56 protein-coding genes, 1 pseudogene and 1 riboswitch (2 of these 58 running past the window's edge) are annotated in these 57671 nt (G+C 43.5%); of the genes and pseudogenes, 42 read left to right on the top strand and 15 right to left on the bottom strand.

Going from position 1 to position 57671, the window contains the following annotated elements; translation table 11 throughout:
* The 4 genes and pseudogenes from MHH46_RS22970 to MHH46_RS22955 all read left to right on the top strand — a co-directional run.
* Positions 1-767: the 3' portion of a hypothetical protein gene (locus tag MHH46_RS22970; protein WP_076194982.1), read on the top strand. Its footprint begins 343 nt before the window's first position; only the last 767 of its 1110 coding nucleotides appear in the window; its start codon lies off the left edge, out of view; its stop codon occupies positions 765-767.
* Positions 768-921: 154 nt separating this feature from the next.
* On the top strand, positions 922-1380 hold the full coding sequence (locus MHH46_RS22965) for a GNAT family N-acetyltransferase (protein ID WP_076184222.1): 459 nt from the start codon (positions 922-924) through the stop codon (positions 1378-1380).
* Positions 1381-1408: 28 nt separating this feature from the next.
* Positions 1409-2274 (top strand): annotated as a pseudogene (locus MHH46_RS22960) (amidase family protein); the annotation flags it as partial.
* Between the two features lie 197 nt (positions 2275-2471).
* Positions 2472-3047, top strand: coding sequence for a dihydrofolate reductase family protein (locus MHH46_RS22955; protein WP_038572611.1), 576 nt, complete (start codon positions 2472-2474; stop codon positions 3045-3047).
* 140 nt (positions 3048-3187) lie between these two features.
* Here MHH46_RS22955 and MHH46_RS22950 read toward each other — a convergent pair whose 3' ends face one another.
* Positions 3188-3385: a hypothetical protein gene (locus MHH46_RS22950; protein WP_076130220.1), complete on the bottom strand. Its 198-nt coding sequence runs from the start codon at positions 3383-3385 to the stop codon at positions 3188-3190.
* Between the two features lie 154 nt (positions 3386-3539).
* Here MHH46_RS22950 and MHH46_RS22945 point away from each other — a divergent pair, with 154 nt between their 5' ends.
* The 5 genes from MHH46_RS22945 to MHH46_RS22925 all read left to right on the top strand — a co-directional run bounded on the left by MHH46_RS22945 (position 3540) and on the right by MHH46_RS22925 (position 6942).
* Positions 3540-4106: a hypothetical protein gene (locus MHH46_RS22945; RefSeq protein ID WP_179088192.1), complete on the top strand. Its 567-nt coding sequence runs from the start codon at positions 3540-3542 to the stop codon at positions 4104-4106.
* A gap of 23 nt (positions 4107-4129) precedes the next feature.
* Entirely contained in the window at positions 4130-4480 is a 351-nt protein-coding gene (locus MHH46_RS22940; protein WP_076130222.1) for an MmcQ/YjbR family DNA-binding protein, read from the top strand.
* A gap of 77 nt (positions 4481-4557) precedes the next feature.
* Positions 4558-4749 (top strand): hypothetical protein, encoded by a 192-nt coding sequence (locus MHH46_RS22935; protein WP_076130223.1) that lies wholly within the window; start codon positions 4558-4560, stop codon positions 4747-4749.
* Positions 4750-5027: 278 nt separating this feature from the next.
* Positions 5028-5708 (top strand): N-acetyltransferase, encoded by a 681-nt coding sequence (locus tag MHH46_RS22930; RefSeq protein ID WP_076130224.1) that lies wholly within the window; start codon positions 5028-5030, stop codon positions 5706-5708.
* A 94-nt stretch (positions 5709-5802) separates the two neighbouring features.
* Positions 5803-6942: a 5-methyltetrahydropteroyltriglutamate--homocysteine S-methyltransferase gene (locus tag MHH46_RS22925; RefSeq protein ID WP_076104344.1), complete on the top strand. Its 1140-nt coding sequence runs from the start codon at positions 5803-5805 to the stop codon at positions 6940-6942.
* 393 nt (positions 6943-7335) lie between these two features.
* Here MHH46_RS22925 and MHH46_RS22920 read toward each other — a convergent pair whose 3' ends face one another.
* From MHH46_RS22920 to MHH46_RS22910, 3 genes are all read right to left on the bottom strand, one after another.
* On the bottom strand, positions 7336-8277 hold the full coding sequence (locus MHH46_RS22920; RefSeq protein WP_076130225.1) for an NAD(P)H-binding protein: 942 nt from the start codon (positions 8275-8277) through the stop codon (positions 7336-7338).
* Between the two features lie 78 nt (positions 8278-8355).
* Positions 8356-9255 carry a LysR family transcriptional regulator gene (locus MHH46_RS22915; RefSeq protein WP_076194987.1) on the bottom strand — a complete coding sequence of 300 codons (900 nt, stop codon included), beginning with the start codon at positions 9253-9255 and terminating at the stop codon, positions 8356-8358.
* A 91-nt stretch (positions 9256-9346) separates the two neighbouring features.
* Positions 9347-10537, bottom strand: coding sequence for a coenzyme F420-0:L-glutamate ligase (locus MHH46_RS22910; protein WP_076130227.1), 1191 nt, complete (start codon positions 10535-10537; stop codon positions 9347-9349).
* A gap of 147 nt (positions 10538-10684) precedes the next feature.
* Between MHH46_RS22910 and MHH46_RS22905 the strand changes: the two genes are divergently transcribed.
* From MHH46_RS22905 to MHH46_RS22895, 3 genes are all read left to right on the top strand, one after another.
* Positions 10685-11881, top strand: a complete 1197-nt coding sequence (locus MHH46_RS22905; protein ID WP_076194989.1) for a macrolide family glycosyltransferase — start codon at positions 10685-10687, stop codon at positions 11879-11881.
* Positions 11878-12825 carry a YafY family protein gene (locus MHH46_RS22900; protein ID WP_076130229.1) on the top strand — a complete coding sequence of 316 codons (948 nt, stop codon included), beginning with the start codon at positions 11878-11880 and terminating at the stop codon, positions 12823-12825. The genes MHH46_RS22905 and MHH46_RS22900 overlap by 4 nt, the downstream gene beginning before the upstream one ends.
* A gap of 67 nt (positions 12826-12892) precedes the next feature.
* The gene (locus MHH46_RS22895) at positions 12893-13486 is read left to right on the top strand and encodes a DinB family protein (protein ID WP_076130254.1); all 594 of its coding nucleotides are present in this window, start codon (positions 12893-12895) and stop codon (positions 13484-13486) included.
* A 39-nt stretch (positions 13487-13525) separates the two neighbouring features.
* On the opposite strand, the gene MHH46_RS22890 is transcribed toward MHH46_RS22895, so the two are convergent.
* Together MHH46_RS22890 and MHH46_RS22885 are read right to left on the bottom strand one after the other, a co-directional pair.
* Positions 13526-15142, bottom strand: coding sequence for a response regulator (locus tag MHH46_RS22890; protein WP_076194991.1), 1617 nt, complete (start codon positions 15140-15142; stop codon positions 13526-13528).
* Between the two features lie 4 nt (positions 15143-15146).
* Entirely contained in the window at positions 15147-16886 is a 1740-nt protein-coding gene (locus MHH46_RS22885; protein ID WP_076130231.1) for a sensor histidine kinase, read from the bottom strand.
* A gap of 347 nt (positions 16887-17233) precedes the next feature.
* On the opposite strand from MHH46_RS22885, the gene MHH46_RS22880 reads away from it, so the two are divergent.
* The 4 genes from MHH46_RS22880 (at position 17234) to gnpA (ending at position 22791) form a co-directional block, all read left to right on the top strand.
* Positions 17234-18709, top strand: a complete 1476-nt coding sequence (locus MHH46_RS22880; RefSeq protein ID WP_076194993.1) for a carbohydrate ABC transporter substrate-binding protein — start codon at positions 17234-17236, stop codon at positions 18707-18709.
* A gap of 90 nt (positions 18710-18799) precedes the next feature.
* On the top strand, positions 18800-19741 hold the full coding sequence (locus MHH46_RS22875; protein ID WP_254857029.1) for a carbohydrate ABC transporter permease: 942 nt from the start codon (positions 18800-18802) through the stop codon (positions 19739-19741).
* Between the two features lie 9 nt (positions 19742-19750).
* Positions 19751-20605, top strand: coding sequence for a carbohydrate ABC transporter permease (locus MHH46_RS22870; protein ID WP_076134560.1), 855 nt, complete (start codon positions 19751-19753; stop codon positions 20603-20605).
* 26 nt (positions 20606-20631) lie between these two features.
* Positions 20632-22791, top strand: a complete 2160-nt coding sequence (gnpA, locus tag MHH46_RS22865) for a 1,3-beta-galactosyl-N-acetylhexosamine phosphorylase (RefSeq protein ID WP_218642218.1) — start codon at positions 20632-20634, stop codon at positions 22789-22791.
* 469 nt (positions 22792-23260) lie between these two features.
* Here gnpA and MHH46_RS22860 read toward each other — a convergent pair whose 3' ends face one another.
* Positions 23261-24166, bottom strand: coding sequence for an AraC family transcriptional regulator (locus MHH46_RS22860; RefSeq protein ID WP_076130235.1), 906 nt, complete (start codon positions 24164-24166; stop codon positions 23261-23263).
* 182 nt (positions 24167-24348) lie between these two features.
* Here MHH46_RS22860 and MHH46_RS22855 point away from each other — a divergent pair, with 182 nt between their 5' ends.
* From MHH46_RS22855 to MHH46_RS22845, 3 genes are read left to right on the top strand one after another with little or no spacing between them, the layout of a single operon-like run.
* Positions 24349-25197 (top strand): sugar phosphate isomerase/epimerase, encoded by an 849-nt coding sequence (locus tag MHH46_RS22855; RefSeq protein WP_076130236.1) that lies wholly within the window; start codon positions 24349-24351, stop codon positions 25195-25197.
* A 20-nt stretch (positions 25198-25217) separates the two neighbouring features.
* Positions 25218-26231 carry a Gfo/Idh/MocA family protein gene (locus tag MHH46_RS22850; protein WP_076130237.1) on the top strand — a complete coding sequence of 338 codons (1014 nt, stop codon included), beginning with the start codon at positions 25218-25220 and terminating at the stop codon, positions 26229-26231.
* A gap of 31 nt (positions 26232-26262) precedes the next feature.
* On the top strand, positions 26263-27276 hold the full coding sequence (locus tag MHH46_RS22845) for a Gfo/Idh/MocA family protein (protein ID WP_076130238.1): 1014 nt from the start codon (positions 26263-26265) through the stop codon (positions 27274-27276).
* 77 nt (positions 27277-27353) lie between these two features.
* Here MHH46_RS22845 and MHH46_RS22840 read toward each other — a convergent pair whose 3' ends face one another.
* Positions 27354-27563, bottom strand: coding sequence for a hypothetical protein (locus MHH46_RS22840; protein WP_036683023.1), 210 nt, complete (start codon positions 27561-27563; stop codon positions 27354-27356).
* 205 nt (positions 27564-27768) lie between these two features.
* Between MHH46_RS22840 and MHH46_RS22835 the strand changes: the two genes are divergently transcribed.
* The 4 genes from MHH46_RS22835 (at position 27769) to MHH46_RS22820 (ending at position 30364) form a co-directional block, all read left to right on the top strand.
* Complete coding sequence (locus tag MHH46_RS22835) at positions 27769-28083, top strand: hypothetical protein (RefSeq protein ID WP_076130239.1); 315 nt, start codon at positions 27769-27771, stop codon at positions 28081-28083.
* A gap of 118 nt (positions 28084-28201) precedes the next feature.
* Positions 28202-28735: a hypothetical protein gene (locus tag MHH46_RS22830; protein WP_076130240.1), complete on the top strand. Its 534-nt coding sequence runs from the start codon at positions 28202-28204 to the stop codon at positions 28733-28735.
* A 97-nt stretch (positions 28736-28832) separates the two neighbouring features.
* Positions 28833-29951: a hypothetical protein gene (locus tag MHH46_RS22825; protein WP_076130241.1), complete on the top strand. Its 1119-nt coding sequence runs from the start codon at positions 28833-28835 to the stop codon at positions 29949-29951.
* Positions 29948-30364 (top strand): DJ-1/PfpI family protein, encoded by a 417-nt coding sequence (locus MHH46_RS22820; RefSeq protein ID WP_256715856.1) that lies wholly within the window; start codon positions 29948-29950, stop codon positions 30362-30364. The genes MHH46_RS22825 and MHH46_RS22820 overlap by 4 nt, the downstream gene beginning before the upstream one ends.
* Before the next feature lie 220 nt (positions 30365-30584).
* Here MHH46_RS22820 and MHH46_RS22815 read toward each other — a convergent pair whose 3' ends face one another.
* Entirely contained in the window at positions 30585-31178 is a 594-nt protein-coding gene (locus MHH46_RS22815; protein WP_076130242.1) for a hypothetical protein, read from the bottom strand.
* Between the two features lie 208 nt (positions 31179-31386).
* On the opposite strand from MHH46_RS22815, the gene rnhA reads away from it, so the two are divergent.
* The 4 genes from rnhA to MHH46_RS22795 all read left to right on the top strand — a co-directional run bounded on the left by rnhA (position 31387) and on the right by MHH46_RS22795 (position 34862).
* Positions 31387-32043, top strand: coding sequence for a ribonuclease H (gene rnhA, locus MHH46_RS22810; RefSeq protein ID WP_076130243.1), 657 nt, complete (start codon positions 31387-31389; stop codon positions 32041-32043).
* Between the two features lie 44 nt (positions 32044-32087).
* Positions 32088-32756, top strand: coding sequence for a uracil-DNA glycosylase (ung, locus tag MHH46_RS22805; protein WP_076130244.1), 669 nt, complete (start codon positions 32088-32090; stop codon positions 32754-32756).
* Positions 32757-32786: 30 nt separating this feature from the next.
* Positions 32787-33191: a hypothetical protein gene (locus MHH46_RS22800; protein ID WP_036683006.1), complete on the top strand. Its 405-nt coding sequence runs from the start codon at positions 32787-32789 to the stop codon at positions 33189-33191.
* Positions 33192-33303: 112 nt separating this feature from the next.
* A protein-coding gene (locus MHH46_RS22795; RefSeq protein ID WP_143762803.1) for an IS3 family transposase occupies positions 33304-34862 on the top strand; the annotation gives its coding sequence in 2 pieces (ribosomal slippage) (positions 33304-33937 and positions 33937-34862; 1560 coding nt in all).
* A gap of 114 nt (positions 34863-34976) precedes the next feature.
* On the opposite strand, the gene MHH46_RS22790 is transcribed toward MHH46_RS22795, so the two are convergent.
* Both MHH46_RS22790 and MHH46_RS22785 read right to left on the bottom strand, forming a co-directional pair.
* Entirely contained in the window at positions 34977-36086 is a 1110-nt protein-coding gene (locus MHH46_RS22790; protein WP_076130245.1) for an AI-2E family transporter, read from the bottom strand.
* A gap of 190 nt (positions 36087-36276) precedes the next feature.
* Complete coding sequence (locus MHH46_RS22785) at positions 36277-36549, bottom strand: hypothetical protein (RefSeq protein WP_076130246.1); 273 nt, start codon at positions 36547-36549, stop codon at positions 36277-36279.
* 251 nt (positions 36550-36800) lie between these two features.
* On the opposite strand from MHH46_RS22785, the gene MHH46_RS22780 reads away from it, so the two are divergent.
* The 5 genes from MHH46_RS22780 (at position 36801) to MHH46_RS22760 (ending at position 42224) form a co-directional block, all read left to right on the top strand.
* Positions 36801-37565: a DeoR/GlpR family DNA-binding transcription regulator gene (locus MHH46_RS22780; RefSeq protein ID WP_339244350.1), complete on the top strand. Its 765-nt coding sequence runs from the start codon at positions 36801-36803 to the stop codon at positions 37563-37565.
* 117 nt (positions 37566-37682) lie between these two features.
* Positions 37683-38594 (top strand): 1-phosphofructokinase, encoded by a 912-nt coding sequence (gene pfkB, locus MHH46_RS22775; RefSeq protein ID WP_076130247.1) that lies wholly within the window; start codon positions 37683-37685, stop codon positions 38592-38594.
* 38 nt (positions 38595-38632) lie between these two features.
* Positions 38633-40561 carry a fructose-specific PTS transporter subunit EIIC gene (locus MHH46_RS22770; RefSeq protein WP_076130248.1) on the top strand — a complete coding sequence of 643 codons (1929 nt, stop codon included), beginning with the start codon at positions 38633-38635 and terminating at the stop codon, positions 40559-40561.
* A gap of 175 nt (positions 40562-40736) precedes the next feature.
* Positions 40737-41237 (top strand): Crp/Fnr family transcriptional regulator, encoded by a 501-nt coding sequence (locus MHH46_RS22765; protein WP_076130249.1) that lies wholly within the window; start codon positions 40737-40739, stop codon positions 41235-41237.
* Between the two features lie 315 nt (positions 41238-41552).
* Positions 41553-42224: a YitT family protein gene (locus MHH46_RS22760; protein ID WP_076130250.1), complete on the top strand. Its 672-nt coding sequence runs from the start codon at positions 41553-41555 to the stop codon at positions 42222-42224.
* A 255-nt stretch (positions 42225-42479) separates the two neighbouring features.
* Here MHH46_RS22760 and MHH46_RS22755 read toward each other — a convergent pair whose 3' ends face one another.
* Complete coding sequence (locus MHH46_RS22755; protein WP_076195248.1) at positions 42480-43376, bottom strand: rhodanese-related sulfurtransferase; 897 nt, start codon at positions 43374-43376, stop codon at positions 42480-42482.
* Positions 43377-43676: 300 nt separating this feature from the next.
* On the opposite strand from MHH46_RS22755, the gene MHH46_RS22750 reads away from it, so the two are divergent.
* Positions 43677-44471 (top strand): TIGR00266 family protein, encoded by a 795-nt coding sequence (locus tag MHH46_RS22750; protein ID WP_076130252.1) that lies wholly within the window; start codon positions 43677-43679, stop codon positions 44469-44471.
* Between the two features lie 819 nt (positions 44472-45290).
* Here MHH46_RS22750 and MHH46_RS22745 read toward each other — a convergent pair.
* Positions 45291-45986 (bottom strand): hypothetical protein, encoded by a 696-nt coding sequence (locus MHH46_RS22745; RefSeq protein ID WP_405132515.1) that lies wholly within the window; start codon positions 45984-45986, stop codon positions 45291-45293.
* Positions 45987-46223: 237 nt separating this feature from the next.
* Between MHH46_RS22745 and MHH46_RS22740 the strand changes: the two genes are divergently transcribed.
* The 8 genes from MHH46_RS22740 (at position 46224) to metE (ending at position 55640) form a co-directional block, all read left to right on the top strand.
* On the top strand, positions 46224-46676 hold the full coding sequence (locus MHH46_RS22740; protein WP_218640548.1) for an NlpC/P60 family protein: 453 nt from the start codon (positions 46224-46226) through the stop codon (positions 46674-46676).
* 162 nt (positions 46677-46838) lie between these two features.
* Entirely contained in the window at positions 46839-47540 is a 702-nt protein-coding gene (locus MHH46_RS22735) for a response regulator transcription factor (protein WP_038572574.1), read from the top strand.
* Positions 47537-48544 carry a sensor histidine kinase gene (locus MHH46_RS22730; RefSeq protein ID WP_076193044.1) on the top strand — a complete coding sequence of 336 codons (1008 nt, stop codon included), beginning with the start codon at positions 47537-47539 and terminating at the stop codon, positions 48542-48544. Before MHH46_RS22735 ends, MHH46_RS22730 begins: the two co-directional genes overlap by 4 nt.
* 85 nt (positions 48545-48629) lie before the next feature.
* Positions 48630-49400, top strand: coding sequence for an ABC transporter ATP-binding protein (locus tag MHH46_RS22725; protein WP_076193046.1), 771 nt, complete (start codon positions 48630-48632; stop codon positions 49398-49400).
* Positions 49375-51324 carry an FtsX-like permease family protein gene (locus tag MHH46_RS22720; RefSeq protein WP_076193048.1) on the top strand — a complete coding sequence of 650 codons (1950 nt, stop codon included), beginning with the start codon at positions 49375-49377 and terminating at the stop codon, positions 51322-51324. The genes MHH46_RS22725 and MHH46_RS22720 overlap by 26 nt, the downstream gene beginning before the upstream one ends.
* 17 nt (positions 51325-51341) lie before the next feature.
* A complete protein-coding gene (locus MHH46_RS22715; RefSeq protein WP_036682974.1) occupies positions 51342-51965 on the top strand; it encodes a DedA family protein in 624 nt (207 codons plus the stop codon).
* Positions 51966-52015: 50 nt separating this feature from the next.
* Positions 52016-52876 carry an undecaprenyl-diphosphate phosphatase gene (locus MHH46_RS22710; protein WP_076193050.1) on the top strand — a complete coding sequence of 287 codons (861 nt, stop codon included), beginning with the start codon at positions 52016-52018 and terminating at the stop codon, positions 52874-52876.
* Positions 52877-52975: 99 nt separating this feature from the next.
* Positions 52976-53182: riboswitch (cobalamin riboswitch) on the top strand.
* 154 nt (positions 53183-53336) lie between these two features.
* On the top strand, positions 53337-55640 hold the full coding sequence (metE, locus tag MHH46_RS22705) for a 5-methyltetrahydropteroyltriglutamate--homocysteine S-methyltransferase (RefSeq protein ID WP_076193052.1): 2304 nt from the start codon (positions 53337-53339) through the stop codon (positions 55638-55640).
* Between the two features lie 146 nt (positions 55641-55786).
* Here metE and MHH46_RS22700 read toward each other — a convergent pair whose 3' ends face one another.
* Positions 55787-55939: a DUF1540 domain-containing protein gene (locus MHH46_RS22700; protein WP_076098619.1), complete on the bottom strand. Its 153-nt coding sequence runs from the start codon at positions 55937-55939 to the stop codon at positions 55787-55789.
* A gap of 428 nt (positions 55940-56367) precedes the next feature.
* Between MHH46_RS22700 and MHH46_RS22695 the strand changes: the two genes are divergently transcribed.
* A complete protein-coding gene (locus MHH46_RS22695; protein WP_179086311.1) occupies positions 56368-57483 on the top strand; it encodes a DUF4349 domain-containing protein in 1116 nt (371 codons plus the stop codon).
* 91 nt (positions 57484-57574) lie between these two features.
* Here the strand turns inward: MHH46_RS22695 and msrA are convergent, their stop codons facing one another.
* A protein-coding gene (gene msrA / locus MHH46_RS22690; protein WP_076193056.1) for a peptide-methionine (S)-S-oxide reductase MsrA crosses the window boundary here: on the bottom strand, positions 57575-57671 show its 3' end. Its footprint extends 890 nt past the window's final position; only the last 97 of its 987 coding nucleotides appear in the window; its start codon lies off the right edge, out of view — the gene reads right to left on this strand; the stop codon is at positions 57575-57577.

Genomic DNA, 57671 nt, shown 5'->3' with positions numbered 1-57671 from the left:
CGGACCAGGAGAATAAGCGGCGGATGTTATTGGATGATCAATACAAGTACGATGGCTTACGGCCCAAGCAGAAGCTACCTTTGAAATCAGGGAGTTCCGAATTTTATCTGGATCAAAGCAAATTTACCTATGTAATTCCTAAGCGCGAACTGACTGATGAAGAAATGCTGCAATTGATCGACTGGAATTATCGCTTTAATTATGTGGTAAGCCTCAATCTTGTCGTGGCACAGCCAGATAAGAAGGACATCAGTCAGGATGAAGCCCTACGCAGAGCAGAAGAGAGCGTAAGCCGTCTATTCGGTGTCGATCTCTCAAAGTTGCAGGCTCAGACCTCATATTATAAACCTTTTCCTGATTCGAAAGGGCAATGGTTCGTTAATTTTCTACCTTACCGTGCAGAGACACTGCGGGCTCAGGATAAGTCTTATTTCATGTATAATACGTTCGTGGATGCAAAGAGCGGGACCGTACTTGATACCACGATAGTGGACCTGTCCTATAAGAGAACGCCGATTACAGCAGCTATGAATAAACAGATTAGCCAGGATTCCAGCTGGCTTCAAGCCGCTAAATCCATTGTGGTGGACAAGCAGGGCGAGACCCGTGCGATAACCAGCTCATCTATCATTAAAGACAGTGCATATGACAAAAGCGGAGTAGTAGCGGTCTTGGTCAAACTGAAAGACGGTAGCTCCTACACGGTAGAGCTGCGCTATCCGGAGAAGACTCTGCGCTGCCTGATCTATACACCGGTTTCCAAGTAATGAAGTGAACCAGCGTTATAAACTACTTTAGTATTTACAACCTACAGCAAGCCCCACTCGGGGCTTGCTGCTCTGCATTTTGAGAGCTGGTGGATGACTATTGTGAGAGCAGGCATGGGTATAGGAATTTCTTTTTACAAGAAGGGATGGTTAGATGCTAGATATTAAATCCTTACAAGAATGTCCTCTTCGTCAAAATGAGCTTATTGAGTATGTCAAAAAACGGTGGCCAAAAGTACAACAAGCTGTGCTCCCCAATATACAAGAAAGTTTAATCTCAAAAGATGAGGAGTTCCCTTTTACATTTTTGCTGTTGAAACATGATGTAATCATCGGGTTTTATCAATTAATTGAGCAGGAATTTATAACTCGAAAAGATTTATCACCTTGGATTGCGCCATTGTTTATTGACGAAAGTGAGAGGGGCAAAGCACTAGGAGCCGTTTTGTTGGAGCATGCCAGAAAAATAGCTGGGCAACTAGGTTATGCAAAAGTCTACTTGGCGACGGATCATATTCTTTATTATGAGAAATATGGATTTAAGGAGATAGGTCTGGATAACTTCGAGTGGGGACGGCCCACTAAAATATATGAACATGACACTATTACATAAATGACCCAAATGGAAAGCAGGAGTTATCATGGAACATATCTTCGAATTAGCAAAAATAAAGAGTGAAGAAATAACGATACTCGAACTGCAGGATGCAATGGATAGAGGGGATGTTAGTTCTAGGGAACTTGTTATGTATTACATGTATCGGATAGCAACGTTTGACCAGAGTGGTCCCATGATAAACTCTATTATGGAAATGAATCCAGATGCGATTTATATTGCCGAGGCATTAGATCAGGAAAGGAAATTAAGCGGAGCACGAAGTCTTCTACATGGTGTGCCTGTATTATTGAAAGGAAATATTGAAACGAATGATAAAATGCATACAACTGCGGGCGCATTAGCTTTGGAAAACCATGTTAGCTCGAACGATGCTTTTCTTGTCCAAAAACTAAGGGATGCTGGGGCCATTATACTTGCAAAAACAAATATGACGGAATGGGCAAATGGGATGTCATCATCCATGTGGGCTGGGTATAGCTCAATAGGTGGACAAACCAAAAATCCATACGGTGATCATTTTCCGGGGGGGCCAGTACGGGTTCTGCCGCTTTCGTTGAAAATTACTTATATAATCTTCCGGCTCAACTTCCTGTCCATAACCTAAATGAATGGATGGAATGGAACGAGCAGAATTCGGAAAAGGCTTTGAAATATGGACAAGATATGCTGAACTATCGATCACAGCTAGATAAACCGTTGAATCATTCGGAATATATTGTAGAGTCTATCTCTGGCTTATATTATTCGCAAAATATGGGGATCGATCATGCTTTAGAAAAGTATGGATTGGATGCAATCCTGTTTCCTGCTTATGTCGGAGATGATTTAAGTGCTAGAGCAGGTTGTCCAACTATAGCAGTGCCCGCAGGCTTTCAAGAGAATGGAAGAGCCTTACTTATTAATAGAAAAAGGTGCATTTACAAACGAACGTATGTTTGCTAAAATGTTGATGTGGATAAAAATACCAAAGTGAAGAAAAAAGCGTTTGAGATTAGCAATCCATAAGAAACAACTCAAGTTGAATTCTGCTAAAATGTAGTTAATGTCTAATGTAGATATCCCTCATGAACAAAGGAGAACTGAAAATGAGAAAACTCGTTCTATTTCTTCACGCATCGCTTGACGGTTTTGTAGAAGGGCCGAATGGTGAAATGGACATTGGCTGGGTTTCCTACGATGCTGATTTGGAGAACCATGCGAAAGAAATTCTGAGTACTGCCGACACTGTCATTTGGGGACGTGGGACTTATCAGATGATGCACAGTTACTGGCCATCTGTCCCTTCGAACCCATCAGCTTCGCAGCATGAACGGAATCACGCCGAGTGGATCGAAAAGACAGCCAAAATTGTTTTTTCCACGACGCTGGAGAAAGTCGAATGGAATAATTCCAGACTTGTGAAGGAAGCTGTCGAGGAAGAGATCAATAACCTCAAACAGCAGCCCGGCAAGGATATGGTCATCCTCGGCAGTCCTAGATTCGCACACCACCTTATGCAGCTTGATTTAATTGATGAGTATAAAATTACGGTTTCTCCCGTCCTGATCGGTAAGGGATTGCCATTATTCCAAGGTCTCAAGGAGAAGAGAAATCTTAAGCTAATTGAAAACAAGACCTTTGATTCTGGAGCCATAGGTCTCGTTTACCAGACGGTAAGATGACTTTTCACTTAAGGTGATTACGCTCACGTGGAACGTTAATGGAACGACAACAGCGGCAGTCTAAGACTTTATTTATCAAGTCTTGGTCCGCCGCTGCTTCTTTTAATGGATCCAGTCTAATACTTTATTTCTACCAAACACTAATCAGATGTTGGTTCTTTCATAAACCAGGAAATATGGGTGCATCGCTTACAAATAAGGATGGCAGCGTTTTTGTTCGCCCAGTCAAAGCCTAAAAATGATGCGCCGCTTGTGTTAAGCAGTTTATAATCCAGATCAAAAGTATCGTTTTGACAGCAAGGACAGATTATTGGTGCGCCTGCAGCACTGTATCTCATTTTAAAAACCTCCTGTGGATTTGTATAATACTTTAACGTATTTGAGGTTATTCAGGTTTCGTGCACTTGAACTTACTAGTTAATTTGGGGTGAAGTTATGTATAGCTGGAAAAAAGCTTTGTCAAAGGTATGTGAACTTTATTTTTCATCCAAAATGAATTCGAATTTAGAATGGATCTTGGTTGGCTCGGTCGGTTCGGTTCTTCAGGGCTGTGAAATGACCCCAGGAGACGTTGATATTTATACAAGGAATAAGGAAGGGATTGACCAATTTGCAGAACTTCTTAAAGGATTTTCCCTTTTGGATAAATGTGAATTTCCTCATGGGGATAACTGGTTATCTTCTTTAGAAGAACCTACATTCACTCAAACCTTTTCTTCGGGATTTTCTTGGACAAAAGGGAGTTGGATAATCGATGGATTTAAGGTGGAGGTTGTTCATATTTCCAATTCAGCTGGAATTCCTGATTCTATGGATGGTGATGGGATATGGGAAGGTGGACAATTCATTTGGAGCCATTTCAAAAACGTGGAGATCGGACCGTATACTATTCCTACGGTTCCGTTAGAAATACAGTTGGAATCTAATTTAAGACGAAAAAGATCAGATAGGACACAAGCGATTATCGCTGCATTACAAAAAAATGGCTATGATAAAGAACTAATCGATAAAGCCTTGTCAAAGGAACATTTATCTTATTTTTATTCCCAAATTGGTTAGGCTGAGAAGGCGAGGGACTGATTTTGACCCATAATATTATTGAATACTGTTTAAAAAAGAGCGGAGCAACAAAGGACTATCCTTTCGGATTCGATCCATTGGTGATTAAGATTGCCGGTAAAATGTTCGCGCTTATTTTTGAGAATAAGGGGAATTATGCTTACATAAATCTAAAATGTGATCCGGTGATTGCAGGGAACTTGCGAGAGCAGCATGAGAGCGTTCGGCCAGGATACCACATGAACAAAAAACACTGGAATACGATTGTTTTGGATGGCTCCTTACCAGAGTCGGATATCTATTTAATGATTGATCACTCTTACGATAGGGTTGTCAAAAATCTCCCTAAAGTCCTCCGACAAACGATATACTGAATGTGGCATTAATTTGTCGTTTAAATGGTAATGGACTGGTATAATATGGTTTATAATCATGGAAAGGAGTTGTTTTTATGTCTGACTTTTTTAATTCAGGACCTAATCCCAATATGACGGACCCTGGAGGCCATAAAGCAAACCATGATGTAAATGCGCAAAAATATCATACTGAAGGCGTTCCTGGATTTTGGAGCGAGGTAACCAATCTGTTGATCGTTGTGGCTATAATTGCCGTCATTTTTTTAGTTATAAGGTTTGTTTTATGATTACCCTGGTTTAGAGTGAAGATATTGACTTTTAGGAGGCGGTTCCATTGGTAACTATCATTAAGTGGACAGAATTTAGAAGGATAACGCCTACTCGTCCATAAACTGCGTATTTCCTTCTTAATGAGGGTACTAGATGCAAGAATATAACATTAGTACAATGAAAGACTTTTCAAAGCATTACATTGACCAAATCCGAATATTAGAACACCTTTGCAAGACGTCCGACAAGTCAAGTTTGAGGGTGGGTGTAGAAAGCCTTAAGGAGATAGACGGAGATGAGGCATTCTTGTGCCGCAGCAGATATGCAAATGCAAGGCATACAAACTTGCCGTTTTAGGATACCTTCTAATTCTGAATCAGGGATGGATTATATACGGTATTTAGGGGCAAGTGCTGCACCGTCTGAATTCCTCATGGTTTTTAATCGGGCACAAATCGCTGGATCAAGCCACTCCGGTTTAGTTGTGCGATTGGAAGAAGATCAGGATTTAGAGTTCATGGTTAAATGTTCATCACAAGCCTTTGGTGATTCAGAGTCCTGGACTAGGAATTATTTAACTCGTACCAGAGAACCGGCACGGATTACTTACATTGCTGTGGACAACATGATTCCGGTTGGGATGATCAGAGTCAATGATTTAGATACAAATACTGCGGTTATACATGATTTTTGTGTGCTTCCTTCGTGTCAAGGCAGAGGATACGGTCGTGAAATTCTTTCAGAGGTAGTTAAAATCTTGCGAGATCAGAAGAATACTCAGATTCGTCTTAGCGTGGTCACTCAAAATAGAAATGCATTATCCCTCTATCAGTCGGTTGGGTTCGAGGTTACTGCGGAGTTTAATTACTATGTAATATTCGTCGATATGATTTGTTATAGAAGAGGCGCTACTCATGCGCCTCTTTCTTTTTTGGCATGCCCTTCTAATTATCACGCTGAATCTAGCTATAGTTAATACTTATAACCTGCCATAGCGCATTGGTAGATCGGTATAGTCAGTCGGTTATGCTATATTAATTCTAATAATTTGTTTACGAGGAGATTAATATATGAGCATTCAGACCAAACCCCAAAAACGAACCGTTACTCCATTTCGATATGATATCGTGGGCAGCTTCCTGCGCCCCCAAGCGTTGAAAGAGGCTAGATTAAAATTCAAGAATGGTGAAATTACTGCCGAGCAGTTGAAGGAAGTAGAGAACGACGAAATCGTTAAGCTCGTGCAGAAACAAAAAGAGGTGGGTCTTCAAGCGGTAACCGATGGTGAATTCCGCCGCTCTTGGTGGCACCTCGACTTCTTCTGGGGACTTGACGGTGTAGAACGGACAATTATTGATCAAGGTTACCAATTTAACGGTGCAGAGTCCAGACCAGAAACAGCCCGACTGACCGGGAAAATAAGCTACAGCAGCCATCCTTTTGTTTCGCATTATGAATTTTTAAAAGATGCTGCTGGTGAGGACGTTGTTGCGCGTCAATCGATTCCTGCGGCTGCACAATTCCTGTTCGAGCTAGATCGGGCGGAAAACAAAGAAAGCACAAATGAATTATACCCGAATCGTGAAGAGCTTATCTCGGATATTGCCAAAGCATACAAAGCATCGATTCTTGCCTTCTATGCAGCGGGCTGCCGCAGTATTCAAATCGACGATTGTACGTGGGGAGCGCTTTGCGACGAACAGTTTATAGCGTTTATGAATCAGATTGGCGTGAACGTAGCTGAATATGCAAGCGAACTTGCAAAATTGAATGAGGAAGTTGTAACCGGTCTGCCGGAAGATCTTGTTGTAACGACCCATGTATGCCGGGGCAATTATGTTTCGACTTATGCTGGAGTAGGTGGAGGCTACGAGCCTATCGCGCAAACGCTTCTTAATATCAATAACTACTCGGGTTATTATCTGGAGTTTGATACCGAACGTGCAGGCGACTTCAAGCCATTGCGCTTCTTGAAAGACAATCAGCAGGTTGTGTTAGGTCTGTTCTCATCCAAATTTGGTGAGCTTGAAAGCAAGGAGGATATTCTGAAGCGTATTGAGGAAGCGAAGCAATATGTTGATCTAAACCGGATTTGCCTTAGCCCGCAATGTGGCTTTGCTTCCACGGAAGAAGGCAACCACCTGACTGAAGAGCAGCAATGGCGTAAGCTTGCTTATATTAAAGAAATTGCTGAAGAGATCTGGAACTAACTTTAATTAAAAATAGACAGAGATAAAGATAATGCACCTTTAGCCATTCGGATGTTTATCCGTACGGTTAAAGGTGCATTTTGTTCTACAGTGAAATACCGATATACTTGGCCAATTCTATCTATACCGTGACGGGGGATTAGGGAAAACCTCCCTAATAAAAGCCGATAATTGCTCTAAATGAATGAAATTAAGGAATAACTCCCTAAAAACAGAGCAATATCAAGATTTACCGCCAAATCAGTCGAATTTCAGGGAGGAATTCCTTGATTATCTCCAGGGCGAGCATATGATTGAGCTTTACGGAGTTTTTGTGCCACGCTCAATATAAAAGAAATCACCCCCGTTTAATAAACGGGGGTGATTTAGCCTAAGAAGTAAGAGTGGCAGCTTTTAATTGTCTTTAGAGTGTCTTTCGCCAACCTGGAATTCATCGGCATGTTCAAACATATATTTCACGGTCAGAGGGTCTTGACCAGTAAGTTGTTTGAAGTCGTCCGTATAAACATCCATTTTTCCTTCACGAATAGCTTGTCCGAAAGTAACCATACCTTCTGAAGAAAAGGGTGCTTCGGAGCCTTCTTTAAATGCACCATCGGTGGTTCTAGGCACGCCCATTGCTTCGAATACGGCATAATTTTCTTCATCCGTATTTTCTTTGTAGGTGATATGATTGCCCGTTACTTCGTTACCAATCTTAATGAAGTCGGTAATTGTCATCAATTCAAGCCCGTTGATATTTAGAATCGCTTCCTGATAGTTATTGGAGGCTAGGGCATACGCAACGGCTTTTGCGCAATCCTTCCGCGAGATATAAGCCATTTTACCGTCACCTTGATTGTTTGTTAATACCCCGTCACCCTTCACATACGTAAAGTAATTGGTTATCATGGCTTCCGCATATTGGGAATTGCGAAGGAAGATATAATCTAGCCCAACGCTTTGAATATAACGTTCGGTATACACATGGTCAATTTTTTCTACGCTTGGATTGCTTTCATCGGCTGCGTTGACCAAAGAAGTATAAATGATCTGTTTGACTCCAGCTTCTTTGGCAGCATCGACCACATTTTTTTGTGCATTTTGACGTTTCTCTCCAACAAAAGGCATGGAGATTAGTGCGAGTTTATCGGCATGTGCAAAAGCTTCGGCAAGGCCGTCCTTGTTATTAAAGTTGGTCACATGTGTTTCAATCCCTTGTTCCGCATATTCTTTCAAACATGCTGGATCGTAAGCGCAAAAAATGATTTGGTCTTTATCTACCAGCTCCAACAAGTATTCCGCAGCTTGCTTCCCTAGATTTCCATCGACACCAGTCAACAATAATTTACCCATGATCGTTGTCACTCCTTGTGGATATGATTTATACCCTTATAGTATGTGAAAAAAAGAACATAGTCTAACACATAAAACTTATGGTCGATTGCTAAATCCAATTTGGATTTGTTGCAGGAAGGAGGGCAAGGCCGGGTTTGTATTATTTTTGAGATAACCTGCTTCGATTGCAAAGGTATGGTGTGAATCATCTAAAGGAATTAGCCGGACTTCATCTTGAAGATAAGCGAGCTGATAGTTATCCGGGAAAAAGCCAATCAAATTCTCTGTGATGATATAAAACAATTCTGTCTCCACATCGTCTGCGGTTCGAAGAATATTCGGCTGATAGCCGTCTTCAATTGCATGCTGGATCATTAGATGATAAGAGTTTCCAATAGCTGTTGGATTCAGCATGACTAGGGGATGTTCATATAACTCCTCTTTGGCGATCGATTCATGATGAAAGAGAGGATGGTGATGACTCACAGCCGCACAATAACGTCCCTTATATAAGGGATAGGTTACAATGTCCTCTTTTCCCTGAAACTCGGAATCAAAGGCAATAGCCACGTCGTAAATCCCTTTTAGCAAGTATTCTGCAATATCTTTTAGCAATACTTTATTCAGTTCCAGCTTAATATTCGGATGATGATCCTGAAACGAGGGAATCAATTTCAACAAACTTTGGATATCCGTCATCGCCGCATATTCGATACTCAGGGATTGCGTATTATACTTTTGAAAGTTTTCCATGCTCAGCTTCATATGGTTATATTGCTTCCAGAGGATGAGGGCTTCGCCATAGAAAAGCCATCCGGCTTTGGTTGGCTCAATAGGGATCTGCTTTCTGTCAATCAATTGAATGTTGAATTCCTCTTCAAGCGCGGCGATTTGTTGACTAATGGTGGTCTGCGAAACATAGTTCTTTTTAGCTGTTTCCGTAAAATTTCTGCATTCCACGAGATCGATAAAATATTTAATCCTTCTTATGTTCATAGTATCCTCCGCCTGCCGCTGTTTGCTTTTATTATAACCCAGAAAGTAAAAAAGAGAGCCTCGTTTAGAGACTCCCTTTGTTGTACTACTCTTATTTTGTATAGTTATCGAAATAACCTTGGATATAAATCATTGGTGTTCCTTTATCGCCACTACCAGAAGTCAAATCAGATAATGATCCAATCAGGTCAGTTAATCTACGAGGTGTAGTCCCTTGGGCTTCCATCGCACCAACTAGATCATCATTTTTATTCTGGATGTATTTAGAAATGGCTTGTTTTAACTCTTCACCACGAAGATGAGAGAAGTTGTTATCGGCCAAGTATTTCAATTTTACTTCATTTGGTGTTCCATCAAGTCCGGCAGTGTAAGCAGGGGAGACAACTGGATCTGCGAGCTCCCAGATTTTTCCGACTGGATCTTTGAATGCTCCATCGCCATAAACCATAACTTCTACAGTTTTACCTGTAATTTCTTTGATTTTTGCTTGGATACCATCCACGATAGGCTGGCAGTTGTTTGGAAATAGCTTTACACTTTCTTCTGTAGCTTTGTTTGATCCTAGCAGACCATAAGCTTCGTTAAAGCCGCTGCCATCGATTGATTGTGTAAGAATATCATCCAAACCAAATACTTTTTCAGCACCGTTGTTTGTGAGAATGCGTTTGGTTCTGAAGCGAGTGTGAATATCGCAAGTTAATACATTTTTTGTATAGTTTAAAATGGTTTTTGGGTTGTTGGAGAAGATGACTTCACAAGCCACACCTTCAGCTTCAATTAAACCTTTATAATATTCAATATAGTCAACCCCTGTGAATGGGTGCTTAATATAGCCGAAAAACTCACGGAACTGAGCTTCTGTTAATACATCCGTCCATGGATTGATACCTTTAGCATCTAGTTCGTCGATGTCTACAAGGTGGTTGCCTACTTCATCAGCTGGATAGCTTAACATTAGGACTACTTTTTGTGCCCCTTTGGCAATACCGCGTAAGCAGTTAGCAAACCGGTTACGGCTAAGGATTGGAAAAATGACCCCTACAGTTTCTTCGCCGAATTTCCCCTTTATATCAGCAGCAATATTGTCAATCGTTGCATAGTTTCCTTGTGCCCGAGCAACAATGGATTCAGTTACGGTCACAATGTCACGATCTTCGATCGAAAAACCCTCGACTGTTGCTGCATTCAATACCGTCTGAACTACGATTTCTTCAATGTTATCCCCATTGTTAATGATAGGTCCGCGAAGTCCACGTACAACTGTTCCAACTACTCTTTCCAATATGATCTCTCCTCTAATAAGGGTATACTCTATATTATTAAAATGGTTTTAAAGCCTATATTACTATACCCTTTTAGAGCGATATAAGTAAAATTAATGTTTATAATATCTAATATAAAAATGATTTATAGTTAAGGAGGATTACAATTGGCGCGTGTGTTATTTATTAATGGTGGATCAGAGGGACATATTAATCCCACGATTGGCGTTGTGGAAGAGCTTATTTCTCGTGGCGAAGAGGTAGTGTATTTTTGTATAGAAGCTTATAGAGAACGTATGGAGATGACGGGGGCTACAGTACGAACATTTGACGATCAGAAATTTATCCAAGCTTTTATCTCAGGTGGAAGAAATTATGTACTCGAAAGAATCAACGGTCTTTTACTTACGACAGATATAGTTATTCCAAGCGTTCTTGAACAGATCAAAGGGGAGCATTTTGATTACATCATCCATGATTCTATGTTTGGTTGTGGACGTTTGTTAGCTCAAATTCTTAGGCTTCCGGCCATTAGCTCCTGTACTTCTTTTGCGCAGACAAAAGCAGCATTCGATGTAATGTTAGAACAATTTTATACTACAGTTCCTGCAGAAGTAACTAATCCTATAAAGGATAAATTCCAAAGCTTGACGCAAATGGTGAAGGGCAAATATGATGTGGACATCGAATCCCCTTATGAAGTGTTTTGTAATCCTGCCCCACTTACTATCGTTTATACAACTAGGGAGTTTCAACCTGAGGGAGAAGCTTTCGACCCGTCTTATATCTTTGTAGGACCCTCCATCTCTTCACGATTAGCTCCAGAAAACTTCAACCTCATGGCAATTAAGGGGAAAAGTCCAATTTACATTTCACTCGGCACAGTTTTTAACCAAGCCATTAAATTCTATAAACTTTGTATTGAAGCATTGGGGAACACGGAGCACACTATTGTGATGTCAATTGGAGATAAAGTCCAAATCACGGATTTAGGGGGAATTCCGCAAAACTTTTTCGTGAAAAATTATGTTCCACAAACGGATATACTGCAATACACAAAGTTATTTATTACACATGGTGGAATGAACAGTATCAATGAAGGGCTTTATTACGGGGTTCCGCTTATTGTAATTCCACAAAGTGCGGATCAGCCAATAATTGCGGAGCAAGTCGTCCATGTCGGAGCAGGTATTAAGTTACAAATGCAAAGTTTAACTGCAACTCAACTACGAGAAGCCGTAGATCATATATTAAGCGATTTATCTTATAAAAAAGCTGTCTCTAATATCAGTGAATCGTTTCGGAACTCGGGTGGGTATCGACGAGCTGTTGATGAGATTGTTCGGGGAGGGGGAGTCGTATGAACAAAATGGACCGGTTGTTAGCTATAGTGCTTGAACTGCAGCGTAACAAAATGTTACGGGCGGAGGATTTGGCTGCTACGTTTGAAACGAGCGTAAGAACGATCTATCGGGATATTCAGGCACTGAGTGAAGCGGGCGTTTCCATAATAGGAGCGCCAGGGCAGGGTTACTCCTTAATCGAGGGGTATTTCCTGCCACCCGTTAGTTTCACGCTGGACGAAGCAGTGACATTGCTTATAGGAACTGATTTTATCGAGCAGCGGTTTGATGCACACTATGGTAATAAGGCTAGAAGTTCTAAAGCAAAGATAGAAGCCATCCTGCCGGAAGCTATCCGCAGTGAAGCATCACAGATTCGCAAAAGTTTTCGTTTATTTGCATCCGCAGAAGATATAGCACCCATACAAGAGAAGGCATGTTTGGAAGCCATTCGTGGAGCGATATTGGAGGGAAGGAAAATAAGATTTCGTTATTCCAAAAGAATCGCCGAAGCCGATGGGAACCGTCAAAGTATTCGTACGGTTGCTCCTTATGGACTTGTGCTTCATCACGGGTCATGGGTACTCATCGCCTGGTGTGAATTGCGTCAAGACATCCGTCATTTCCGGTTATCCCGAATGAGGGAGCTTATTAATCTGGAAGATGAATTTATACTGCCAGCAGATTTTCATCTGGAGGTATACCAACCTCCTGATGATCGCAACGTTCATGTGCTTATCTTAGTCCAAGCTGACATAGCCGATAAGGTAAGGGAATCAAATAATTTCTATATGGAAACTATTGAGGAGCATGCGGAGGGGGTACTTGTTACTTTTCGCGTTCGCGAGCCAGGGGAATTGCTGCAATGGGTGCTTGGCTGGGGAGGCGGTATGGTTGTGCTGGAGCCCGAATCTTTCCGTGATCAGGTTAGAAATGAAATAGAAATAATGTTAAAACGCTACTGACATAACGCTGTCAGTAGCGTTTTTGTATACTTGGACCATCAATGACTACAGGAGCTGATATATGATGATTACAACAAAAGAAGTCTTACAACGATTTGAAGAAACTGCGACATACTATATTCAAGAATTAGAGCGATTCAATCTGGAGCAGTTGAAGCAAAAGCCGAGTGAAAACGCCTGGTCCATCGGACAGATGTTTCAGCATCTCATTAACTCGGCGCTGTATATGCAGCTTCGTAATATTGATCAATGCCTTGTGCTAGACCAAGATCCCTTAGTAGCTCATGTGGGGAAAACTGAGGATGGTGCGGCTATATTTGCGCAAGGAAGCTTTCCGCCCATTCGTATTCAGGTTCCGCCTTCCGCCCAATATACGCCGGAGCAGCCGGAGAGCAAAGAACAATTAATTCAAGGGTTACGTACAGTCATTCAAAGAATGAGAGAGATCGAACCCTCTCTTGAAAAAGCGTCCAAACAAAATACCGTATCTCACCCGCGATTTGGTGGACTATGCGCGGAGGAATGGTTCCTACTTATTGAAATGCACTATCGTCATCATCTTCTGCAGCTGGAGCGGTTAAACAAAGAGTTGTTGTTTAATTCCATATTTGCACCTAAAGAAGGGTTCATCAATAACATTCAGGTTGTGAAAGGATCATAAAATCAGGAACCGCGTTCCAATAAAAGAGTTGGAATGGTCTTAATTTCCTGAACCAAGCGTGGCCTGAACGTGATTCTTATATTCACTAGGATTAACACCAAAGTGTTTTTTGAATAACCGGGTGAAATAAAATTGATCGTGTATACCGATTTGCGTGGAAATTTCTTTAATGTATGGATTCCCTTTAAGTATTAATTCTGCAGCTTTTTCCATTTTCACAGTATTAATGTAGTGAATGATGCTTTGCCCCACTTCTTCTTTGAAGATTCTGGACAGATAGTTCTCACTTAAGTTGACATGCTTGGCAATCAGAGATAAGGTGAGCTTCTTCTGATAATGTGTGTTGATATAGTCAATCGCTTGTTTAACATCTCTATTGTGTGTAGTTACGATCTGTTGCTTTTGATGGGAGAATAGTTGGAACACAAGCTCCATTATAGATAGAACGTCAGTGGTACGTTTACTGCTGGCGATATTTTCTATATAGGTCTTCAAAAGCTTTGGATCCTCGACAATGAGATGGGCATCGCATAAGGGAAGATAATGCAGACAATTTACGATGAACTTTTTGGTTTCAGCAGGATTAATTTGCTTGGATTTACAGATGTCGAGAAATTGCTGAGTTGCTTGATTAACGGCTTCAACCCCTGAAAGCTTCCAGTTCTGAATTAATTGCGTCGAGAAATCATGTACATCCTCGAAGTCCAGCGTATCCTTTAAATGAACATCCTTTGGATCTATAATCGTTATTTCGTTGTAAAATTGGATTTGCAAGGATTCTTTACATCGCTCTAGGGTTCGTTTTGCTTCAGCATATCCCCGTACAGGATCAGAAAAAACAATAGTAGGGGTGATAGAAATATACATTTTGATTAACCGAATGACCCTCTGGATAAAGTCTGTGCGGATAATTTGATGATCGTCTAAGGTATCACAGGAGATTAGAAGCAGCAGCCCATTAGATTCTAGCTGAATAATTTCTAACTGATCTACGGTCTCCAAGATATCCAAGATGATGTTTTCAATAAAGGATACGGAGATGTGATTTTGTCTTTCGTTTTGGGTCGCGTTATTCTGCTCAAAAGTAATGTAGAATAAATAACAGCTGCTTTCGCTGAAAGCGAAACTTATAGCATCATGCTGATCAAGCTGCTGCACATCGTAATAAGGATCGGTGAAATAATCTTTTAGCAGCGCATTTTTCACGCTTTTTAAATTGTGCTGCAATAACTGTGTTTGGGTCTCCTGCTGCTGCCTAGATTGAAGCTGCTCTTGAATTAGCTTCGTAGATTTCTCCAGCAAATGGATCAAATCCCCCGTTTTCATACTAATCTTCAGCATATAGTCTATAGCCCCAAGCACTAAGGCTTCACGAACTAACTCATACTCCCCGTGGTTGCTCGCCACCAGGATTTTTCCTGCAAACCCTCTGTTATTAAGTTCTTTTATCAGCTGCAGACCATCCATATTAGGCATTTTGAGATCTGTAATGATGATATGGGGATTAAACTTGTCTACAAGTGTTAAGGCTTCCACTCCGTCAGAGGCAGTAGCACAGATCATGTATCCAAGCTCTTCCCATGGAATCATGGTTCTGAGCGCGACTTTAACAATAGGTTCGTCATCCACTAGCATTACATTATACATAGGATACATAGTATCACCCCTTAAGTTCGTATGTTTGTTTAGGGATAATTAGGCGGCAGCAGGTTCCATGACCCATTGAGCTTGTGATGAACAGCCCGTAACTCTCACCGTATTGAAGTTTAATGCGATCGGCCACATTTGAAATTCCGATACCCGACAGATTGTCAGCTTTTTCAGATTTGGTGGTGTCAAACCCTTTTCCGTTATCGATGATCTCAATAATAAGGGTGTATTCATTTTTTGCGTATACCTTAATTTGGATTAGAACTTTTCCTCCTATATCTGTAACTCCATGAAGAATCGCGTTCTCTGCGATCGGCTGCAGGATGAGCTTGGGGATCATGCTCTGTAATAAAGACTCATCCAAGTCATATTCAATGTCAAACCTGTCGGCATAACGTATTTTTTGAATGGCAAAATAATGATCCAGATTGTTTAGCTCCTGCTTGATGGTGATTTGCTCATCTTGATCGATAATGGTACTACGCAGCAATTCAGCTAGTGAGGAGATGCCGTCGCTAAGGACGGGAACCTGGTTAATCATCGCCAGCCATCGTAAGGAGTTAAGTGTATTAAAAAGAAAGTGAGGATTAATCTGCGATTGCAGCATTTGCAATTCGAGCGAACGTCTTCTTTTCAGATCTTTCTTTTGATCCTTCATCAGCTGTTCCATTCTACTGACCATGCTGTTAATTCTATTGGCCAACACGCCCATTTCATCGTTGCTGTGATCTTCGATCCGGCTCGATAGATCACCATAAAAAATTTGATTGCAGAAGACGATGATTTGTTTGATTGGTTTCAGGATGCTTTTATACAATACGATAATAATTAGAATACACACGACTACAATGATGCTGACAACAATAAGTAGTCCAGTGGTGATTTTACTTGTCTCTGAATTGATATAAGAGAAGGGCACGGTAGAAATCATGTACCAGCCTAATTGATTATTGTTAATATAGGAGATTTGCTGCATTTTGCCATTGACCATGCCTTGGAAGGAATGGTTTTTCTTTGCCTCTTGTGTCTTGATTTGCTTAAAAAGCTCATCTTTATAATAGGGTTCTCCTAGCGGAGTATCCTTTTGATTCGAGGACATTACTTTTCCCTCCCTATTCATAATAAGGAGACTGGAACCTGTACCTAAATCCACACTGGAAAGAATGACTTTTGAAAATAACTCCCCACCAATAAAAACAAACACATGACCTAAGGGAACGCCAATGTCATCTTGATCAAAAATTTTCCGGCCCAGGACAATGGTATTGTAAGCGCGATAGCTTTTTGCGTAGTTAAGACTGTCATAAGGGGCATTGAGCTCTACTTGTTTCATAATTTCTTCATACTTAGGATTGGGGATGCCATCGTAGCCTAATTCATAAATAGGTTGGTTCTTGGCGTCGATGACCCGAACGTTCTGGACATATCCGGGGTAGATGGTTCTATATAAATTGTCCATGGCATGATTAATGGCAGCATTGCTAGGAGCGGGTTCATTTGGTGCTGCCGATAAACGCTCCTGAATAATACTATTGGTAGAAACAGAGCCTGCAAGATATTGATAGTTGTTAAGTTCACTTAACATCGTTCGATTAAGCAGGGTTAAAGCCTGAAATGTGGATTTACTTAATTTATTGTTAATAGATTTGGAGTAAATGGTGTAGGAGTAGAAACCTATAAAGATGATTGGGATCACGGATACGATTAAGAAAATGACGGTTAAGCGATTTTGAATTTTAACCTTGCGCATGATTTGCGGAGGATTAGGAAAATGCAGCTTCCCTTTGCGTCGACTCAGGTGGATGACCTCCCATTCACTATCTTTTACTTACAAGTTAACATAAAAAGAACAATGGAATATATATGCAGCGGCGAAAAGTGAGAATAATCTATGGAATGGATAATATTATCCATTCCGTTAACGGCTAAGTTTACAGGTTATGTGATCCTGATGAATAAGCTTATACGAGCTCGCATTGGAAGATGGATAAGATAATACATAGGTAGGTTTGTATTGTAAATGTAAATATAGCGTAAATCCTTCTATACTTAAATTATTAAAAAAGCGTTTACAAGAATATCTTAAGGAGGGCGTTTATGAAAAAGACTATGAGTACATTATTAGCAGTGATGCTGCTAGGTGTGGGGTTGCTCGGCTGTGGGAACAGCAATAATAAACCTGCTGCCTCTAATGAATCAGATTCAACGAAAGCTGCGAGCACCGCGCAAGCTACAAGTACAACGAACGCCGGGAAGACTAAAGAAGAACCTGCTAAAGATTTTGATAACAAGGAACTTAGCATTGCTGTATTCCAAGGGGGATATGGTGCGGATTATTGGAATGAAATTGTCAGCAAATTCGAAAGTGCTTATCCAGGTGTGAAAGTGAACATGACGATTAATCCTAAAGTTGGTGAAGTAATCCGGCCGCAGATTGTTGCGGGTAATCCTCCCGACTTCCTATCCGTTACAGATACAGAGCAAAGTGGCATCGTGCTTTCACTGATTAAAGAAAAAGGACTGCTAGATATCAGCGATGTATTTGAAAGCAAAGCGCTTGATAAAGAGGAGACGCTTAAGGATATGATTCTACCGGGGATGCTGGACAGTACAAGATTTCAGCCCTATCAAGATGGAAAGACGTATCTCGCACCTTTTAATGCTGGACCGATGGGCTTGATTTACAATAAAACACTGTTCACAGAAAAAGGCTGGAGTGTTCCTGAGACTTGGGAGGAGTTCTTTGCTTTAGGGGATGAGCTGAACAAAGAGGAGAACTATCTGGTTAATGCAGATGGAACCAAAACGAAGCGGGCTTTATTCACTTACCAAGGCATCTATCCGGATTATTTGGAGGAAATTCTCTACCCGGCCATTGCGAGTGCGGGGGGAAAAGAAACGCTGGATAAAGTCTTTGCTTATGAGGAAGGTTCATTTAAGAACGACACGATCAAAAAAGTACTGGATATTTTCTATAAAATCTCTAAAGACGGTTATCTGATGGACGGCACGGTTGCCTTGAACCATACACAGTCGCAGACCGATATGATGATGGGTAAAGCTTTGTTTATCGTAAACGGGAACTGGATGGAAAATGAAATGAAGGATTCACCTAGAGAAAATGGATTTGAATTTGGGATGACAACAGTACCTGTGTTCAATAAAGGCGATCAGAAGTATGTGCTTTCCAGCTACGAGCAATTCTCCATCCCTGCTAAGGCCAAAAATCCTGAGCTCGCTAAGGAATTCTTAAAGTTCCTGTATACCGATGAATCTGTAAAACTATTTGCGGAAAAAGCGAATGGGGCGTATGCGCTTAACGATGCGAAGGAGCTGTCTAAGCCATTTTTGACTAAAGGTGTCTATGACATGTTCGAGGCTTATAATGGTTCCATTTCTATTTTACAGGGCTGGCAATCGTTACCGAAGGGTTCCAAGGTTAGTGTAGTCACCGAAATGTTCAAGAATACGGTCACACCAGTGATGACAGGCCAAATGACCACAGATCAATGGATGGATAATGTGGAAAAAGCTTTTGCACAGATTCGTAAAGAGAAAGCGGCTAGTAAATAATCTATAGTATCTCATGCAAATGCATCCTGTTAGGAATGGATAAGGTTATCTATGAACGGGATGCATTTTGTATGAAGAGGAGTGAGAAAGATGTCTGAAATGCAGCTGGCAGAAATAGCTCCTAGACAGAGGAAATCAAAGATTAGGACAGCGAAAACCAGAAATCCTAAGCTATTCATAGCGGTATGCACGATTCCAACGCTCCTGTTGACCCTCGTATTTATGATTATTCCAACCTTTCGGGCATTTTTTATGTCTTTTACGGATGCTACCGGGATGAGTGATGAGAACAAGTTTATCTTTTTGGATAACTATAAATATATGTTTCAGGATGAGATGTTCCTCAAAGCTCTGAGCAATACATTTAAACTGATGCTGGTCGTGCCAGTGATTACATTGATTTTTGGGCTGGTGCTCGCTTTTTTATTAACGCAGACGAAGCTGAAGGAAAGAGGATTTTACCGAACCGTATTTTTCTTTCCTAGTATCATCTCTTTGACGGTAGTCGGAATTATCTGGTCCTTTGTGTTTCATCCCAATATGGGCATTTTGAATAATATTCTGGGGAGCATCGGATTAGATCAACTGAGCAGACCCTGGCTTGGAGATAGCCGAACAGCATTGTGGTGTGTAGCCGTTACACTGATCTGGCAAGCGGTTGGTTATTATATGGTCATGTACATCGCTGCGATTGATGGGATTTCTGCGGATGTGTTTGAATCGGCGACTATTGATGGTGCGGGATATTTCCGGAAGCTTACCAGTATTACGATCCCTCTGCTAAAAGATATTATTGGCATTACGTTTGTGTTGTCTCTGGCAGGTACGATCAATTTAAGTTTTATAGTTGTAACTGTAATGACTGGTGGTGGTCCGGCAGGTGGAACTACTGTTTTACTCCACTACATGTACACGCAGGCCTTCCAGAATGCGAACTTTGGTTATGCCATGGCTATAGCTATATTTACGCTGGTGTTCGCCTTTGTGCTTTCTTTTCTGTCCAGACTACTTACAAATCGAGCAGAAGGGTAGGGGAGAAGGATGACGAGCAATCAACAGAGTCTTCTAAAAATGAATATTGCTAACTGGATTACGCGGCTGTTTCTGATTGTAGCCACCATTGTTTTGTTATATCCGTTTGTATGGAATCTCTTAGCCTCATTTAAAAGCAATACGGAATTTCTGACCGACCCCTTCTCCTTTCCACAAGCCCTACACTTCGATAACTATGTACGTGCTTTTCAGAAATCCAAGATGGGGAGTTATTTCCTGAACTCTATCTTTCTTGTGGTGTTATCCACGGCGATTTTAGTTATTTTTGTGGTTCCTATGGCTTATGTCTTAACGAGATTTAAGTTTTGGGGCTCTAAACTAATCCTTAACCTTTATATGGCCTGTATTTTTCTGCAAGCCTCCTACATTATGGTTCCTTTATTTCTGCAGGTGAATTCGTTCGGGATGTTAGACAATCGCGGGATGCTCAGTTTAATCTATGCTGTTCTGCAGTTTCCCTTTGCCATCTTTGTATTAAGTGGATTTCTGAGGTCCGTCCCTAGAGATTATGAAGAGGCCGCTAAGATTGACGGTTGTGGCAACACAGGAGTGCTCGTCAGAATTGTTGCGCCGCTTGCTAAACCGGGCATTGTGACGGTCTGTATGCTGGCAGCGATGGGCTTTTGGAATGAGTATCCGCTGGCATTGGTCTTAATTCAAAGTGATAGCAAAAAAACATTGCCAGTAGGTTTAGCCAATCTTTTTGAGGTTCAACGTTATGCTACTGATTGGAGTGCACTTTTTGCCGCGCTGATCCTAGTGCTGATTCCAACGATTCTTTTATATGTGATAGGACAAAAGCAATTGCTCCAAGGAATAAGCGCAGGCGGAATTAAGGGCTGAACAACAAAGATATGGAGGGAAGTTACGTGGACAAAGGAAGATTTACACTGCCTGGTGAAACAGGGATGGAAGAGGTCATAGCCGATCTCGTCGAAAGATGGGGTGTAGATGCCGTACGTGACAGTGATGGCACGAATCTATCGCAGGACATTCTCGATATGGGTCTGCAAATTTATTCAACGCTTTGTCTTGTCCGTGAGGACAACGAGTGGGCGAAGCAGCATCCGCAATATAGACAGCAGATTTATCTGATGTCTGCTCCAGTAATAGTAACTTCAAAGGTGAAGGCCATCGATATTATGGCTGATTATTTTGCCGAGCAATTTATTCCTAACACAGATGTGGATATAAAAAAATATTGGCAGGTTGTAAACCGGACTACAGGAGAAGTATTACCTTCTGAATGTTGGAGTTACGCAGAGGGAATTGTCACACTTGAACAGGCGGTACAATTTCACAAGTATACGGTCAGTTTCTTGGCCTACCAGAAATGGGAGCCGGTCTCCATGTACAACCACATCACGAATGATTGGGATGAGGAGCATCGTTTACCGTTGGATATTCGTTATCCCGAGGCTCAAGAGCATGTTTTGAAGGTGCTGGAGGATTGGCTGAAGAAACATCCCAAGACTGATATCGTACGTTTTACGACCTTCTTTTATAATTTTGATTTGATTTTTAACAAGGAAGGTAAGGAGAAACAGGTGAATTGGTTTGGCTATCTGAGTTGTGTGAGTCCACTTGCGTTAGAGCAATTCGAGCAAGCTTATGGGTACCGATTGACTGCAGAAGATTTTGTGGATCAGGGGCGATATAACACACCATTTAAGAACCCGACCCAAAGATATCTGGACTGGATGGACTTCAATCAGAAATTCATCGCAGGTTATGCTAAACAATGTGTAGAAATGGTGCATGATTTCGGGAAGAAAGCGATTATGTTTTTTGGGGATCACTGGGCTGGTACAGAGCCTTATGGAAAATATTTTCCGGAGATCGGGCTCGACGCAGTGGTAGGGGCAGCAGGAGATGGCGTTACAACCCGTATGATTGCGGATATACCTATTAAGGATACCGAGGCACGTTTCTATCCTTATTTCTTTCCTGATGTCTTTTTTGAAGGGGGAGACCCTGTCGGAGAGTCCATGCCGATCTGGATCAAATGCCGGCGTGCGCTCATGCGTAAACCAGTTGGCAGGATGGGGTATGGCGGATATTTAAGTCTAGCGCATCAATTTCCGGATTTTATAGATCATGTGACAGAAATTGCGACGCAGTTCAAAGGGATTCATGCCAATGCAGAAGGGACACAGCCTTTTAAAGCTCCTTTTAAAGTGGCGGTTCTGAATACTTGGGGCTCCCTTCGAAGCTGGCAGACACATCAAGTGGCTCATTCATTATGGAATCAAAGATGTTACTCCTACATAGGGGCATTAGAGTCATTGGCGGGCTTGCCGTTCGACATTGAGTTTATAAGCTTTGATGACATCAGGTTAAGTGGGATTGATCCTAGTATCGGTGTGATTATTAACGCGGGTGATGTACACACCTCTTGGAGCGGTGGAGATCAATGGAGCGATCCGCAAGTTGTGGCAACACTTCGTGAGTGGGTGGAGCAAGGGGGCGGTTTTATTGGGATTGGTGATCCATCAGCTTATGAACATCAAGGGGTTCTTTTTCAACTAGCGGATATTCTAGGTGTTCAGAAGGAAATTGGATTTACAGCAAGCATCAATAAGCCCAAGGTAACGCCTGTGCAGGGTCATTTCATAACGGAAGATCTGGAAGGTGAGATTAATTATGGTGAAGGGATGACCATGATTTATCAAGCGGAGGCCGGAGCAGAAATATTGGACGTGCACCAAGGCAGCTGCAATCTTGCCGTGAACTCATTTGGTCAGGGGCGGGGCGTTTATATCGCGGGGCTTCCCTATAGTATTCAGAATACCAGACTACTCAGCCGAGCGATCTTTTGGGCCGCACATCAAGAGGAGCAATTGTATTCATGGTTCTCAGTGAATCCGAATGTTGAATGTCACGCGTATCCTGAGACGGGTCGATATTGTGCCGTAAATAACACTTCCGAGATCCAAAAGACGACGATCCTGATGGATAACGCCGTGATCCAAGAAATAGAGTTGGGTGGGATGGAAAGTGTGTGGTTTCAATTTGAGATCATACATTAAGAGTCAGCCGTAACTACGGCGAATAATTAGACTTCCGGCTGCTGTTATCTCCAACTTTCCTGAATTGTACTGCTTCGATAGAGTGATTGGGGAATTTCTCCCTGAAATTCCGGGATATTTGGTCATCAGACTAATAATCAGGGAAAACCTCCCCAAAGTTTAGCTGATTCGTTAGCAATTATAGTTATTCCTCTTATTATTAGGGAGGAATTCCCTGATTTCGTTCATTTAGAGCGAATATTGGCTGTTTTCAGGGAGTTTTTCCCTAATTAGTTTTAGAGCCGTCCCCGCATACTGCATTAACGCAGAAAACACGAACGTTCGCCGCCCCGCATATTGCACATCTCACCGTACAATGTATATTGTTTATCGGCCCCCACAGGTATCACACAAAGCAGATGACCCATCAGTCTCAATGTTTTTGGCAAGTTTTTCTTACTTGGATTGAGATATCTTGAGTTTTCCGTATCTAGAGTATCCGGGCCATTTTGCGATAAGCCCGCGGAGAAATTCCCTCATTCGCAGTAAATACCCTGCTGAAATAATGGATATCAGGATAACCAACCTTATCACCGACCTGTTCAATCGGCCAATCCGTTTCACGCAGCAGCTTGCGTGCTTCTCGATGCCGGATGGAACGGAGATATTCACCAGGAGGCATGCCAGCTACCTCACGAAATAACTTGGAGAAATGGTCTTCATGCATATTCATGGCACCAGCCATGGATTTATTGCTCCAGCGGTCTGCTAGCTTTGAATCCATCTCATCGATTAAAGCTCTGATCCGCCCGGTATGAACGGAAGATTTAGCTGCATTCCGGGAGCTTTGTGTTCGGAGCAGCGAGGTTAGAACGCCGAGCAGTAACCCCCGACAGACCCATTCATAACCGGCAGGCCGCATCGTAAATTCATGCACGAGCTGTTCCATCGCATGGATACATTCGGGTGGCGGGGTATAAATGGGCTCCTGTGACAATGGCATAAAAGGAGCGGTCACAGCTTCCAAGGCAAACTTCTCGTCCATAACCTCCTCCTCATTGACCAGCATGTCTTCATCGCTTGTAATAATCGATTCCCCAAAAAAATCAAAATGGATCCCAATGAGTTTGGTTTCCGAATCTGAGACAATCGCATTTTGATGATATACCCCGGAAGAAAGAAATATCAGTTGTCCTGAATTCAGGATATATTCCTCCGTATCCATCTTTGTTGATAATTTCCCCTGGCGAACGTATAGCAGCTCGAAATCATACAATCTTCTTCTTGGAAAGAGGCAAGGTGAGAGAGTTTGGAATTGTGCGTAGTGAATGCCAGGTGACCACTCCCGGGAGGGGACCTGTTTTCTCAGGGGATAACGGGGTTCTTTTTCAGCCACGAATAAACCTCCCATACAGTATAAAATGAATTTTTAAATAGACCGGAATCGTGCAACAAATCTCTTGTTCACCTAAATAAATTCAACTTACAATCTATTATAATATAAATAAATCAAGGATATAAGGGTATTTAGGGTAGGATCTTAAAAAACGGAAAATAACAAATTTGAGGAGGATTCAGATGAAAAAGGGAATAAACATTTGGTCGTTTCGCGAAGGTACTGAGATCGAAGAATGTGCACGTCTGGCTAAAGCGGCAGGTTTCGACGGAATTGAGTTATCTTTGAATGAATCGGGTGAACTTGGCCTGCAAACCACTGAGAAAGAAGCTATTAAGATCAAAAATTCCATTCAGGAGATGGGGTTAGAAATTGCAGGACTGGCGACAGGACTATATTGGTCATATGCCATGACAAGTGAATCCGCGGCGAACCGGACGAAGGCTATCGATGTATGTAAAAAACAATTGGAGCTGGCAGCAACACTTGGCGTAGATACGATTCTTGTCATTCCTGGTGCGGTTGGTGTGGATTTTATTGAGGGCTGTGAAATAGTCGATTATGAAAAAGCTTATGATCGAGCCTTGAAGGCGATCAGTGATCTAGCTCAAGATGCAAAAATGGCGGGTGTTTCTATTGGGATTGAAAATGTGTGGAATAAATTCCTGCTGTCTCCGCTCGAATTACGTTCTTTTATAGATGCTGTAGGCTCCAATTACGTAGGTTCCTATCTGGATGTAGGGAATATCGTTCATTCTGGTTATCCAGAGCAGTGGATACGGATTCTAGGCCATAGAATCAAGAAGGTGCATTTCAAAGATTACCGCCGGGCAGCCGGAGGACTTCATGGATTTGTTGATCTACTTGCTGGGGATGTGGATTATCCTGCTGTTATGGAAGCACTGCAAGAGATCGGCTACAGCAATTATGTTACTGGAGAAATGATACCGCCATATACGCATTATTCGGAGCAAATCATTTTTAATACTTCTGCAGCGATGGATGCTATTTTAGGACGCACTAGTTACTAAGTTTAAGAGAGGTGAAGGCTGTGCTCAGAGTGGGGCTGGTGGGTTTTGGATTTATGGGCCGAATGAACTTTGATCAGTATGTTCAATTGCAGGAAGACGGCCATCCGATTTCTCTGGTTGCCATTTGTGACCCGCAGATTAAAGTCCTTAAACATACTAAATCCGCGGGGAATATGAACACAGCCCACGAGGTATATGATTTATCCCCTTACAGCCTTTATGATAATTTGGAGCATATGCTCGAAAAAGAAGAACTAGATGCTATTAGCCTTGCAGTACCTACGTACTTGCATGCTGAAATGACTTGTTCGCTGCTGGAACGAGGGTATCATGTGTTCTGTGAAAAGCCGATGGCGAGACATTCCGCAGAAGCTTGGAAGATGGTAGCGGCGGCGCAAAGCAGCGGAAAAAAATTGCTGATTGGTCATTGTCTTCGCTTCTGGCCGGGATATGAATATTTGAAGGGGGTTATAGCTAGCGGTGAGTTCGGTGAAGTGACAGAGGCTTATTTTTACCGGGGTTCCGGTGCTCCTAAAGGGTGGTTGGTCAATGATGAGCTAAGTGGCGGCTGTATGCTGGATATGCATGTACACGATACGGACATCATCCATCACTTGTTTGGGAAACCAGATAAAGTATCAACGCTTGGGCGGAAGGTTTTACCGGGAAGTGGCTATGATATCGTCTCCACTCATTATTTTTATCAGGATGGAAAAGTGGTCAATGCCCAAGCGGACTGGACACTGGAAGGCGACTTTGGTTTTTACATGGGCTATCGGATTAATTTTGAACGGGGAAATGTAGTCTTTGATGGCGCGGAAGTTAAGGTAAATCCTAATCGTCAACCGGGGTTCATTGCGAAGCTTTCTTCGCATACCGGATATTACAGAGAGTTGGTATATTTCTTGAAAATCATCCAGAACGATGAGCCAGTGACCCTATGTATGCCCGAAAGTGCTGCCCAGTCCATAGAAATCATTGAGGCTGAAATCCAATCGGCTGATCAAGAAGGGGCCTGGATACGGATACGTTAAGTACCATACTTTTAGTAAAGGAGACTTCACGATGTTGAAAATAGGCTTGATCGGCTTTGGATTTATGGGCCGGATGCATTTTGATAATTATGTGCGCTTAACGAAAGAGGGGCAGCCCATTGCCCTTAAAGCCATCTGTGATTTGCGAATTGAGGAATTAAAGGATGGAAAAGCAGCCGGGAATATGAGCACTGCCCAGGAAGTCTATGATTTGTCAGCTTACAATCTATACGATGATCTGGAGAAAATGATAGCCAGTGAGGAACTGGATATGATCGACATTGCGGTTCCTACTTATCTGCATGCGGAAATGACTTGTTCGCTGCTGGAGCGTGGATATCATGTTTTTTGTGAGAAACCGATGGCCAGAACTTCCGTACAAGCGCTGGAGATGGTGGAAACGGCAGCCCGCAGTGGGAAAAAACTGATGATCGGACATTGTCTCCGTTTTTGGCCGGGGTATGAATATTTAAAAGAAGTGATAGAGAGCGGGCAGTTCGGTCAGGTCACGGAAGGGTATTTTTACAGGGGATCTGGTGCTCCTAAGGATTGGTTTCTTGATGAGACACTAAGCGGTGGAGGCATTATGGATATGCATATTCACGATACGGATATGATTAACTATCTGTTCGGCAGACCGGATAAAGTATCATCCTTAGGACGTAATGTCCTTCCGGGTAGCGGATATGATATCGCATCGACTCACTATTTTTATAAGGATGCAAAAGTAATTAATGCTCAGGTGGATTGGACGCTGGAAGGTGATTTTGGTTTTTACATGGGGTACCGGGTTAATTTTGAACGTGGAAATATAGTGTTTAATGGCAGCGAGGTCAAGGTCAATCCGAATGACGGGGCAGGCTATTTAGCGGAACTTTCACCGGATGTTGGCTACTATAGAGAGCTTGTATATTTTCTGGATGTTATTATCCAGGATAAGCCTAGCATTATTTGTACGCCAGAGAGTACAGCGGAGTCTTTAAGAATCGTGGAAGCAGAAATGAAGTCAGCGGATGCTGAAGGCGAATGGATTGTGCTAGATTAGTTGTGTGTAGAGTGAATAAGGACGTGAGCTGGAAGAGGATCATTCACAATGACCTTTTTCCAGTTCACGTCCTTTTGTCATCGCTGAAATTTGGTGTTGTCTCTTGCATAATGGGATACTGATCCGTCATATCTTCTCAGCCGTACTTGTTCGTCAGAGAACAGTTCAACAATTCCTGAAGCAACCTCTGAATACATTCCATCAGGATCAAGCTGTAGCGCAGAAATATAGGTTTGGGATAAGGCAGCTATAAAAAAATCAATATTTTTCACTAATGTTTGTGGCATGTTATTCCCTCCGGTGACATCTTGTACATGATGATATATTAAACCATAGGAGTTATTTTACCATGATTTATCGTTGAGTTTTAGGAAGAATTCTTTGGTAAAAGTCGAAAATATGAGAAATTTGGTTGAAATTGTATTTAAGATCGTCTTTAATGAAACGAAGAGGGTAATTTTACCACTCTAAATAAATTAAGGGGATTACATAATGAAAGACTATGAAGTGCTGGAAATTAACAAAAAGAGTTTTTTTAAAACAACTATCTATTTTATGATCATTCCTACATTGCTATTGTTTATAGTAGGTTTAGGGATGGTGGTGGTCGGGCTTATCATTAAAGAGACGTTTATTGTTGTTATGGGTATCCCTTATTTGATTATGCCGGTTATTTTGATACTCATTTATGGTTTGGTGGGTATGCTGGTAGCGCTGGTATATAACAAGCTGGCGAAGAGATTCGGAGGACTAGAACTGAAAATAGTGGAGAAAACCCCTCCGGTTGAAGCAAACTATTTACCATAACCCAAAGTTATTAAAGGGCAGGTATTGCGATGATTTCGCTACCTGTCCTTTTTTATTTTTAATTTGAAAAGAAACCGGGGAATGGATATGATTTGGATAATGAAAGGATGATTGCCAGATGACAGAACCGACACAAAGAGCCAAGGAGCTGTACATTCAGTTTTTGGGTCATTTTTTAAATATGCATAAAGCAGGAGTACTTAAGGAGTACAAGAGTTTTGAAATTCCAAGAGAAGTGGAGCTGGAATGGCTGCAGGAATGGGCTATGGAGCACGTCAAGCAGTTGTCGATACGGGACTGGGATGCGATTACGATACTGGAATCCATCTCGCGGAATTATCAGGATAGCTGGATTGTGGAAAAAGTGGCTTCTTTTGCTTCGCGGAATATTATGAGCGCTGATAGTTTGGTTAGACTGATTTATGCGGAAAAAATGCTTGAAATCATTCGTTCTCATAACCAAGTGATCACAAAAGAACTGTTATTTCAAGGCTGTAAGGTTGCTGTGCAAATTCTCGAGGATGTAATCTCACAGCCGCTGGTCATTGATCCTGGACACGAACTTATAGAACATAACCTTAAAGATAAGCGCGCGTTAAACAGTCGAGCCCAACAAGGGATTGAAGAGGTAAAGGTACTTATTAATTCTTAGCTGCCAAAGTTGACATACTGTTGTCAAATTGGGTGTGCTACGATTTCCTGACAGAATCAAGTCTGCTGATTTAAAGAAGAAAATGAGGGATTATCGAATGGCTGAACCTTTAAAAGCAATGTACAATGAACAATTTCTGCGTGAGTTCGGCGAAAAGATTCGTGGCGTACATAATGTCTTCGAGACTGAGGCATTTGTAAGCTCAGCCATGACTGAACCGTGGGAAACGCTTGAGCTGAAGGCAAGAATGCGGCGGATCACCGAGACGTTGGGCAGCCACTTAAAGCTTCCTTATGAGGAAGCGCTGGCTATCCTATTCGCCATTGCTGACGATTGTGTGGGATTTCCTTATTTGATTTTTCCGGATTTTGTTGAGGTATATGGTCAGGGAGACGATCATTGGGAATTGTCTATGCAGGCGCTGGAAAGATTCACAGCGAAATCATCGGCTGAATTTGCAGTTAGGCCGTTTCTCTTACGGGAACCAGAGCGGATGATGGCTCAAATGCTGGTATGGGCGGAGCACCCTGATGAGCATGTACGTAGGCTGGCTAGTGAGGGCTGTCGGCCTCGTCTGCCTTGGGGACAGGCGCTTCCCATGTTCAAGCTTGACCCAGCTCCGGTATTACCTGTACTTGAGCAGCTTAAGGCGGATACATCCCTGTATGTACGTAAAAGTGTCGCTAATCATTTGAATGATATTGCAAAGGATCATCCGGAAGTGGTGCTCGATACCGCTCGGCGCTGGAAGGGAACACATCCCGATACAGACTGGATTGTGCGGCACGGCTGCCGTTCTTTGATTCGTAAAGCTGAGCCAGAGATTATGGCTTTATTCGGATACGCAGAGCAGACAGACGAAGCTGCTCCACTTATAACGAGTGCCTTCATTCTATTGGAACCTTCAATCCTGACCATTGGCGAAAGCTCCGAATTACAGTATAAGCTTCAAGTTCGTGAGGGAGCTCCAGCACGGATTCGGATTGAATACGGAATCTATTTCGTGAAAGCGGCAGGTCGAACCTCCCGTAAATCTTTTTTGTTATCGGATAAGACCGTACCTGGAGGTACAATTCTGTCAGGTAAACGGACACATCGTTGGGCTGATTTAACAACTCGGCGTCATTATCCAGGAGAGCACCGGATTGTGCTGCTGGTAAATGGGCGAGAAGTGGCGGAAGTGGCGTTAGAACTTAAAGGGAGTGCTAATATATGAAAAAAGAAGTTTTGATGTTTCTATCCAATGGCTACGCTGATTGGGAAAGCGGATATATTAGTGCCGAACTAAATAAGCAGGAAAGTGAATATAAAGTAAGAACAGTTGCTCTAACTAGCGACAATGTCAAATCTATGGGTGGATTTACTGTTGTACCTGACTATACTTTAGACAGTTTACCTGCTCAGTATGAAATGTTGATTTTAATCGGGGGCACAGGCTGGAAAGATAATTCAGCTATTACTCCAGTGATTGAAAAATGTCTGCAGGAGAGTGTGCCTATAGCCGCTATATGTGACGCTACAACTTTTTTGGCTGAACATGGCTATTTAGACAACATACCGCATACCGGAAATTCATTGGATTATTTAAAACAAAAGCTCCTAATTATAAAGGAGAAGCAAATTATATAGAAAAACAGGCAGTTTCGAGTGAATATATTATTACAGCTAATGGCACAGCTTCTTTAGAATTTGCAAGGGAAGTTATGAAGAAGTTAGAGGGTTTCCCAATCGAAACCGTCGAGGGATGGTACAACTTTTTCAAAGATGGTTTTTATCAAGAATAAGGGTGTATATAAAAAAGGTGGTCTCAAGTCTTAACGACTTGAGATCACCTTTTTGGGGTTGAAGCTTATTTTTTCACTTCTGTAACACCAGTTACTTTTCCTTGATCGGATGAATTAAAGGTGGATTTATATTGATCGTTTGCGAAGTAGACATTGCCTTCAACGGTTGCGTTCACCAGGGTAAATCCATCCGCTTCTACGTATACATCTCCAATAAAAGTGCCGCCTTGGATGCGGGCGTTTTTACTCTTGATGGTCAATTTTGGAGCAGTCAGTTTAAAGGAGTTGGTGATGTTGTGATCCGCATCTTGTGTGTATAGAGCAATTTTTCTGGCGGGTTCCTCTTTATTCATGAATTCTCCATCCACCACGAGATCTTCGGTGAAGGTTAAGTCTTTAAGTGTAGCAGCAATCCAGGTTCCTTCTGGACTGATGGCGCGTTTGAAGGCTTCTTCATTATCTACTACGGAAGCTGAGGTTACAGCATCTGTGGTGTTATTTTGATTATTAGCCGTGCCTGTATTATTAGTGGTTCCCGCATTATTCGTGTTCTCAGGAGTGCTTGTTGCAGTAGCATTATTGGCATTGTTTGTTGCATTTCCACATCCGACCATTAACACAAAAGCAAATACCGCAGCAACACTTGCTATCTTTCTCATCTGTATAACCTCCCTAAGTAATTGTACTGATATCCTTCGAGCTTACTATAGAGTGATTAGTTAGTAATTTACCAATCAATCTACAAATGGTAATATAGGCCTGGACATCTCTGGCGTATAGTATGACCTGAAAAATGTGATTTATCCGATGAATTCACGAGCAATATGGATTACAATAAGTACAGGCAGTAGAAAAGGAGCATTATCCATGGCCAAACAGAAATATTATGTAGTCTGGGAAGGTAAACAACCGGGAGTCTATAGCACTTGGGCAGAATGCCAGGCACAGACAGATCATTATACCGGTGCAAAATATAAATCCTATGAATCTAAAGCAGCAGCTGATGCGGCATATAAAGCGGGCTGGAAGGGGAATTGGGGAACAGGGGCAGCTGGAGCAGCAAAGTCTAAGGGGACTAGTTCTTTTAAACGCAGTGCTACAGTAGAGACCTCTGAGGAGATTGATTACAACAGTATTTCAGTAGATGTGGGGACTCGTGGTAATCCGGGGCCTGTTGAATATAAGGGTGTAGATACACAAACGGGAGATATCATTTTCTCCTGTGGTCCGATCAAAAAGGGCACTAATAATTTAGGCGAATTTTTAGCGATTGTTCATGCCTTGGCGTTGTTGAAGAGAGAGGGAAGCGATAAAACGGTCTACAGTGATTCTGTAAATGCAATGAAATGGGTGAAGCAGAAGAAGGTGGCAACAACCTTGCCGCGCGATTCTTCAACAGAGGAAATTTGGGTGCTTATTGATCGGGCAGAGCGTTGGTTGCAAACCAATACATATGACAATAAGGTGCTCAAGTGGCAGACCAAAGAGTGGGGCGAGATCAAAGCGGATTATGGTCGGAAATAAAAAAGCTATATCGCTATGGTTTCGGTTAAAGGAGGAGTTTGGGGATGTTTGGCAACGATTGGGATGAGGTATTGCAGGATGAAATGCAAAAGCCCTATTTTCTAAAATTAATGGACGCACTAACACAAGAATATAAGGAACATACCGTTTATCCGCCAAAAGAATTATTGTTCACAGCATTGAAATTAACGCCTTATAAGGAGACCCGTGTAGTTATTTTAGGTCAAGATCCTTATCATGGTCCCGGACAAGCGCACGGACTAAGCTTCTCTGTCAATCCGGGGGTACGTATCCCTCCGTCACTGCGCAATATTTATGCAGAGCTGAAAGAGGACGTCGGTGTGCCTGTTCCGAACCACGGCTCTTTACTGCACTTAGCAGAGCAGGGAGTGTTGTTGCTGAACACCGTGCTGACGGTACGTGAGGGTGAGGCTGGTTCGCATAAAGGTCTGGGCTGGGAGACATTCACAGACACTATTATGCAAAAGCTAAATGAAAGATCTACGCCCATGGTGTTTATATTATGGGGAAGTCATGCGCAGAAAAAAGGCGCCTTCATCGACCAAAGCCGGCATAAGGTGCTGCAATCGCCTCATCCAAGCCCACTTTCATCGCATCGTGGATTTTTTGGCAGTCGTCCGTTCTCAAAGACCAATCAATTTTTAGAGTCGCAGGGAATGGCAGGAATAGATTGGTTCATTCCGGACTTATAATTTATGGAGTGATGCGAAGGGGAGGTAGCTATGAAGCATTGGGTAGGTAAACCCGTTATAATGTACTGCGGAGAGAAACCTTATACCATTATGAAGGGAATCCTGCGCAAATGGGACCTTTCCGCATCGGTGGCGGTGATTGGCCATCAGGAAATTGCTGTGCCGTTTCGGGATATTGTTGTTATTAAGGCTCTGGCTCCAAAAGAAAGAGCGCTGCCTCCAGTTCTCCATTCCGTGGGTTATGTGATGAGGGATCGGCAGCAATTTGACAATGCAGTGTATTTTAAATCGGCGGTTAGCGTCTGGAAAGAAGATCAGCTTATTGCCTTTAATACGATTATTACCTCACATACGAAAGGTTCAGTTACTCTTCAGAACGGCCAAAACCTGATGAAGGGCAATCACATCTTTGTAGTTCGTTCTTTACGAGGGTGATTTCAGGCACCTGTAAAGAATAAAAAAGGGTACGACTCCGAGTGATGATATGCTCCCCATATAGTAGACAGGTGAAATAATAAAAACCTGTCGCTGTATGGGGAGCATTTTTATGGAACAAAAGAAGTTTACAGCACTGGAAAAGTTAACGATTCTCCAAGAAATTGAACGGGGCGACATTGGTTTGAAAACTGCGGCCCGGAAGTATGGAATATCCAAAAACTCATTAGTGAAGTGGCGGCAACGTTATCAATTGTATGGATACGAAGGGCTGGAAGTCCGAAGCTACAATCGTACATATTCTGCAGAACTTAAACTCCATGCCGTTAAGGACTATCTCGAGGGAGGATTGTCGCAAAACCAAATCATCTGCAAGTATAAGATTGCAAGTTCAACCCAACTCGCCAACTGGATTAGGAAGTATAATGGTCATAGCAACAGCTTAACAGCTCATTCAGGAGGAACTAAAGCTATGACCAAAGGACGCGTAACCACTTGGCAGGAACGGATAAATATCGTGCTGTACTGCCTTTCGAACAGAGAAGACTATGCGAAGACGGCAAGCCATTTTCACGTGTCTTACCAACAAGTATATAGCTGGGTAAAGAAGTACGAAGCTGGTGGTGAAGAGGCGTTACGAGACGGTAGAGGACGCACTAAAGCGCCTGAAGAACTTACGGAAGCAGATCGCCACAAACTCGCGATGCAAAAGCTGGAATACGAGAATGCACGCCTGCGTGCGGAGAATGCTTTTCTAAAAAAGTTAGAGGAACTCGAAAGGAGGAGACGTTAAGGACCATTCGCCAGGTGAACATCTACCTGGCCATTCAGGCCGTTCAGCAGGAACAGTCTTGCTCCATTCGGCTTTTGTGTGACATCGCAGGGATTTCACGGTCAAGTTATTACAAATGGTTGAATCGCAAACCCAGTTCTCGAGAGGCAGACAACGAGAAACTGACAGAGGCTATGCTCCTCTTGTATGAGAAGGTGGAACGAACCTTTGGGTATCGCCAATTGACCCTGCATTTGCGCAGACAAATGGATAAATCTATTAACGCAAAGCGAGTGTACCGGCTGATGAGATGCCAAGGCATCCAGTCAGTCATCCGCAGAAAGAAAAAGAAGTATGTAGGCTCCACGCCGCAGCAGGTTGCAGAGAATGTGCTGAACCGTAATTTTGAGGCTGAAGCTCCAAACCAAAAATGGGTAACGGATGTAACGGAATTCAAATACGGAAACGGCAAGAAGGCGTATTTAAGTGCAATAAAAGATCTGTATGACAAGTCGATTGTTGCTTACGTTCTGGGTCATTCCAATAATAATTCGCTAGTTTTTAACACACTGGAATTAGCTTTGAAGGCAGCACCGGAGAGCCGAACCTTACTCCATAGCGACCGTGGTTTTCAGTATACCTCTCTGCATTTTAAAAAGATGCTGGACGATGCAGAACTGAAGCAAAGCATGTCCCGAGTAGGCTGCTGCATTGACAATTCGCCGATGGAATCCTTCTGGGGAACATTGAAATGTGAGAAGTACTACTTACATTCCTACCAGACCTTTGAAGAACTCCAAACAGATATTGATACCTACATTCATTTTTACAATAACGAACGGTTACAGGCAAAACTAAACGGCCTCAGTCCCATTGAATTTAGGACTAAGGCCGCTTAAACTACTTTTATTTTTTGTGCTGTCTACTTGACGGGGTGCAGTTCAGTGATTGGAGACGTACCCTTTTTTATTTTATAGATAAGCTCCGCCCGTTCACGAAGTAGATTACAACCGTTATAGCTCCTCTTTTTTGATAGGCTCAGTTTCATCTATCCGGTCTGCAATAATAATCTCATACACGCGCAGGAAAACAATTTTTATAATCATATAAACAGGGAGCGCAATAAGAACTCCGATAATACCGTAGAAGTCTCCACCTATAAGGACAAGGATGACCGTAGTCAGTGGATGAACATCCAATGATTTTCCGTAAATAATCGGTGAGAGTACATTATCCTGGATCTGCTGGGCAATGAAGATTACAACCAGGGACCATATGGCCATCGTCGGTGATTCAATGAAACCCACTATAATTACCGGAATCGCTGCTAAGAATGATCCCACATATGGAATGAAGTTAAGGGGCACTGAAATTACGGCGAGCAACAGGGAGTAAGGCAGTCCGATGATAAGGAACCCTATATATAACATAATACCGAGTACGACATTTAGCACCACGCGTGTGACGATGAAGCTGCTTAAGGCGCTGTCGATATCTCCAAACATCTCTTGCCCTTCCTTACGATATTTTCTCGGAATTAAGCCTTGAAGTTTAGGCGATAGCTTATAGTCATCTTTTAGCATGTAGTACAGAATGATGGGCAAAGTTGCGATTAACACTACAATGCTGGAAACAACGCCAATCAAATTGGACATGGAATTGGTAACCCAGGTAATAGTATCGCTAAGAAATTCTGATAAACGGGCTGCGACGTCGGAATCCCCTTTGAAAAAACGCGAAAGTGTCGGATTCTCCCTCAATGCATTGAACTGATCCTGCAAACCTTGCACGAGGTAAGGAGTGTTATCAATAAAGTTCTGAATTTGTTCTTGAAGTGTCGGCCAGACTAGAATCCAGAAGAGAACGAACAAGCCGGCAATCAGAAAATAAATGAGCAGGATGGAGAACGCCCGGTTTAATTTTCTTTTCTCAAGGATTCTTACTAACGGACGCAGCAGGTAGTACATGAACCCTGATAACATCATGGGAACAAGTAATAATTTGAAAATGGCACCCAGTGGGGCGAAGAGAAACATTACTTTGGAGCCTAAGTACAAAATCAGTAAAAAGGCGATAATAGCAAGGCTTGTCCGAAAATACTTCTGTTGTGGCAATAAAAACATCCCCCAAAATTCAAATTTATGTCTATGTAGTTTAATAACCCTAATTTACAAGTATTGATTCAAAAGCGGGCAATTCCTTTTAGGTAGTTCTTGGCATACCCATATAGAGGTTCTAGTTACAAAGGTTACGCCAAGTAAAAAGTTCGCAATTTAACAAGGGGGTATAACTATTTCTCTGCTTTTTCACAGATTATCTTGACTTTCGTCTATGAGATTTTCTAGTGGATAAAGTGAAGATTTCAGGAACTACATCTTCGCCTCCGGTTTCTTTGGTAACTTGTCTTGCTTTAACAAGAGATAAAAAGGAAAAAATCTCACCTAAGGCTACAAGTCCAGCTGCGATGATCTCATAATCCTCAGCGCTAAGTTCTGCGGATTCCACTGGATTATTGTTATTGGTGGTCCCATTCTTATTAGCATTGCTGTTGCCTTTATTTCTCCCGCTGTTTCTTCCATTGGCCATTTCTGATCACCCGCTTTTCCCGGTATGTATTATTAATATGTTATAAATGCCGCATATGAGATAGGCAATTCGGATGTAATTTTGCACTGTCTCTTTTTAGCACTTTACACAGGATGAAAACGCTGTTAAAATCATAAACGAGCACAAACGATCAATAACGGTCATATATAATCGATTAACGGTCAATAAAATTCATAGATGAGCGCAAGGAATTGCATAGGTCGCGCTGTCACATAAAGGAGCGAGCCACGATGATGTTTGAGGAAGAGAGAAAACAAAAAATCGTGCTTTTTGTGGAAAAGAACTCCAGAGCTTCTGTACAGGAGCTAAGTCAGGAAATGGGCGTATCTGAGTCTACTGTGCGCCGTGATCTGAAGGAGCTGGAAGAAGCCAAGCTATTAAAGCGTACTCATGGCGGAGCGGTTTCCCTGCAGAGCGTCAATTTTGAAGCGGCTTATCCTGATAAGGAAGACCATTTATTGGATGAGAAGCAACGGATTGCCCGTAAGGCCGTGGAGATGATTCAGGAGGGGGACGCAATACTGCTTGATGCAGGAACAACAACACTGCAGATTGCCAGAGAGCTGAAGAACTTTTCGAATATCAAAGTCATTACGAACTCGATTATGGCGCTGAATGAGCTGCGGGATTGCCGCAATATCGAAGTCTCAATTACAGGCGGTATGCTTCGCCCGGATACGATGGCTTTTGTTGGACCGATGACAGAACGTTCATTAGATATGGTGAGAGTAGATAAAACTTTTCTTGCCACTAATGGACTGGATTTGCGGGAAGGCATCACAACTCCGAACATGTTAGAGGCAGCTACAAAACGCAAAATGATCGCAGTCGCCAAGCAAGTTATTCTACTGGCAGATCACAGTAAGCTGGGGCAGATATCCTTTAGCAAGGTTGCAGATGTGACGGAAATGGATCATTGCATTATAGATTCAGGAGCGTCTGACAAATTCATCCGTGAGATCACGCAATTGGGTGTGGATTTCACGCTGGTATAAATTTTATATAGGATAAGCAATTATGAATTACCGTGTGATCGTTTGGAGAAATTACAGATGCCGTACTTGTGATCGGTAATCTATGGCTTAGAAAACCAACATAATTGAGGGATAATCATGATCTATACTGTAACGCTTAATCCTTCCATTGATTATATCGTGGAAGTGGAAGATTTGAGACTGGGTGACTTGAACCGGATGAAACGTGATTTGAAGCTTCCGGGAGGGAAGGGAATTAACGTATCCCGAGTGCTTAATCAGCTTGGGGTTCAGAATAAGGCTATGGGATTCCTTGGAGGCTTCACCGGCCGATATATTGAGGATTGGTTACACGAAGAGTCAATTTCAAGCGATTTCGTGTTTGTTTCTGATGATACGCGGATTAATATCAAGCTCAAGCATGGAGAGGAAACGGAGATTAACGGTGTTGGACCCGTCATTCATGATCCTGAAGCCAATACACTATTGCAAAAGCTGGCTGCCCTGAACGCGGAGGATGTAGTGATTTTGTCGGGAAGCGTTCCCCCATCACTGGGTGCAGATTTCTATGACAAGCTTATAGCTGTGTGCAAACAGAGCGGAGCGGAATTCGTCATTGACACTACTGGTGCTGCACTTCAAAAAGCACTGGCGTATCAGCCATTGCTGGTTAAACCGAACCATCATGAGCTCGCAGAGCTGTTCGGCGTAACCATAGATACGAGGGAAGAGATTATTACTTATGGACGCAAGCTGCTGGATGCAGGAGCGAAACATGTACTGGTTTCCATGGCGGGTGAAGGGGCTTTGTTCATTACGGAGCAAGGGGTATACCACGCCAACGCACCATCAGGTAAAGTGAAAAATTCTGTAGGTGCAGGAGATTCCATGATCGCTGGTTTTGTAGGGACACTGTCTTTGACAGGAGACTTGTTGGAGGCGTTCCGTGCAGGCGTTGCCTCGGGTAGTGCAACCGCATTCTCTGATGACTTAGCGGACAGAGAATTCATTGAACAGCTGAGACCGCTGATCCAAATCTCAGAAGTGTAAGCCGACAGCATTCAAAGTACTTAAGGGAGTTGAGCATGATGAGAATAACGGATTTAATGATAAAAGAAACGATGATCATGGATCTAAAAGCTACAACTAAGGAAGCTGCAATTGATGAATTGATTGCGAGTCTTGCTGCAAGTGGCCGAATTAATGATCCGATCCTTTTTAAAGAGATGATTCTGAAGCGCGAAGAGCAGTCCAGCACTGGGATTGGCGGCGGCATTGCAATGCCGCACGCTAAGACTAAAGCGGTAAATGAAGCGACGGTTGTATTTGCTAAGAGCGCAAAGGGAGTGGAGTTTGAATCCCTTGATGATGAGCCAGCACGTATCTTCTTTATGATTGCCGCTCCAGAAGGAGCAGGCAATATGCATCTTCGTACACTGGCCTCATTGTCCAGACTACTGATCGATAGCGAGTTCATTGAACAGCTTATGAATACTCAGACTCCTGACGAGGTATCAGCTTTGTTTGATGCCAAGCAGGCGGAAGGTGAAGCTAAGGAGAAAGAGAACGAAGCTGCTGAAACTGCCGCGAAGTCAGAGCCTGAACGTGTAATCGTGGGCAACCCGGATTCCCAAACTTTTGTCGTAGCTGTAACTGCTTGCCCTACAGGCATTGCACACACTTTTATGGCTGAAGATGCCCTTAAGAAAAAAGCTCTGGAAATGGGAGTTAATATCCGTGTAGAGACGAATGGTTCAGAAGGGGCCAAAAACGTACTTACCCCTGATGAGATTCGGCGTGCAAGCGGTGTAATTGTTGCAGCTGATAAAAAGGTGGAAATGGCCCGTTTTGACGGTAAGCCTGTACTGCAAAGACCTGTAAGTGATGGCATCCGTAAGCCGGAAGAACTTATTCGTAAAGCTATGAATGGGGAAGCGCCGATTTATCACAATGAAGGTCGCGGTGGCAATGACGAAGGGTCTAAAGAGAAATCTGGCAGTATCGGCAGTAAAATATATAAGGACTTAATGAATGGGATCTCCCACATGCTCCCGTTTGTAGTCGGTGGCGGTATTCTGCTAGCAATCTCCTTCCTGATTGAACAAGTAGGTGGAGCAGATCATCCGCTGTTCCAGTTACTGCAGACAATTGGTGGTGGAGATGGTGCCTTCCATTTCCTAATTCCAGTCCTTGCTGGATTTATAGCGCTTAGCATTGGTGATCGTCCGGCTCTGATGCCAGGTATGGTTGGGGGTTACATGGCCTTGAATTCCAACGCTGGGTTCCTCGGCGGGCTGGCTGCTGGTTTCTTGGCGGGTTATGTAATTATCGGATTACGTAAAGTATTTGCAGGACTGCCTAAAACACTTGACGGACTGAAGCCGATCCTGTTATATCCGGTATTCGGGCTTCTAATTACCGGTGGATTGATGTATTACCTGTTCGATCCGGTCTTTAGCTGGATCAATGTAGGACTGATTGATTGGCTTAATGATCTTGGAACTGTTAATGCTGTTATTCTGGGTCTGGTTCTCGGTGGCATGATGGCCATAGATATGGGTGGACCTTTCAATAAAGCTGCTTATACTTTTGCCATCGGTGTATTCACTACCAGTGGCAATACCAACGGCTTCATGATGGCTGCTGTAATGGCGGGGGGAATGGTGCCTCCACTTGCAATAGCACTGGCTTCTACTTTCTTTAAGAATAAATTCACGGAAGAAGAACGTAAATCAGGCTTAACGAACTATGTGCTGGGCTTGTCGTTCATTACGGAAGGGGCCATTCCATTCGCCGCAGCCGATCCGCTTCGTGTCCTAACCTCTTGTATTCTTGGTTCGGCCGTTGCTGGAGGTCTTACACAGCTTTGGAATATCAACGTGCCGGCTCCGCATGGCGGGATCTTTGTAGCTGCCCTTTCAAGCCACGCGCTGTTGTTCCTCTTAGCTGTTCTGATCGGTTCGGTCATCTCCGGATTGATGCTCGGATTATGGAAGAAACCGCTTGAAGCAAAGTAACTTTATAAATAAATTGAACTGCTGGGTGCCAGAATTTTCATTCTGGCACCCAGCAGTTTTTGCATGGACATTAATCACCCACCTCCTCGCCCATAGGTAGATTTATCTCCATAAATGAGGTTTAATTTTATATAATTGAAAATATATATAATCAGAAGGAAAAGGAGCGAGCGAGATGATATTACATAAGGGGGAAGTCTTGTTCCGCCAAGGAGACAGCTGTGATTTTTTATTTAAGGTAAAAGGCGGGCTGTTCAAGGTCACAAGACTTCATGAGAATGGGAACATGGTGTTATTCAACATCCTGTATCCCGGTGAGATGGTTCCCCATCATTCACTCATTTCGCCAAAGGAGGCGCATGGAACGGCAGTTGCGATGATGAAGAGCGAGGTGGAGGCAGTTCCATCAGCAGAATGGTATCAACAGCTGCGGGAGGATTCTGGTCAAGCGATGGAAATCGCCAGACTGCTTCAGGAGAAGGTACGGTTTATGCAGACACGGCTGGATCATCTGACTGTAGGTACACCTGCAGAACGTATGGAATTGCTAACCCGCTGGTTTAATGACTACTCTCATGGCGCAGCGCTAACAGAGTTATTGACCCAGGAAGAAATAGGACAATTGATCGGTGTAAGACGTGAAACAATCAACCGTTTGCTGCGGAGTACAGAGTGATTCCTGCTTTTTTCTGGCAAACTGTTTAGAGTAGGGTGGCTCCGTGGTATAATGTAAACAGAACTTATCAAATTAGAGAAAGGATCAGGATACCATGTGTCCCCGAAGGACGATTCCCCAAAGGACGATTTGGAAACGTTATGATCTGTCTTATACTTAGCTTCCCTGTAGAAGGTGCGTAAACCGTTGTTACTTGACGAACCGCCTCTGCGAGGGGAAGGAGTATATATATGCGAAGGAGCAATACCTCCGGTTTTACCCGTCGTAGAGGTTGGTGGGACGTCTAGCCGCCATATACGATAAGGGGAGACCTGTATGAGGAACCACAATTACGGAGTGAATGTACTGCTCCGATTGACAGTCATTTTGTTTGGAACATTTTTGCTTGCATTTACTTATTATCACATCAATTTTCAGAATCATTTGTCAGAGGGCGGATTCGTAGGATTATCGCTGCTTGGCAAATACGTATTAGGAATTTCACCTTCGATTTCAACTCTGCTTCTAGACGTTCCAGTACTCTTGATAGCATGGATGTTCAAAGGGAAAGCGTTCGTGTGCAACACTTTTGTTTCTGTAGGAGCTTTTACAATCTTCTATGGTCTCATGGAACGTTATTCCGGTTTGGTCATCAACTTGCAGGACAATTTGGCATTAGCAGCTCTATTGTCCGGCGTACTGACAGGTTTAGGAGCGGGAATTATCCTGCGGAGTGGCGGGGCTAGCGGTGGAGACGATATTTTGTCGCTGCTGGTTAGTGAATGGAAGGGAATCAAAGTAGGTACGGTATTCATCATGATGGATGTAATCGTTCTGGCACTATCACTCTTTTATATGCCTGTTAAAGAAACGATGTATACAGTGATGGCAGTAGTCGTAGCCGGCTATGTGATCACCTTTACAACCTCTTTAGGCAAACCAAAGCTAGTGAAGGCGCCAAAGATTCAATCTACACTGCGTAAACCGCATGATGGTACGGTAATGTGAAGAAGGCTGGTATAAACAGCTTATTCGGGGATATACTACATTTAAGGTCAGCCAGAGTTTCTGGTTGACTTTTTTTTGCTGGATATGACGTAATTTAAAGGGTGCAGTCCTTAAGGGAGTTGCTCGGACATTTCGCTCATAACAAAAGGTGGCGTACAGTGAAAATCCTGTACGCCACCTTTTAGTTAACTTAAGACTCACTAGTGCTCGTCTTTGAATCGTGTAGAAACATTTGCGGCCAGCTTGTCCTTTTATTTAGCCCACGGCATTCGTGATTGCTTCGCATTCGTCCGAGCAATGACCACTGTGCTGTGTTTCACAGTCCTCACAGCAAATATGCTGAAGATGACAAGCATCGTTAGCACAATTGATAAATTGGTCAGCTGGCTGACCGCAGTGATGGCAACGTCCGACAACGATATCCTCGTCGGTATGATTAATCTGTACGGAAATCCGCTCATCGAAGACATAACATTTGCCATCAAACAGTTGGCCCTGTACCTCAGGGTCTTTACCATAAGTCACAATGCCGCCATCCAGCTGGTACACCTGTCCAAAACCTTCCTTCATCATAAACCCGCTTAATTTCTCGCAGCGGATCCCGCCTGTACAGTAGGTCAGGATTGGTTTATCCTTAAGGTCGCTCATATTCTCGCGAATCCAGTCCGGGAATTCTTTGAAGCTGTCTACTTCGGGGCGGATGGAGCCGCGGAAATGACCAAGATCGAATTCGTAACCGGTACGACCATCCAGAATCACCACATCGTCGCGCTGCATCATTTCATAGAAATCTTTAGGCGCCAGATGCTTTCCGGTAATCACGTTAGGGTCCAGTTCATCCTCGACCCGGAACGTCACGAGTTCTTTTTTATAACGAACGAAGATCTTTTTGAAGGCATGACCCTCAGCCTCATCGATCTTGAAGATGATGTCGCTAAACAGAGGGTTTGCGCGCAAATCCTTCATGTATTGCTCGGTTTGGGCAACCGTACCTGATAGTGTTCCGTTAATGCCTTCATCTGAGATGAGAATTCGTCCCTTTACATCAAGCTCTTTGCAGTAAGCCAAATGCTCCTGGGCGAATAGTTCTGCATCCGGCACTTTTACAAATTTATAGTATAGCAGAATTGCATATTCCGATTGTGGATTCATTCATTTCACCTTTATCATTAGAATTAGACTACTAAATAAACATTTAAGTATAAAAAGTATTGTAACATATTATCAAGTATTGACAAGAGATGTGGTACAGTAACCTCAAGAAAGCTGGAATAAATAACATTTTTCAGGGATACAGGATTAAGGTCAGCCAGAATCTCTGGTGGATTTTTTTGCTGAATATAGGCGGTTTTCATGGATAGTTAGGATTAGCGAAACCGTGAATCGCAACGCACGTATATATTTTCATTCATAAGTCACATGTTGACTTTAATTATAAGGAGGAACTGCGGGATGAGTGCTCATGAGATTGATTATGCCATTATGGGTGAGGAAATACAGTGTGTAGAGGTGCAGCTTGACCCAGGAGAGAGTGTAATTGCCGAAGCCGGGAGCTTCATGATGATGGATCAGGAAATAACAATGGAGACGATATTTGGCGACGGCAGCGGAGGCTCGCGTGGAAGTGGCTTGATGGGGAAGCTGATGGGCGCGGGCAAACGTCTGTTGACAGGTGAAAGCTTGTTTATGACTGTCTTTACACACAGTGGTTCTTATGGACGTAAAAGTGTCACCTTTGCTGCTCCGTACCCAGGCAAAATCATCCCGCTCGACCTGCAGCAATACGGTGGAAAAATCATCTGTCAAAAGGATTCATTCCTTTGCGCGGCAAAGGGCGTTTCAATCGGTATTGAATTTCAGCGTAAGCTGGGTACCGGCTTTTTTGGTGGTGAAGGTTTTATTATGCAAAAGCTGGAGGGTGACGGACTTTCATTTGTACACTCTGGCGGTTATGTTATGGAACGCACACTTCAACCGGGAGAGACGCTTAAGCTGGACACTGGCTGTCTAGTCGCTATGACGTCTTCGGTGGAATATAATATTGAGTTTGTAAAAGGGGTCAAAACCGCGCTGTTCGGCGGCGAAGGCCTGTTCTTCGCAACGTTGCGCGGACCCGGCAAGGTGTGGGTACAGTCGCTGCCATTCAGCCGAATGGCCGATCGCATCCTGTCCGCTGCCGGCAACAGCGGTCGGAAAGAAGAAGGAAGCGTGCTTGGCGGGCTAGGCAATTTGCTGGATGGTAGATAAGTCTGCGTGAGCGCATTGCATAGCGTGGAAGTAGAGGACAATGGAATGTTGAGTGAGCGTGCGAAGTACTGAGTAGATGAGGCAGAGAGCGTGCGAAATGTGGAGCATACGAGGTATACAACATTACAAGAGGACGCGTTGTTTCAGCGGTGGCGCTATAGGGTGTGGTGAAACAAGGGCAGAAATGCCCTTGTTTTGCTGTAAAGGTTTAGTATCGCGTGAAAGAAGGGCAAAAATGCCTTTGATTTACTCGAATGAGCTAGTATCGCGCGAAAGAAGGGCAAAAATGCCTTTGATTCGCACGTATTAGCTAGTGTGGTGCGAAAGAAGAGCAAAAGTGCCTTTGATTTACTCGAATGAGCTAGTATCGCGCGAAAGAAGGGCAATAATGACTTTGATTTACTCGAATGAGCTAGTGTGACGCGAAAGAAGGGCAAAAGTGCCTTTAATTTACTCGAATGAGCTAGTTTGGCACGAAAGAATGGCAAAAGTGCTTTGATTTACTCGAATGAGCTAGTGTGGCGCGAAAGAAGGGCAAAAGTGCCTTTGATTTGCTCGAATGAGCTAGTTTGGTGCGAAAGTAGGGCGAAATTGCCTTTGATTTGCACGGATTGGCTAGGGGGGTGCGAAAGAAGGGCAGAATTGCCTTTGATTTGCTCGAATGAGCTAGTTTGGCGCGAAAGAAGGGCAAAAGTGCCTTTGATTTACTCGAATGAGCTAGTGTGGCGCGAAAGAAGGGCAAAAGTGCCTTTGATTTGCTCGAATGAGCTAGTGTGGCGCGAAAGAAGAGCAAAACTGCCTTTAATTTACTCGACACTGTCAAATGTACGGTATAAATCCCGCAGATAGAGCCGATGGAGCACATATAGCCAAATGTACGGTATAAATCCCGCAGATAGAGCCAATGGAGCACATATAGCCAAATGTACGGTATAAATCCCGTAGAATGGAGCCGATGGAGCATATATAGCCAAATGTACGGTATAAATCCCGTAGAATAGAGCCGATCGAGCGTATACGGTCAGATGTACGGTATAAATCCCGTAGAATGGAGCCGATCGAGCGTATACGGTCAGATGTACGGTATAAATCCCGCAGATAGAGCCGATGGAGCACATATAGCCAAATGTACGGTATAAATCCCGCAGATAGAGCCGATGGAGCATATATAGCCAAATGTACGGTATAAATCCCGCAGATAGAGCCGATGGAGCACATATAGCCAAATGTACGGTATAAATCCCGTAGAATAGAGCCGATCGAGCGTATACGGTCAGATGTACGGTATAAATCCCGCAAATGAGTTACTCCAACAAGCAATAAGTTACTTATGTTCGATGGGATATCACCGTTCGGCGTCTGCAATATCAACTTTACATTGTCCTCCACTACCACTACCACTACCACTACCACTACCACTACCACTACCACTACCACTACCACTACCACTACCACTACCACTACCACTACCACTACCACTACCACTACCACTACCACTACCACTACCACTACCACTACTACACTATCACCACCACTCCTGTATCTTTAAACCAATTTATAGTTTGTTAGAGCCGTAATGAGCTATGCTCATTTACGGTTTTTTATGTTTTTGTAAGTAATGGTTGGCCGAAGTAGATGACCACTCAGGTAGGATTGGGATAGTTTAATTGATAACTATATAATACCAGCTCATGAGTAGCAGGTTCAGGTATGATGTGTTCAACACTATATCGTACTTTGGAGGAATGTATATTGGTAATGGACGTGGAATTTGGCAAGGAAATTGAGAGTGCCATTAGTTGGGCTAAGGAGCGGCTGGGGTCGCAGGAGTATCCGCTGCGTTGTCTTGCTTTTGTTGAAGATGCATATGAAAGAAGCAATGGAATCGAAATGTGGGGAGGCAGCGATGCACGCGAATCCGCAGGGCTGTACGATGCGCACAAGAATACCGGGGCTCCGCCAGCTGGCGCGTTTGTTTTTTATGCTTGCTCAGGGTTGGTGGACGGTGAGTTTAAGGATTGGGGGCATGTAGCTTTGGCCCTTGGGAATGGCGAGGCCATTCATGCCTGGGATATAGTTAGGATAGATCACTACATGGAAATTTGCCATCTGCAAGCTGCTCCGGGCTGGAGCCAACCAGAACTTATCGGCTGGGCACCTGTAGAGAGAGTTCTTGCCGGGATTCAGAAGAAACAATGGGACTAGTTGATATCCTTAAACCTAACTTATCCAAGAACCTAGAAGGTGCCGTAAACAGGTGCTTCATGGGTTCTTTTTTCTTCCTTCCGATTTGACTAACCCTATGCACGGTGTATATATTATTTGGCAGACCCCCTTATATTGTTAAGGCTGGACCGGAGGCATGATATGTTCAAAATATTTATTATAGAAGATGACCGTGGACTTGTGGCTTTGCTGCAGGATTATTTACATAAGTTCGGATATGAAACGCAGGCGGTGAGTGATTTTGAGCGGGTCCGCACTCAGTTTGAGGCGTTCACGCCACATCTGGTACTCCTTGATGTAAATTTGCCAAAATACGATGGTTATTACTGGTGCCGCCAGATTCGCGGAATTTCAACCTGCCCTATTCTTTTTATATCTGCCCGCGATGGCAAAATGGACCAAGTAATGGCGCTGGAAAATGGAGCCGACGATTATATCACTAAGCCTTTTGATTACGAAATCGCGATGGCCAAAATCAAAAGTCAGCTGCGGCGCGCCTACGGCACCTATGCCGGTGGGAATAATGAACGCACACTAAACGTTGCCGGAATGACGCTGGATGTAGAGCGGCTAATCCTTACCCGAGGCGAAGCTAAAGTGGACTTAAGCCACACGGAAGCCAAGATACTAGATGAGCTAATGCAAAAATCAGGCGTCATCGTTACCCGGGACAGGCTGCTCGAAAAAATCTGGGATGATCAAGCCTTCGTGGATGAAAATACCTTAAATGTATATGTTACACGTGTACGCAAAAAACTTGCCGCTCTCGCTATCACAGATGGACTACAAACCGTACGCGGTCAAGGCTACCGTTTGATTCCGAATTGGGGGGATGAGGAATGAAGTTGTTTTTACGGGAACAGTTCCCCCTGATTGTGGTCTATCTAGCCCAGCTAGTCCTGATCACATTAGTGTATCGGCTGGATGGGGGCAGCGGTCTGAATGTAAGTTTATATGCCGCGCTGCTCAGCACTTGTCTACTGATTGGCTACCTCGCTTACCGTTACGTCACCAATCGCACGTTCTATGAACGTTTGGAGACTACGCCCTCCTCTCTCGATGAGGCAGGTGGCCCTACACAGGATTCTCCGCTAGCCGTAAGCTTGCGAGGTTTACTGGGGTCGCAATTCCGCCTCTACAAAAATGATTTGCACAGCTACCGCCACAAATTAGAAGAGCATATTCACTTTATTAATCAATGGGTACATGGCATGAAGACGCCGTTGTCTGTCATTCATCTGATCATTCAGGATAAGGATGGCCCTCCTTTTACGGCAATTGGTGATGAACTGGATCGTCTGAAAAAAGGACTGGATACCGTGCTTTATACGGCCCGTCTGGATACTTTCGAGCACGATTTTTATGTGGAACGGCTGAATTTGGAGACCATCGTACGTGGTGTGACCTCTGAGCAGAAGCGTCTTTTTATTCGAAAAAGAGTATTTCCAGCTATACAAATAGATGAGCAGATTACCGTAACCACGGATGAAAAATGGCTCACTTTTGTCCTTACGCAGCTGATTACGAACGCTGTACGTTATACGACAGAAGAGGGCAAACATGTTTATTTCCAAGGGATGGTCACGGAAGATAAGCAGACTGTGCTTGAGATCCGGGATGAAGGAGTAGGCATACCAGCAGGAGATCTACCGCGTGTGTTCGATGCTTATTTTACCGGGGTGAATGGACGAACCTTCCAGGAATCTACGGGGATGGGTTTATATCTCGTGAAGCAGATCTGCGGCAAACTTGGACATGAGGTGAGTATCCGTTCCGAAGAAGGAAGCGGGACCACCGTGCGGATTGTATTTAGGGAGCAGCATATAACAAACCTTACAAATGTGTAAGGGCATTGTAAGTTTCAGAAATAGCAGCCTATGTGTACACTTTGTATAATGAAGGCAATCCAGTCGAAAGAAGGAGAGGTAACACTTGCCCATTCTAGATGTTCATAATTTATCAAAAATATATGAGGGTAAAGTGTCCACTCAGGCGCTGAATCATATCCGCTTTTCTGTAGAAAAGGGGGAGTTTGTTGGCATAATGGGTCCATCCGGGAGCGGGAAAACATCGCTGCTCAACACGATTGCCACCATCGACCAACCGACCTCCGGTCAGATTCTGATCAACGGCCGAGATCCTAATCTGCTTAGCAGAAAAGAAAAGGCGCTTTTTCGCCGTCATGAGCTAGGCTTCGTCTTTCAGCATTTTAATCTACTGGATACGCTCACTGTAGAGGAAAACATCGTATTACCTTTGACGCTTGCAGGTGCTCGTGTCCCAGAGATGGAGAGCAGGCTGAAAGAGGTCACTACCTTGCTTGGCATCGAACATTTGCTGAAGAAGCGCACGTACGAGGTCTCAGGCGGACAAATGCAGCGGGCGGCTATCGCCCGGGCGATGATTCATCGTCCATCGTTAATTTTGGCGGATGAGCCCACAGGCAATCTGGACTCCAAAGCCTCAGGGGAAGTCATGAATATGTTGACAGAGGTGAATAAGGAAGAAGGAGCTACGGTGCTGATGGTCACACATGACGCAGTGGCTGCAAGCTTTTGCAACCGGGTCATCTTTATTAAAGACGGACGTTTCTATAGTGAAATGTACAAGGGCAGTAATAGAGGCGCTTTCTTCCAAAGTATTATTGATATGCTGTCTCTGCTTGGGGGAACCAGCCATGACCTTTCGGCAATTCGCTTATAGGAATGTAACACGTAATAAACGCAAATATGCCGCTTACTTTGTCGTCAGTGCTTTTTCGGTGATGATCTTTTTCGTGTGCGCTTTGTTTATTTACCATCCGGATATTTCAAAGAGCTTAATTTATAGTACGGCGGCTCATACGATGATGGTGGCAGAGGCAATTATTTATGTCTTTTGTTCTTTGTTCGTACTCGTATCCGTTGGATCCTTCCTGCAGTCGCGCAAGATGGAGTTCGGAATTTTATTGATGCATGGAATGACGAAGAGACAGCTGAACACCATGGTTTTTCTGGAAAATATGATGATCGGCACCTCTGCCATCCTGACAGGTACCCTTCTCGGGTTACTTCTGGGCAAATTATTTTTGATGATCGGATCTACTTTTTTGGGAATTCCCCTGTTAACCTTTCATCTCCCATGGCAGGCACTTGTGCTTACGATTTGCAGCTTCGTGTTATTGTTTTTTCTGATATCACTTTGCACCTTTGTTTTTATCGGCAATGAGTCACTGATGCGTCTGTTTCAGGGAGAGCGTAAGGCAGAAGAAGAACCCAAAGTATCCTTTGTATTATCTATTATTTCTGCTGTACTGCTGATCAGTGGTTATTATATGGCGGCTACTGCAAAAGCTGCTTCCGTAGAGAAAGTCATGTTTCCGGTCGTTGCGATTACGGTTATCGGGACGTATCTCTTTTATACCCAGCTAAGTATTTGTTTGGTTAAGCTGCTTAAGGACATTCGGCGCTTGTATTGGCATCGTACGAATATCATCACTTTATCCGGTTTGTCCTACCGCTGGAAAGAGAATGGCCGGATGTTTTTTATGGTGACGATTGTATCCGCAGTCTCCTTCACTTCCGTAGGGGTATTTGCATCGATACATACACTTTCCAGAGAGCTGAAATTGGATTATCCCGCAGCAGTGGGTTATGTAGCCAAAGGAAATCAGACGGGTGTACCCTTTGATCAGCATCTGAACGAAATTAAGGAAGAGCTCAAGACGCACGGACTCCCTTATGAAGCGCTTAGTATCCCGATTAAATATGCTGAGGTCGAAGCTCAGACTGGACCCGATCGCACTTTACGCCTTCCCTTGATTGCTTTCAGTGATTATAATCTCGCCCTGCAACGTGCAGGTTTCCCAACAGATGAGCGTGCTCTGGTGGGCAACGAAGGTCTGGTGATGATTGGTTCGCAGCGGGATCGCAGTTTAACAGAAGGCAGAGTAAAAGCGGTCTATTCCTTGCAGCAAGGACTTGCCATTAAAGAAATAGGTTATACCGAGCAAGTCCCCATTGCCGAATATTTATTGCCGGAGCTGGATGGTAGAGATGGCGGGGATTTTAGTGGTGTCGTGATCAGTGACGAGCTTTACAGTGCTATTGATCCCGTGCAGACGGATCTTTATACAGGTTTTTATGTAGAGGATTTTCCGCAGACGGTAGGTATCGCAGCTGATCTTGCCCATAAAGGCAAACAGTCCTATGAAAGTGATTCTCCGTATGCGATTGTGATCAGCGGCACGCTGTTTGAGCTTCAGAAAACATTGTATAACACAATGCTTTTTGCTTCCTTGCTGGTGGGTACTGTCTTTTTTATTGCGGCAGGCAGCTTTCTTTACTTCCGGTTATATACCGATCTTGATCATGATCGCAATCAATATTCCACTTTGTCCAAGATGGGGCTTACGGATAAAGAACTCAATCGAATAGTTACGATTCAGCTGTCTTTGTTGTTTTTTGTGCCGGTCGGAATAGCTATTTTACACAGTGTGTTTGCCTTTATTGCGCTTCAACGGTTGTTCTACTTATCTATCGCAACGGAGACAGGCGCGGTGTTACTCGGATATTTGGCTGTTCAAGGACTATACTTCTTTTTTATTCGCAGCCGCTATTTACGCAACCTGAAGAAGAACTTGATATGAGAAATGGGGGTAACAAGATGCAAGCATGGATTACAGATTTTATGGAGCAGTTTGGTTACTTCGGTATTTTTCTGATGCTGGCCTTTGAAAATATATTTCCACCAATTCCTTCAGAAGTGATCCTGCCCTTTGGAGGATTTATGACCACTACGACGAGCTTAACGATCCCTGGTGTAATCATTGCTGCCACGGCTGGATCACTACTGGGTGCAGTAATTCTCTATTATATTGGCCGATTATTGGATGTGAGCCGGTTAGAGAAGCTGGTTGAACGCTGGGGGGGCCTAATTCGCGTCACTAAAAAAGATATCCACAAGGCTGACGCCTGGTTTGATAAATATGGCTATTGGACTGTATTGTTTTGTCGGATGGTTCCGCTGGTCCGCAGTCTGATTTCGATTCCGGCGGGAATGTCGGGCATGAAATTTGGAGTATTTATGATCTTCACAACGATTGGCACATTGGGATGGAATTTGCTGCTTGTGCTTATTGGCGCGGCATTGGGCGAATCCTGGGAAGACATTGCCATGTACATGGATGTGTACTCCAATGTAGTCTATGTACTAATTGCTGGCGGATTAGTTATCCTTGGGTTTCTGTACTTCCGCAAACGCAGCCGGAGAATGAACACTGAGGGCTAAGCGGGTAGTGGACTGATAATAGAAATGACTATTAAAAAGGAGGGAAACACATGGAGCTATTAACGATTATTAAAGCCATTATTTTGGGGCTTGTTGAAGGTTTAACCGAATTTGCTCCAGTATCCTCCACGGGTCATATGATTATTGTTGATGATATGTGGCTGAAATCACAGGAGTTATTTGGACAATATACGGCAAATACCTTCAAAGTAGTTATTCAACTGGGTTCAATATTAGCGGTTGTTGTGATTTTTAGAAATCGGTTCATTGATCTGTTGGGTTTAAAGCGTTTCAGCCGTAAGCAGTTGGATCCTGTAACAGAGGAGCTACCGAAGTTGGAGCAGGGCGGGCACCTCAAGCTGACTCAGGTTCTGGTAGGGTTAGTGCCTGCAGGTGTGTTAGGTGTTCTGTTTAATGATTATATTGATGAGCATTTATTCTCTACATCAACAGTGTTAATTGGTCTAGTGATTGGGGCTATATTAATGATTATTGCCGATCTGTTTGGGCCGAAGAAGATCAGAACTGAGAGTGTAGATCAGATTACATACAAACAGGCACTTGGTGTAGGTCTTGTACAGTGTTTTTCGTTATGGCCTGGATTTTCACGCTCGGGCTCGACGATTTCTGGTGGCGTACTCCTCGGGATGAGCCATCGTGCCGCTGCTGATTTTACGTTTATTATGGCAGTACCCATCATGGCAGGTGCCAGTCTGTTGTCACTGATGAAAAACTGGCAATATTTCACCATGGACGCGTTGCCGTTTTTTATTGCAGGCTTTATTAGTGCCTTCCTATTTGCGCTGTTATCGATGCGTTTCTTCTTAAAACTGATCAATCGTATCAAGCTCTTACCGTTTGCTATATACCGTATAATTCTTGCTGCTGTAGTATATTTCGTATTTTTCTAAGTCCGTTATAAGGAATCGATATAACAGAAGCCCCAGTAATCTATTGCAGATTGCTGGGGCTTTCACGTATGATGACATCAGATTAAGACACTCAAATGATGAATGATATCGGAGACAGGTGCTGACCGGAAAATAGTAATTCGGTAGACTTAATAGGGAAATTCGGTTCGAAGCCGATGCGGTCCCGCCACTGTAACGGAAGAATCTCGAGCAACAGAGGTCACTGGCAATTTACTACTGCTGGGAAGACTGCTCAAGATGTTGACGCCGCTAGCCAGGAGACCTGCCTGTTTCAACAGCACTGCTTCACCTACGGAAGATAGGGAGGTGTTAGACGTTAACCATGGGTATATCATGGGCGTCTTTCCCTTTGACTTTTTTAGGGAAGGGCGCTCTTTTTTATAGGAAAGCAAGTAGCTTTGGAGTTTGAAATAAGAGATGGAAGAGGGAGTGTATCGAGATGACGAATAAAGTAAAAGTAAGCAATCTTGGATATCCGAGAATCGGAAAGAACCGCGAGTGGAAAAAGACACTGGAAGCCTACTGGCAGGGGAAAATAAATGAGGAGCAATTCCGCTCCGAAATGGCAGCAATTCAGCTGCAGCATTTGAAGACCCAGCAAGAGGCAGGAATTGAGCTTATTCCGGTAAATGATTTTACTTTTTATGACCATGTGTTGGATACGGCTGTTATGTTTGGAATTGTACCTCCACGGTACACGTATGATGGCGGCGACATCGGGCTTGATCTTTATTTTGCAATGGCCCGTGGTAATGCTGAGGCTACTGCCTGTGAGATGACCAAATGGTTCAATACGAACTATCACTATATCGTTCCAGAGATCGGCACACAAACACCACGCCTGACTGAAAATAAACCTCTAGCGGCTTATCGTTTTGCTAAATCGCAGGCAGGGATTGAAGGTAAACCGGTACTTTTAGGTCTGTATACCTTCCTTAAGCTGTCCAAAGGTTACGCAGCGGCAGATATCGCCAAGATTGCTGCACGTTTTGTTCCAGTCTATGTTCAACTGCTACAGGAACTGAAGCAAGAAGGGGTAAGCTGGGTACAAATCGATGAGCCAGCGATTGTTACAGGCATAAGTAAAGAAGAATTAACACTGCTTAACTCGATATACACAGAAATTGCCGGCTCCGTGCCGGGCTTGAATATTATTTTACAGACGTATTTCGAAGCTGCTGAACCGTTGGAGGCACTGCTAGAGTTGCCTGTTCAAGGCTTGGGTCTTGACTTTGTGCACGATGGTGGAGCGAATCTGGCTTCTATCGAACGTCTTGGCTGGCCGAAGGACAAATGGCTGGGTGCCGGAATTATTGATGGACGGAACATCTGGCGTTCCGATTTAGACGCTAAGCTGCAACTGGTAGAAAAGCTCAGCGTTCATGTGCCGCTTGATCGTCTTATTCTTCAGCCTTCTTGCAGTCTGCTGCATGTCCCAGTCACCGTTCAAGGTGAGTTGAAGCTGAAGGCGACAGTTAAGAATGCGTTAGCTTTTGCCGATGAGAAGCTTGCAGAGCTTAGTTTGCTCGGAGCAGCCCTCGCAGATAAAGGAGAAGCTGCTAAAGCAGCGCTGGCCGCTAGTCGTGAAGCTATTGCAGCATTCCGCGCACTACCTGAGCGTGGCCGTAAGGATGTGGCGGAGCAAGTGCTTGCACTTGCAGCTTTGCCTGACCAACGCAGTTTGCCTTTTGCTGAACGCTTAAAGGTGCAGCAAGAGAAATGGCAGCTTCCACTTCTGCCAACCACTACAATTGGTAGCTTCCCGCAGACAGTAGAAGTGCGTCAGGCGAGATTGAAATGGCGTAAAGGGGTCTGGAATCAGGAGCGTTATGATGGATTTGTTCGTGAGCAGATCGCGGATGCAATTACCTTCCAAGAAAAGCTAGGTCTGGATGTTCTGGTCCACGGTGAGTTCGAGCGTACAGATATGGTGGAGTTTTTCGGAGAAAAGCTGGACGGATACTTGTTTACTAGTAATGGCTGGGTTCAATCCTACGGTTCCCGTTGCGTTAAGCCACCGGTGATCTACGCGGATGTTGCATTTATACAGCCTATGACTGTTAAAGAAAGTGTCTATGCACAATCGTTGACGAAGCTTCCGGTTAAAGGAATGTTGACGGGTCCTGTAACTATCCTCAATTGGTCATTTGTACGTGATGATCTCAGCCGGGAAGAGGTAGCCAATCAAATTGCTCTTGCCCTTCGCCATGAAGTAAAAGCGCTAGAAGATGCAGGCATCGAAATGATTCAAGTGGATGAGCCGGCTATACGTGAAGGACTTCCGCTTAAGGCAGAAGACCGTGAGCATTACCTGAACTGGGCAGTGAAGTCGTTCCGCGTTGCTACGAACCATGTGAAGGCTACGACACAAATTCATACGCATATGTGCTATAGCGAATTCAATGACATGATCGATTCCATATCGGCTATGGATGCTGATGTAATCTCCATTGAGACTTCACGTAGCCATGGGGAGCTGATTATCAGCTTTGAGGAGCAGGCCTATGATAAAGGAATCGGTCTTGGAGTGTATGACATCCATAGCCCGCGGGTTCCGGCTGTAGAAGAAATGACGGCGAATATCGATCGTGCGCTGCGGGTGCTGGACCCTGAACAGTTCTGGATTAATCCGGATTGCGGTCTGAAAACACGTGGCTGGCAGGAGACAGAGGATGCACTACGTAATATGGTAAGCGCTGCTGCTATTGCGAGGGAAAAGTCAGGGGTTATTGCTTCAAAATAGACATAAATAAATTAGAGCCAGGGTAATTTACCCTGGCTTTTTAGTTCACTTATTTTTTTATAATCAGCTACTTGATAATAATTCTCAATCTTGTTAGAATGAAAAAGAAAAAGAAGGAACCGTGGAGGGTCCCTTCAGGCATTTACTTATTTACTTTCGAAAGTTTTGCAATCTGTTTCTTCTGCGCGTTTTGGTTCTTGGGAGCTGTGGAAAGCTACGAAGATCGATTCAGCGCTGCATTTGTTCTCTTCTGCCCAGTGGGTGCAGGAGTTAACTTCACAAACTACGTCTTTTGCCATGAGGGTTCACCTCCCCTTTTAGTAATTGATAGTATCATTCAATGAACGGCTCTGTTCAGCAAGGTGGAGCTTGTCTCAACAAAGCCGTGTCACGCCCTCATTCATTATGAATAGAGGGTATTTGGCTTTTTTTACTAGGTTAGACGTGGTAATTGTACCAAATAATGAGTTTGTAAGCAAATGAGTTCTTTAACTTTCGGGTCACCCTCCCACATCAAAAATATGTCCAATAAGAGCCGCAGAAATGCGGCTTTTTGTGTATTCAACAAGAAAAACCAAAAGAAATTTACCGAAATTCCATATTCCAGTGCAACCTTCCAAGTTTTGGGGCGTTATAGAAATGAGAGACGGAAGAGATCTGTACAGAACATGACATTCCGTAACGTTACAATGCTAGGGATAACCACTACACTTTTGGAGGAATGAGAATGCGCAAATGGGGTCTGCATTACTTATGTTTATTAATTCTTGCGGTGGTATTGGCAGGTTGTGGCTCGGGTGATAACAATTCGGCGGCAGACAAATTAGCTGGTGACGGCGGAAATACGAGTAATTCTGCTGCAGCAACCACTGAGCAATCTTCGAAAGCTACATTAGCGGATAAGAGCACCTCAGCAGAAGCTGAGACAGCAGCGGGAGGCAACGAAGCCCCAGTTGAAAAAGGTTTGACATCAGAGAACACGGATCAAGGGAACGCGGGATTCACGGGCAGTGATGTCGTGGAAGGATTGAACAAGAAGCTAATCTATCATGCCAATCTGACTATGGAAGTAGAAGATTACGGTAAAGCTCAGACTGAAATCCGCAACATGGTAACGATGGCTAAAGGATATATTATAGAGTTTAACGAAAACATGTCGCAATATGAGCAAGGAGGGACGTTTATCCTTAAGGTGCCTGCCTCCGGGTTCTCTCCTTTTCTGAATAATTTGGAAAAAGTAAAACACGAATCGCTACAGCGCAGTATTCAAGGTCAGGATGTCTCGGAGGAGTATGTTGATCTGGAGTCGCGTCTAAAGGCAAAGCAGTTAATGGAAGCTCAATACACAGAGTTTATGAAAAAAGCAACGAAATCAAGTGATCTGGTCGCCTTTGCAAACGAGCTTGGTTCGATTCAAGAAACGATTGAGCAGATCAAAGGCAGAATGCGATATATAGATCAGAACGTATCTTTTTCAACGGTAGAGCTTAGAGTGTACCAGACGGATGAGAGCTTAGCCGTGAAGGAAAAGGCAGAGCAAGGTCCATTGCTGGAACGGGCATCGGATGCTTTAAAAGGAAGCCTGAACGCACTATCTGTTATGTTTCAGTGGATTTTTGTAATTCTTGCAGGCGCATTGCCGATTCTAATCGGTGCGGGCATTATTTTAGTCATCGTTTGGTTTGCCCGCAAAAATATCCGTGCACGACGGGAGCAGCAGACCCAGCGGATACGGCAGGAAAATCGGGAACTGAACAAGGAGATATTCCCTGCACCAGCAGAGCCAACGGTGACAACCTCAATAAAGGATAAGAAAGCTAACGAGGACGAGAATAAAGAATAAGCTCCTATGAATTAAAAAGCCTCCAATTCATGGTATACCGTGAATTGGAGGCTTTTCTATAAGACAGCACAGTATTTCGCCTTATCGAAGATTAGGCAGGCTGGAAGAGTACACGATACTCGCCATAGCCCTCTTTCTCCAGATCCTCTTTTGGTATAAACCGCAATGCCGCTGAATTAATGCAGTAG

The sequence above is a fragment of the Paenibacillus sp. FSL H8-0175 genome, from assembly GCF_045040615.1.
Taxonomy (GTDB): Bacteria; Bacillota; Bacilli; order Paenibacillales; family Paenibacillaceae; genus Paenibacillus_AQ; species Paenibacillus_AQ odorifer.
This window is presented reverse-complemented; position numbering and strand designations above follow the sequence as displayed.

Coding starts and splice junctions, on each gene's coding strand:
- MHH46_RS22965 (WP_076184222.1), top strand. CDS start 922: ATGCTAGATATTAAATCCTTACAAGAATGTCCTCTTCGTCAAAATGAG.
- MHH46_RS22955 (WP_038572611.1), top strand. CDS start 2,472: ATGAGAAAACTCGTTCTATTTCTTCACGCATCGCTTGACGGTTTTGTA.
- MHH46_RS22950 (WP_076130220.1), bottom strand. CDS start 3,385: ATGAGATACAGTGCTGCAGGCGCACCAATAATCTGTCCTTGCTGTCAA.
- MHH46_RS22945 (WP_179088192.1), top strand. CDS start 3,540: ATGAATTCGAATTTAGAATGGATCTTGGTTGGCTCGGTCGGTTCGGTT.
- MHH46_RS22935 (WP_076130223.1), top strand. CDS start 4,558: ATGTCTGACTTTTTTAATTCAGGACCTAATCCCAATATGACGGACCCT.
- MHH46_RS22930 (WP_076130224.1), top strand. CDS start 5,028: ATGAGGCATTCTTGTGCCGCAGCAGATATGCAAATGCAAGGCATACAA.
- MHH46_RS22925 (WP_076104344.1), top strand. CDS start 5,803: ATGAGCATTCAGACCAAACCCCAAAAACGAACCGTTACTCCATTTCGA.
- MHH46_RS22920 (WP_076130225.1), bottom strand. CDS start 8,277: ATGGGTAAATTATTGTTGACTGGTGTCGATGGAAATCTAGGGAAGCAA.
- MHH46_RS22915 (WP_076194987.1), bottom strand. CDS start 9,255: ATGAACATAAGAAGGATTAAATATTTTATCGATCTCGTGGAATGCAGA.
- MHH46_RS22900 (WP_076130229.1), top strand. CDS start 11,878: ATGAACAAAATGGACCGGTTGTTAGCTATAGTGCTTGAACTGCAGCGT.
- MHH46_RS22890 (WP_076194991.1), bottom strand. CDS start 15,142: ATGTATCCTATGTATAATGTAATGCTAGTGGATGACGAACCTATTGTT.
- MHH46_RS22885 (WP_076130231.1), bottom strand. CDS start 16,886: ATGCGCAAGGTTAAAATTCAAAATCGCTTAACCGTCATTTTCTTAATC.
- MHH46_RS22880 (WP_076194993.1), top strand. CDS start 17,234: ATGAAAAAGACTATGAGTACATTATTAGCAGTGATGCTGCTAGGTGTG.
- MHH46_RS22875 (WP_254857029.1), top strand. CDS start 18,800: ATGTCTGAAATGCAGCTGGCAGAAATAGCTCCTAGACAGAGGAAATCA.
- MHH46_RS22870 (WP_076134560.1), top strand. CDS start 19,751: ATGACGAGCAATCAACAGAGTCTTCTAAAAATGAATATTGCTAACTGG.
- MHH46_RS22855 (WP_076130236.1), top strand. CDS start 24,349: ATGAAAAAGGGAATAAACATTTGGTCGTTTCGCGAAGGTACTGAGATC.
- MHH46_RS22845 (WP_076130238.1), top strand. CDS start 26,263: ATGTTGAAAATAGGCTTGATCGGCTTTGGATTTATGGGCCGGATGCAT.
- MHH46_RS22840 (WP_036683023.1), bottom strand. CDS start 27,563: ATGCCACAAACATTAGTGAAAAATATTGATTTTTTTATAGCTGCCTTA.
- MHH46_RS22835 (WP_076130239.1), top strand. CDS start 27,769: ATGAAAGACTATGAAGTGCTGGAAATTAACAAAAAGAGTTTTTTTAAA.
- MHH46_RS22830 (WP_076130240.1), top strand. CDS start 28,202: ATGACAGAACCGACACAAAGAGCCAAGGAGCTGTACATTCAGTTTTTG.
- MHH46_RS22825 (WP_076130241.1), top strand. CDS start 28,833: ATGGCTGAACCTTTAAAAGCAATGTACAATGAACAATTTCTGCGTGAG.
- MHH46_RS22820 (WP_256715856.1), top strand. CDS start 29,948: ATGAAAAAAGAAGTTTTGATGTTTCTATCCAATGGCTACGCTGATTGG.
- MHH46_RS22815 (WP_076130242.1), bottom strand. CDS start 31,178: ATGAGAAAGATAGCAAGTGTTGCTGCGGTATTTGCTTTTGTGTTAATG.
- rnhA (WP_076130243.1), top strand. CDS start 31,387: ATGGCCAAACAGAAATATTATGTAGTCTGGGAAGGTAAACAACCGGGA.
- ung (WP_076130244.1), top strand. CDS start 32,088: ATGTTTGGCAACGATTGGGATGAGGTATTGCAGGATGAAATGCAAAAG.
- MHH46_RS22800 (WP_036683006.1), top strand. CDS start 32,787: ATGAAGCATTGGGTAGGTAAACCCGTTATAATGTACTGCGGAGAGAAA.
- MHH46_RS22790 (WP_076130245.1), bottom strand. CDS start 36,086: ATGTTTTTATTGCCACAACAGAAGTATTTTCGGACAAGCCTTGCTATT.
- MHH46_RS22785 (WP_076130246.1), bottom strand. CDS start 36,549: ATGGCCAATGGAAGAAACAGCGGGAGAAATAAAGGCAACAGCAATGCT.
- MHH46_RS22780 (WP_339244350.1), top strand. CDS start 36,801: ATGATGTTTGAGGAAGAGAGAAAACAAAAAATCGTGCTTTTTGTGGAA.
- pfkB (WP_076130247.1), top strand. CDS start 37,683: ATGATCTATACTGTAACGCTTAATCCTTCCATTGATTATATCGTGGAA.
- MHH46_RS22770 (WP_076130248.1), top strand. CDS start 38,633: ATGAGAATAACGGATTTAATGATAAAAGAAACGATGATCATGGATCTA.
- MHH46_RS22765 (WP_076130249.1), top strand. CDS start 40,737: ATGATATTACATAAGGGGGAAGTCTTGTTCCGCCAAGGAGACAGCTGT.
- MHH46_RS22760 (WP_076130250.1), top strand. CDS start 41,553: ATGAGGAACCACAATTACGGAGTGAATGTACTGCTCCGATTGACAGTC.
- MHH46_RS22755 (WP_076195248.1), bottom strand. CDS start 43,376: ATGAATCCACAATCGGAATATGCAATTCTGCTATACTATAAATTTGTA.
- MHH46_RS22750 (WP_076130252.1), top strand. CDS start 43,677: ATGAGTGCTCATGAGATTGATTATGCCATTATGGGTGAGGAAATACAG.
- MHH46_RS22735 (WP_038572574.1), top strand. CDS start 46,839: ATGTTCAAAATATTTATTATAGAAGATGACCGTGGACTTGTGGCTTTG.
- MHH46_RS22730 (WP_076193044.1), top strand. CDS start 47,537: ATGAAGTTGTTTTTACGGGAACAGTTCCCCCTGATTGTGGTCTATCTA.
- MHH46_RS22720 (WP_076193048.1), top strand. CDS start 49,375: ATGACCTTTCGGCAATTCGCTTATAGGAATGTAACACGTAATAAACGC.
- MHH46_RS22715 (WP_036682974.1), top strand. CDS start 51,342: ATGCAAGCATGGATTACAGATTTTATGGAGCAGTTTGGTTACTTCGGT.
- MHH46_RS22710 (WP_076193050.1), top strand. CDS start 52,016: ATGGAGCTATTAACGATTATTAAAGCCATTATTTTGGGGCTTGTTGAA.
- metE (WP_076193052.1), top strand. CDS start 53,337: ATGACGAATAAAGTAAAAGTAAGCAATCTTGGATATCCGAGAATCGGA.
- MHH46_RS22700 (WP_076098619.1), bottom strand. CDS start 55,939: ATGGCAAAAGACGTAGTTTGTGAAGTTAACTCCTGCACCCACTGGGCA.
- MHH46_RS22695 (WP_179086311.1), top strand. CDS start 56,368: ATGCGCAAATGGGGTCTGCATTACTTATGTTTATTAATTCTTGCGGTG.